At 34.9% G+C, this 57,671-nt stretch carries 53 protein-coding genes, 1 pseudogene and 1 other annotated feature (1 of these 55 running past the window's edge); of the genes and pseudogenes, 10 read left to right on the forward strand and 44 right to left on the reverse strand.

What is annotated here, in order from left to right:
* From HCJ50_RS04440 to HCJ50_RS04465, 6 genes are all read right to left on the reverse strand, one after another.
* A partial coding sequence (locus HCJ50_RS04440) for a helix-turn-helix domain-containing protein (protein ID WP_185344557.1) occupies positions 1 to 395 on the reverse strand: 395 nt, incomplete at its 3' end.
* An 84-nt stretch (positions 396 to 479) separates the two neighbouring features.
* Entirely contained in the window at positions 480 to 1,409 is a 930-nt protein-coding gene (locus HCJ50_RS04445) for a DUF561 domain-containing protein (protein WP_185349437.1), read from the reverse strand.
* A 21-nt stretch (positions 1,410 to 1,430) separates the two neighbouring features.
* Complete coding sequence (locus HCJ50_RS04450; protein ID WP_185349435.1) at positions 1,431 to 2,654, reverse strand: L-lactate MFS transporter; 1,224 nt, start codon at positions 2,652 to 2,654, stop codon at positions 1,431 to 1,433.
* A complete protein-coding gene (locus tag HCJ50_RS04455; protein WP_185349434.1) occupies positions 2,651 to 4,234 on the reverse strand; it encodes an acyl CoA:acetate/3-ketoacid CoA transferase in 1,584 nt (527 codons plus the stop codon). Before HCJ50_RS04455 ends, HCJ50_RS04450 begins: the two co-directional genes overlap by 4 nt.
* Positions 4,235 to 4,458: 224 nt before the next feature.
* Positions 4,459 to 5,829, reverse strand: coding sequence for a sigma-54 interaction domain-containing protein (locus HCJ50_RS04460; RefSeq protein ID WP_185349432.1), 1,371 nt, complete (start codon positions 5,827 to 5,829; stop codon positions 4,459 to 4,461).
* A gap of 310 nt (positions 5,830 to 6,139) precedes the next feature.
* Complete coding sequence (locus tag HCJ50_RS04465; protein WP_185349430.1) at positions 6,140 to 6,901, reverse strand: SDR family oxidoreductase; 762 nt, start codon at positions 6,899 to 6,901, stop codon at positions 6,140 to 6,142.
* Positions 6,902 to 7,084: 183 nt separating this feature from the next.
* Here HCJ50_RS04465 and HCJ50_RS04470 point away from each other — a divergent pair, with 183 nt between their 5' ends.
* Together HCJ50_RS04470 and HCJ50_RS04475 are read left to right on the forward strand one after the other, a co-directional pair.
* Positions 7,085 to 7,648, forward strand: coding sequence for a TetR/AcrR family transcriptional regulator (locus HCJ50_RS04470; protein ID WP_185349428.1), 564 nt, complete (start codon positions 7,085 to 7,087; stop codon positions 7,646 to 7,648).
* Positions 7,649 to 7,753: 105 nt separating this feature from the next.
* Complete coding sequence (locus HCJ50_RS04475) at positions 7,754 to 8,101, forward strand: DUF4870 domain-containing protein (RefSeq protein ID WP_185349426.1); 348 nt, start codon at positions 7,754 to 7,756, stop codon at positions 8,099 to 8,101.
* A gap of 42 nt (positions 8,102 to 8,143) precedes the next feature.
* On the opposite strand, the gene HCJ50_RS04480 is transcribed toward HCJ50_RS04475, so the two are convergent.
* The 18 genes from HCJ50_RS04480 to HCJ50_RS04565 form a co-directional block, all read right to left on the reverse strand.
* Entirely contained in the window at positions 8,144 to 12,427 is a 4,284-nt protein-coding gene (locus tag HCJ50_RS04480; RefSeq protein WP_185349425.1) for a SpaA isopeptide-forming pilin-related protein, read from the reverse strand.
* Positions 12,428 to 12,820: 393 nt separating this feature from the next.
* The gene (locus HCJ50_RS04485) at positions 12,821 to 13,297 is read right to left on the reverse strand and encodes a siphovirus Gp157 family protein (RefSeq protein WP_185349423.1); all 477 of its coding nucleotides are present in this window, start codon (positions 13,295 to 13,297) and stop codon (positions 12,821 to 12,823) included.
* 64 nt (positions 13,298 to 13,361) lie between these two features.
* Positions 13,362 to 14,102, reverse strand: coding sequence for a class B sortase (gene srtB, locus HCJ50_RS04490; RefSeq protein WP_185381063.1), 741 nt, complete (start codon positions 14,100 to 14,102; stop codon positions 13,362 to 13,364).
* A 5-nt stretch (positions 14,103 to 14,107) separates the two neighbouring features.
* Positions 14,108 to 14,887, reverse strand: coding sequence for an ABC transporter ATP-binding protein (locus tag HCJ50_RS04495; RefSeq protein ID WP_185346748.1), 780 nt, complete (start codon positions 14,885 to 14,887; stop codon positions 14,108 to 14,110).
* The gene (locus HCJ50_RS04500; RefSeq protein WP_185346747.1) at positions 14,868 to 15,857 is read right to left on the reverse strand and encodes a FecCD family ABC transporter permease; all 990 of its coding nucleotides are present in this window, start codon (positions 15,855 to 15,857) and stop codon (positions 14,868 to 14,870) included. Before HCJ50_RS04500 ends, HCJ50_RS04495 begins: the two co-directional genes overlap by 20 nt.
* Positions 15,847 to 16,716 (reverse strand): heme ABC transporter substrate-binding protein IsdE, encoded by an 870-nt coding sequence (gene isdE, locus HCJ50_RS04505; protein WP_185346745.1) that lies wholly within the window; start codon positions 16,714 to 16,716, stop codon positions 15,847 to 15,849. Before isdE ends, HCJ50_RS04500 begins: the two co-directional genes overlap by 11 nt.
* A gap of 80 nt (positions 16,717 to 16,796) precedes the next feature.
* Complete coding sequence (locus tag HCJ50_RS04510) at positions 16,797 to 18,506, reverse strand: NEAT domain-containing protein (protein WP_185346738.1); 1,710 nt, start codon at positions 18,504 to 18,506, stop codon at positions 16,797 to 16,799.
* Between the two features lie 13 nt (positions 18,507 to 18,519).
* A complete protein-coding gene (gene isdC, locus HCJ50_RS04515; RefSeq protein WP_185346736.1) occupies positions 18,520 to 19,146 on the reverse strand; it encodes a heme uptake protein IsdC in 627 nt (208 codons plus the stop codon).
* A 201-nt stretch (positions 19,147 to 19,347) separates the two neighbouring features.
* Positions 19,348 to 19,605, reverse strand: coding sequence for a DUF3116 family protein (locus tag HCJ50_RS04520; protein WP_185346734.1), 258 nt, complete (start codon positions 19,603 to 19,605; stop codon positions 19,348 to 19,350).
* 271 nt (positions 19,606 to 19,876) lie between these two features.
* On the reverse strand, positions 19,877 to 21,682 hold the full coding sequence (gene pepF, locus HCJ50_RS04525; RefSeq protein WP_185346732.1) for an oligoendopeptidase F: 1,806 nt from the start codon (positions 21,680 to 21,682) through the stop codon (positions 19,877 to 19,879).
* 72 nt (positions 21,683 to 21,754) lie between these two features.
* Positions 21,755 to 22,861 carry a competence protein CoiA family protein gene (locus HCJ50_RS04530; RefSeq protein ID WP_185346730.1) on the reverse strand — a complete coding sequence of 369 codons (1,107 nt, stop codon included), beginning with the start codon at positions 22,859 to 22,861 and terminating at the stop codon, positions 21,755 to 21,757.
* A 134-nt stretch (positions 22,862 to 22,995) separates the two neighbouring features.
* Positions 22,996 to 23,649, reverse strand: a complete 654-nt coding sequence (gene mecA, locus HCJ50_RS04535) for an adaptor protein MecA (RefSeq protein ID WP_185346729.1) — start codon at positions 23,647 to 23,649, stop codon at positions 22,996 to 22,998.
* 231 nt (positions 23,650 to 23,880) lie between these two features.
* Positions 23,881 to 24,276: a transcriptional regulator SpxA gene (gene spxA, locus HCJ50_RS04540; RefSeq protein WP_003720569.1), complete on the reverse strand. Its 396-nt coding sequence runs from the start codon at positions 24,274 to 24,276 to the stop codon at positions 23,881 to 23,883.
* A gap of 320 nt (positions 24,277 to 24,596) precedes the next feature.
* Entirely contained in the window at positions 24,597 to 25,559 is a 963-nt protein-coding gene (locus tag HCJ50_RS04545) for an ABC transporter ATP-binding protein (RefSeq protein WP_185346727.1), read from the reverse strand.
* Positions 25,556 to 26,632 carry an ABC transporter ATP-binding protein gene (locus tag HCJ50_RS04550; RefSeq protein WP_038407752.1) on the reverse strand — a complete coding sequence of 359 codons (1,077 nt, stop codon included), beginning with the start codon at positions 26,630 to 26,632 and terminating at the stop codon, positions 25,556 to 25,558. The genes HCJ50_RS04545 and HCJ50_RS04550 overlap by 4 nt, the downstream gene beginning before the upstream one ends.
* A 17-nt stretch (positions 26,633 to 26,649) precedes the next feature.
* Positions 26,650 to 27,684, reverse strand: a complete 1,035-nt coding sequence (gene opp3C / locus HCJ50_RS04555; RefSeq protein ID WP_185346725.1) for an oligopeptide ABC transporter permease — start codon at positions 27,682 to 27,684, stop codon at positions 26,650 to 26,652.
* Entirely contained in the window at positions 27,684 to 28,613 is a 930-nt protein-coding gene (opp3b, locus tag HCJ50_RS04560; protein WP_185346723.1) for an oligopeptide ABC transporter permease, read from the reverse strand. The genes opp3C and opp3b overlap by 1 nt, the downstream gene beginning before the upstream one ends.
* Before the next feature lie 283 nt (positions 28,614 to 28,896).
* The gene (locus HCJ50_RS04565) at positions 28,897 to 30,576 is read right to left on the reverse strand and encodes a peptide ABC transporter substrate-binding protein (RefSeq protein ID WP_185346721.1); all 1,680 of its coding nucleotides are present in this window, start codon (positions 30,574 to 30,576) and stop codon (positions 28,897 to 28,899) included.
* A 621-nt stretch (positions 30,577 to 31,197) separates the two neighbouring features.
* Here HCJ50_RS04565 and HCJ50_RS04570 point away from each other — a divergent pair.
* The gene (locus tag HCJ50_RS04570) at positions 31,198 to 31,539 is read left to right on the forward strand and encodes a DUF3899 domain-containing protein (protein WP_185346719.1); all 342 of its coding nucleotides are present in this window, start codon (positions 31,198 to 31,200) and stop codon (positions 31,537 to 31,539) included.
* A 43-nt stretch (positions 31,540 to 31,582) separates the two neighbouring features.
* Positions 31,583 to 31,811 (forward strand) — a binding site (T-box leader).
* Positions 31,812 to 31,876: 65 nt separating this feature from the next.
* Complete coding sequence (trpS, locus tag HCJ50_RS04575) at positions 31,877 to 32,872, forward strand: tryptophan--tRNA ligase (RefSeq protein ID WP_185346717.1); 996 nt, start codon at positions 31,877 to 31,879, stop codon at positions 32,870 to 32,872.
* Between the two features lie 68 nt (positions 32,873 to 32,940).
* On the opposite strand, the gene HCJ50_RS04580 is transcribed toward trpS, so the two are convergent.
* The 5 genes from HCJ50_RS04580 to HCJ50_RS04600 all read right to left on the reverse strand — a co-directional run bounded on the left by HCJ50_RS04580 (position 32,941) and on the right by HCJ50_RS04600 (position 37,536).
* Positions 32,941 to 33,357, reverse strand: a complete 417-nt coding sequence (locus tag HCJ50_RS04580; RefSeq protein WP_185346715.1) for an organic hydroperoxide resistance protein — start codon at positions 33,355 to 33,357, stop codon at positions 32,941 to 32,943.
* The gene (locus tag HCJ50_RS04585) at positions 33,341 to 33,793 is read right to left on the reverse strand and encodes a MarR family winged helix-turn-helix transcriptional regulator (protein ID WP_185346713.1); all 453 of its coding nucleotides are present in this window, start codon (positions 33,791 to 33,793) and stop codon (positions 33,341 to 33,343) included. Before HCJ50_RS04585 ends, HCJ50_RS04580 begins: the two co-directional genes overlap by 17 nt.
* Before the next feature lie 118 nt (positions 33,794 to 33,911).
* Complete coding sequence (gene fabF / locus HCJ50_RS04590) at positions 33,912 to 35,153, reverse strand: beta-ketoacyl-ACP synthase II (protein ID WP_185346711.1); 1,242 nt, start codon at positions 35,151 to 35,153, stop codon at positions 33,912 to 33,914.
* Positions 35,154 to 35,356: 203 nt separating this feature from the next.
* Positions 35,357 to 36,295, reverse strand: coding sequence for a 3-oxoacyl-ACP synthase III FabH (gene fabH / locus HCJ50_RS04595; protein WP_185346709.1), 939 nt, complete (start codon positions 36,293 to 36,295; stop codon positions 35,357 to 35,359).
* A gap of 122 nt (positions 36,296 to 36,417) precedes the next feature.
* Positions 36,418 to 37,536, reverse strand: coding sequence for a GW domain-containing glycosaminoglycan-binding protein (locus tag HCJ50_RS04600; protein ID WP_185346707.1), 1,119 nt, complete (start codon positions 37,534 to 37,536; stop codon positions 36,418 to 36,420).
* 324 nt (positions 37,537 to 37,860) lie between these two features.
* Between HCJ50_RS04600 and HCJ50_RS04605 the strand changes: the two genes are divergently transcribed.
* Complete coding sequence (locus HCJ50_RS04605; protein WP_185346705.1) at positions 37,861 to 38,049, forward strand: YjzD family protein; 189 nt, start codon at positions 37,861 to 37,863, stop codon at positions 38,047 to 38,049.
* A gap of 89 nt (positions 38,050 to 38,138) precedes the next feature.
* Here the strand turns inward: HCJ50_RS04605 and gpmA are convergent, their stop codons facing one another.
* The 8 genes and pseudogenes from gpmA to hemE form a co-directional block, all read right to left on the reverse strand.
* Complete coding sequence (gpmA, locus tag HCJ50_RS04610) at positions 38,139 to 38,828, reverse strand: 2,3-diphosphoglycerate-dependent phosphoglycerate mutase (RefSeq protein ID WP_185346703.1); 690 nt, start codon at positions 38,826 to 38,828, stop codon at positions 38,139 to 38,141.
* Between the two features lie 91 nt (positions 38,829 to 38,919).
* On the reverse strand, positions 38,920 to 41,520 hold the full coding sequence (gene clpB / locus HCJ50_RS04615; RefSeq protein ID WP_185346701.1) for an ATP-dependent chaperone ClpB: 2,601 nt from the start codon (positions 41,518 to 41,520) through the stop codon (positions 38,920 to 38,922).
* A gap of 147 nt (positions 41,521 to 41,667) precedes the next feature.
* Positions 41,668 to 42,345 (reverse strand): Bax inhibitor-1/YccA family protein, encoded by a 678-nt coding sequence (locus HCJ50_RS04620; RefSeq protein ID WP_185346699.1) that lies wholly within the window; start codon positions 42,343 to 42,345, stop codon positions 41,668 to 41,670.
* 110 nt (positions 42,346 to 42,455) lie between these two features.
* Entirely contained in the window at positions 42,456 to 43,226 is a 771-nt protein-coding gene (locus HCJ50_RS04625; protein ID WP_185346697.1) for a Cof-type HAD-IIB family hydrolase, read from the reverse strand.
* 63 nt (positions 43,227 to 43,289) lie between these two features.
* Positions 43,290 to 44,075 (reverse strand): annotated as a pseudogene (locus HCJ50_RS04630) (GNAT family N-acetyltransferase).
* A gap of 120 nt (positions 44,076 to 44,195) precedes the next feature.
* Entirely contained in the window at positions 44,196 to 44,540 is a 345-nt protein-coding gene (locus HCJ50_RS04635) for a hypothetical protein (RefSeq protein ID WP_185346694.1), read from the reverse strand.
* 153 nt (positions 44,541 to 44,693) lie between these two features.
* A complete protein-coding gene (gene hemH, locus HCJ50_RS04640; RefSeq protein ID WP_185346692.1) occupies positions 44,694 to 45,623 on the reverse strand; it encodes a ferrochelatase in 930 nt (309 codons plus the stop codon).
* Positions 45,624 to 45,630: 7 nt separating this feature from the next.
* Positions 45,631 to 46,683 (reverse strand): uroporphyrinogen decarboxylase, encoded by a 1,053-nt coding sequence (hemE, locus tag HCJ50_RS04645; RefSeq protein ID WP_185346690.1) that lies wholly within the window; start codon positions 46,681 to 46,683, stop codon positions 45,631 to 45,633.
* A gap of 196 nt (positions 46,684 to 46,879) precedes the next feature.
* Between hemE and HCJ50_RS04650 the strand changes: the two genes are divergently transcribed.
* Positions 46,880 to 47,383: an antibiotic biosynthesis monooxygenase family protein gene (locus HCJ50_RS04650; protein ID WP_185346688.1), complete on the forward strand. Its 504-nt coding sequence runs from the start codon at positions 46,880 to 46,882 to the stop codon at positions 47,381 to 47,383.
* Between the two features lie 44 nt (positions 47,384 to 47,427).
* On the opposite strand, the gene HCJ50_RS04655 is transcribed toward HCJ50_RS04650, so the two are convergent.
* Positions 47,428 to 48,651: an ABC transporter permease gene (locus HCJ50_RS04655; RefSeq protein ID WP_185346686.1), complete on the reverse strand. Its 1,224-nt coding sequence runs from the start codon at positions 48,649 to 48,651 to the stop codon at positions 47,428 to 47,430.
* The gene (locus tag HCJ50_RS04660; protein ID WP_185346684.1) at positions 48,635 to 49,387 is read right to left on the reverse strand and encodes an ABC transporter ATP-binding protein; all 753 of its coding nucleotides are present in this window, start codon (positions 49,385 to 49,387) and stop codon (positions 48,635 to 48,637) included. The genes HCJ50_RS04655 and HCJ50_RS04660 overlap by 17 nt, the downstream gene beginning before the upstream one ends.
* 135 nt (positions 49,388 to 49,522) lie before the next feature.
* Here HCJ50_RS04660 and HCJ50_RS04665 point away from each other — a divergent pair, with 135 nt between their 5' ends.
* The 4 genes from HCJ50_RS04665 to HCJ50_RS04680 all read left to right on the forward strand — a co-directional run bounded on the left by HCJ50_RS04665 (position 49,523) and on the right by HCJ50_RS04680 (position 52,077).
* On the forward strand, positions 49,523 to 49,972 hold the full coding sequence (locus HCJ50_RS04665) for an HIT family protein (protein ID WP_311769216.1): 450 nt from the start codon (positions 49,523 to 49,525) through the stop codon (positions 49,970 to 49,972).
* A 29-nt stretch (positions 49,973 to 50,001) separates the two neighbouring features.
* Positions 50,002 to 50,364: a YtxH domain-containing protein gene (locus HCJ50_RS04670; protein WP_003720598.1), complete on the forward strand. Its 363-nt coding sequence runs from the start codon at positions 50,002 to 50,004 to the stop codon at positions 50,362 to 50,364.
* Between the two features lie 169 nt (positions 50,365 to 50,533).
* Positions 50,534 to 51,073: a DUF3267 domain-containing protein gene (locus HCJ50_RS04675; RefSeq protein WP_185346681.1), complete on the forward strand. Its 540-nt coding sequence runs from the start codon at positions 50,534 to 50,536 to the stop codon at positions 51,071 to 51,073.
* A 116-nt stretch (positions 51,074 to 51,189) separates the two neighbouring features.
* On the forward strand, positions 51,190 to 52,077 hold the full coding sequence (locus HCJ50_RS04680; protein WP_185346679.1) for a peptidylprolyl isomerase: 888 nt from the start codon (positions 51,190 to 51,192) through the stop codon (positions 52,075 to 52,077).
* A 58-nt stretch (positions 52,078 to 52,135) separates the two neighbouring features.
* On the opposite strand, the gene yhaM is transcribed toward HCJ50_RS04680, so the two are convergent.
* The 5 genes from yhaM to HCJ50_RS04705 all read right to left on the reverse strand — a co-directional run.
* Positions 52,136 to 53,077, reverse strand: a complete 942-nt coding sequence (gene yhaM / locus HCJ50_RS04685) for a 3'-5' exoribonuclease YhaM (RefSeq protein ID WP_185346677.1) — start codon at positions 53,075 to 53,077, stop codon at positions 52,136 to 52,138.
* A gap of 45 nt (positions 53,078 to 53,122) precedes the next feature.
* Positions 53,123 to 55,846: an ATP-binding protein gene (locus HCJ50_RS04690; protein ID WP_185346675.1), complete on the reverse strand. Its 2,724-nt coding sequence runs from the start codon at positions 55,844 to 55,846 to the stop codon at positions 53,123 to 53,125.
* Complete coding sequence (locus HCJ50_RS04695; protein WP_185346673.1) at positions 55,846 to 57,078, reverse strand: metallophosphoesterase family protein; 1,233 nt, start codon at positions 57,076 to 57,078, stop codon at positions 55,846 to 55,848. Before HCJ50_RS04695 ends, HCJ50_RS04690 begins: the two co-directional genes overlap by 1 nt.
* 142 nt (positions 57,079 to 57,220) lie before the next feature.
* Positions 57,221 to 57,574, reverse strand: coding sequence for a YlbF/YmcA family competence regulator (locus tag HCJ50_RS04700; protein WP_185346671.1), 354 nt, complete (start codon positions 57,572 to 57,574; stop codon positions 57,221 to 57,223).
* An 81-nt stretch (positions 57,575 to 57,655) separates the two neighbouring features.
* Positions 57,656 to 57,671, reverse strand: partial view of a DUF445 domain-containing protein gene (locus HCJ50_RS04705; protein ID WP_185346756.1) — the 3' portion only. It continues 1,118 nt past the right edge of the window; only the last 16 of its 1,134 coding nucleotides appear in the window; its start codon lies beyond the right edge, outside the window; its stop codon occupies positions 57,656 to 57,658.

A 57,671-nucleotide genomic window follows, 5' to 3' on the forward strand; every position in this document is an offset into this window, starting at 1 on the left:
TTCTTGGGCTGAATTTGTTTCTTTTTCTTGGACATCGAAGGTCGTCCTTTCTGTTTTGGTGAAAGACCTTCGATGCCTTCTCGCAGAAATTTTTGGTGCCAACTTTGAAGTAAATCCCCTGAAGGCAAACCATACTGCAAGGCAACATCCAGGTAAGAGTCACCGCTATTTAAGTAATAGTGTATGACATTTTGCTTGAATTGGGAAGTGTAATGTTGTTTCGTTCTTCGCCTTTGTAATGCTTCAAACCCCCGTTTCTCTACAATCTTCACCCATTTTCTAACCATAGAAAAATCTGGCATTCCAAAGCGCTGAGCGAGTGTGCCATAACCACCTTCGCCATTTTGGTAAGCTTCCACTACTTTTCTCTTGAATCCATCATCATATTTAGCCAATTAAAATACGCCTCCAAAGTTAGATTTTTTGGTCTAACTTTGGGGGCGCACTACACATGTTTAACTGATTTTCTGGCTTTTATTTTATTGAATAACTAAATTACTTGCTACTTTTTTAGATTCTTCCATCAAGCTTTCAATAATATCTTTTGTTGAGCGAATCTCTGTTAACATTCCACAAATTTGACCGGCCATCACAGAACCATTTTCTACATCGCCTTCGTGAACTGCTTTTCTAAGGGAACCAAGTGTGAGTTCCTCTAATTTATCTCTAGAAGCATTTTCATTTTCTAGCTCCACATATTTTTTAATCATTGGGTTTTTAATACTTCTAACTGGAGCACCATTGCGTCGACCTGTCACGGTTGTATCCGTATCACTCGCGTCAAGAACTGCTTGTTTAAAGCTTGCTGGTACCGGGCATTCTTCTGCAACAAGGAAAAGTGTACCAATTTGCACACCACTTGCACCTAGCGCATAAACGGCTGCCATTCCGTGCCCATCAGCAATTCCGCCTGCTGCAATAACAGGAATATTCACTGCTTCCACCACTTGACGAACCAGTGCCATTGTTGTCGTTTCACCAACATGTCCGCCTGCTTCCGTGCCTTCTGCTACGACTGCATCTACACCAATTTCTTCCATTTTTTTTGCGATTTTTACTGATGGAATTACAGCAATTACTTTAATACCCGCTGCTTTTAGTTTCGGCATAAAAGGTTTTGGCGTGCCGGCACCCGTTGTAACAACACGAACACCTTCCTCAATAATTACATCAACAAGTTCTGGGCAATTAGGCATCATTAGCATAATATTTACTGCAAATGGCTTTGATGTTTTTTCTTTACATAATCGAATTTGTTCCCGTAACGCATCAGCAGACATACCACCAGATGCGATAATTCCTAGACCTCCCGCATTTGATACAGCTGAAGCTAATTCATAAGTAGCAATTTGAGCCATTGCCCCTTGTAAAATTGGATATTTAATTTCTAGCATTGTTGTTAAATTCATTTTCTTTTCTCCTCTCTATTTTTACGCTAATTCTTTAGCAGGTTGTTTTTTCTCACGTAATTTATAAACAATATTAATGAATAGTCCTACTGCTGCGAGTGCAATTGCAATATAAAATGCTTGCGTAAAGTCGCCACCATTTTGACCAGCAATTTGCGCAGCCATTTTTGGTGCAAAGAAAGCAGCCGTAGAATAACCAATAAAGACAATTCCGTAATTGACACCTTGATTTTTTGGACCATAGTTTTCCATAACGATGGATGGGAAGACACCCATTGTTCCACCAAAGCATAAGCCAAGACCAATAATTCCAATTACGAAACCTGCAACTGATTGAAGTGTAGCAAGTGCTAATAACGATAATGCAATTACTGTATAAATAATCATTAACGTATTAGATCTTCCTAAGCGGTCCGAAACAGCACCCCAAACAACACGTCCTAAACAATTGCTTAATGAATAAATACTTACGTACGCTGCTGCTGATGCCGCTGTTAATCCAAACATATTTTGACCAATTAAAGAAGCATTAGAAGCTATCATTAATCCTGAGAAGGCGCCGATACCGAGCATTAACAAAATTAAGTAAAAAGTAACTGTACGAATCATTCCAGTCCAAGGAACATTTACCATTCCAGCTGAGTTTCCTGCTGGTGGAGTCCAACCTTTTGGCGCATAGCCAGCTGGAGCAACTCGAATTAGAAAACTACAAACAATAACTACAGCGATATAAACTGCCCCCATAATTTTGAATGCTGTCATTACATTATATGTTTCAATTAAATGGTTAGCAATTGGCGCTGCGATAATAGTTGCCCCGCCCATGCCGGCAGTAATAAGTCCAGAAGCAAGACCACGTTTATCCGGGAAAAGACGAATGGTATTACTAAGACATCCAGAATATGCAAATCCTTGTCCCAATCCTGCTAGTACACCATAAGATAAATAAAGCATCGTGGTAGAAGTTGCAAAACCAGTTAAAGCAAAACCTAATCCAAATAATATTCCACCTATCAAAATAGCCCATTTTGCTTTTCCTTTATCTGTTAAAATACCACCTAATATAGTAGGTATCGGACCAATTGCTGCATTAATCGTAAATGCCATCATCACTTGTGGTATCGTCCATCCATGAGCTGCACTAAGCGGACCTGCAAATACACTAAAAGCATATACAGCGCCTGTACATAAAAGCACCCCAACAGAACCAATTAAAACTCCCCAACGATTTATTTCTTTTGTCATACTTTTACTCCCTTTCCTGTTTGTTTTTCAATGATTGTTTTTAAACCGCCCCATTTTTCGTTAAAAATACCACTATCCATTATTTTTAAGTCCGTTGCAATAATCGGTTCAAACTCCATTTGTCCAAGAACATCTTTTTCTAAGTCAATACCTGGCGCAATTTCAATTAGAACCATTTTGCCATTTTCTAAGCGGAATACAGCTCTTTCTGTTACATACAAAATTGTTTGACCTGTCGTTGAAGCATATTCTCCACTAAATGTGATTTGCTGAACTTGTTTAATAAACTTTTTAGCCTTACCTTCTTGTAAAATCTCTAATTTCCCGTCACTCACACGAGTTTTTAGTCCTCCAGCTGTAAATGTCCCAGCAAAAATTAGTTTCTTCGCTGATTGGGAAATATTAATAAAACCACCACAGCCAGCTACTCTCGTTCCAAATTTACTTACATTAACATTACCAGATTCATCCGTTTGAGCTAAACCAAGCACTGATAAATCAAGCCCTCCACCATCATAGAAATCAAATTGGGAGTGATGATCGACTATTGCTTCACTATTGTATGCATGTCCAAAATCTGCTAGTCCAGCTGGAACTCCTCCAACAGATCCTGCTTCAGTAGTTAATATCAATTGATCACTAACACCTTCTTCAGCTGCTACTGTAGATACATTTACTGGAATCCCTACGCCTAAATTAAGAATAGTTTGCGGTTCAAGTTCTGCCGCAGAACGTCTAGCAATTACTTTACGATCATCCAGTTCCAGTGGTGCAATATCTCCAAGTGGCACTTGAATATGACCAGAAAAAGCTGGATTATATTGTGTATTTTCAGTTTGGAAATGATTTTCTGGTTTGGAAATAATCACATGATCTACTAAAATACCTGGTACACGAACATCTTTTGGATTTAAGGAACCTTTTTTAGCAACTGATTCCACTTGTGCGATTACAATTCCGCCAGAGTTTCGAACTGCCTGAGCAATTGGTAACACTTCCATATGTAACCCTTCTTTTTCCAATGTTAAATTACCAAATTCGTCTGCAACTGTTCCACGAATAAGCGCAACTTGAATAGGGAAACTTGGATAGTATAACCATTCTTCTCCGTGAATAGTAAGTACCTCAACTAAATCATCTTTGGAACTTGCTGACATTTTCGCTCCTTCAATGCGCGGATCCACAAATGTCCCCATTCCGATTTTTGTAATAACACCTGGTCGTTTTGCTGCGATTTCACGATAAAGCTGCGTGATAACCCCTTGAGGTAAATTGTAAGCTTCACATTTGTCTTCCTCAATTAATTTTGCCATTTTTGGAGAAGCAAGCGCAATACCACCAATCCAGCGTTTAATCAATCCTTCATGACCCCAGTGGCTCATGCCTTTTTCCCGGCGATCTCCTAAGGCACTTGCATGCATTACGGTTAAATTGCGCGGTGCCCCTTCTTCTAAAAAGCGTTTTTCGACTGCAATAGCCATTTCTTCATTGACACAAGATAAACCGAAACCGCTTAATGCTACTGTATCCCCATCTTTTATTAATTTTGCTGCTTCACTTGCTTTTATTACTTTTGACAAATTCTTCACTCCTTCTTGTTCAATTGTTCACATAAATTTGTAATGAATCACATTTTCTTATAAAGCAACTTTCATGCCAAAATGATAAATGGCTAGTTAACAGCATTTTAATTTATCCCTTTATCCCGTCGTCGCAAAAAAACGACAATATTTCAGTTGATATAAAATGAAACGTCGTTAAATAACAACAAAAAAAGTCCCATCCTTTTACAGATGAAACTTTCCTATTGATCAAGAAATTTTAGTTTCCGATATAATACAGAACGGTGAATGCCTAATACATTAGCTGCTTTTGTGACATTTCCATCACTTTCTTCCAATACTCGCATAATAAAGTGCTTTTCAACATCTTGCAAATAATCTTTTAAGGATAGCGATTCGTTCTTCGTTTGCTCTTTAAAATATAAATCCAGAGCAAAATCGTCCATTGACTCTATTTCAACTTCTTTTGCACCAGACATAACGACTAATCGTTCAATTTGATTCCTAAGTTCTCGGACATTTCCCGGCCATTCGTAAGATAATAGCTCTTTTGTTTTATCACCACTTAATTGAAAGTCTTTTTGATATTTTTGATTGAATTTTAGAATAAACTGTCGTGCTAATCCAATAATATCTTGTGGTCGTTCTCTAAGAGCTGGAATATGGACAGGTACGACATTAATCCGATAATATAAGTCCCGCCGAAAAGTTCCATTCTCTACCATTTCACCTAAATTACGGTTTGTAGCTGAGATAAGACGGAAATGGCGCTTAGTTTCTTTGGTAGAACCGAGCCTTCTCACTTCTCCGGTTTCAAGAACTCGTAACATTTTCGCTTGGAGTTCTAATGGCATCTCTGAAATTTCATCTAAAAATAGCGTACCTCCATCTGCAAGTTCAAGCATTCCGGGTTTTTCAATATCCGCTCCTGTAAATGAGCCTTTTTCGTGACCAAATAATTCAGACTCAAATAATGCTTCCGGAATCGCTGCACAGTTAATAGAAATAAACGGACCAGCTGATTGTTCGCTTTTCTCATGAATATAGCGTGACAAGACTTCCTTACCAGTACCAGATTCACCATATAATAGTATCTTACTATCAAATGGGGCTATTTGATTGCAAACACGAACAATTTGTTTCATCGCAACACTTTCTGCTACCACAATTGTTCCTTCTTGCTCTTTATATTCTTCCAAAAGAAGGGATTCTTTATTATCCGAGAGCGCTTCACCGCGCCATGTTTTAAAACTATCTGGTTGTGTTTCATCCGACATTGTTACAACTAAATGCACCGTCCCATCTGGGTAGAGAATCGGTGTCGAGGTAGAACGGATGCTAAAGCCTTTGTTAGTATTAATTACTTTGGTTTTCTTTTGCTTCGTGCGAATTGCTTCAAGTGTGACGGAATCATTATATACACCGTCTTGTACTAGGTCTTTCACATTGCAACGAAGTAATTCTTCCAATGACATTCCAACAGTAAGCGCAGTGAACTTATTAGAAATTAAAATATTTCCATCTGCGTCTGTTACAAAAAGCGTTGTTGGCATATCTCTATTTAATTCTCCAAATGACTGTACTCCCAGCAAGTTATCCATTAAGTCAAACATTAATAGCTCATCCTTTTGGACTAGTTTCCTAGTTATTTGCTCATCATTACACAATCTATTATAACATAGCTAGCTTATTTGATGTACTCGTTTTTTTGCGACAAAGTTAGTTAGTAGCACTGTTTTATGACAGCTATCGACACAATTAGACCTCTTTTAATTTAAAAACAGCCAAATTTTGTTATAGTTTGTTTATTTATAACGCACTTCATAAAAAAGCAACCTCTAAAATAGACGTTGCAAAAATAGGTTATATCATTTATCAAAAAATCCACACTAGAAAATAATTTCTAGTGTGGATTTCTACTTTTTAGTAAGCAGTCCAACCAGCGTCCGCAGTAATAACTGTCCCATTCACAAAACTTGAATCATCGGAAGCTAAAAATAAAGCCACTTTGGCAATTTCAGATGCATCACCAGCACGCGGATTTGTCCCCATTCCAATCATTGCTCGCTCTTGTCCGAATTGGTCTGGTGCATAGATAGTAGTTCCGATATTAGTATTGACTGCTCCTGGTGCAATAGCATTACAACGAATATTTTTATTTGCATATTGGAACCCTACATTTTTTGTAAAACCAACTACAGCATGTTTAGAAGCAGTATATGCAGCACCAGCTCGTGAGCCAAATAGACCTCCTGCTGATGCAATGTTTACGATAATCCCTTGCCCTTTCTCTTCAAAGATGTGTAATGCTTTACGAGTTGCACGCATTACACCAGTAGTATTAATAGCAAAAACTTTATCCCAAAGTTCATCTGTTAATTCTCCAGCTGGAACAAAATTATCCATAATCCCAGCATTATTAACCAAAATATCTAATGTTCCATATTTCTCAACAGCTTGATCAATCATATTTTGTACATCTTTTTCGCTTGTTACATTGGCTACAACCGCCAACGCAGAACTCTTCTCATTTTCAATTAAATCCACTGTTTTTTGAGCTGCTTCTAAGTTTAAATCTGCAACAACCACATTCGCACCTTCTTTTGCAAAAAGGAGTGCAATCTGTTGCCCCATTCCTGAAGCTGCCCCTGTTACTACTGCGACTTTCCCATTCAATTTCCCCATTGTTATTTCCTCCTTCATTTTTATTGCGCTAAAAAGGAAAACTAGCATCCTTCTCGCTTTCATTATAATCCCGAAGTTAAACGCTTTCAATATGTAAAAGAAGCCACTTTTGTTGATTAAACAACACTTTTACGTTATATGTATAGTAATAGAAAAAAATCTTACGTTGGGGGTTCAAAATGTATGGATAGACGCGTAAAAAAAACGAAACAAGCACTCAACCAAGCTCTCCTCACCCTTCTCAATCATAAGACTTTTAAACAAATTACTATTACAGATATTGTTCAAGAAGCAGATGTTAATAGAGGTACTTTTTACAAACATTACCATGAAAAAGAGGATTTACTGGATAATATTATTCAAGATGTCTTAGCTGATTTAAAAAATGCTTATCGTGATCCCTATTTGCAAACCAACCATTTCTCTATTCAAACGCTTACCCCATCAATGATAAAAATCTTTGATCATGTTTATAATCATCAAGCTTTTTATAAGCAAGTTATTAATTCTTCTATCAGCTATCATTTTCAAAATCAAATTTGCGAAGTGATTCGCGAATTAGTTTTAGATGAGTCTAACAGTTTTATAACTACTACTAACGCCGAGCCTTTACTCCTGGCAACGTACCAAGCACATGCAATTTTTGGAATGATTGTTTTTTGGGTAGAAGAAGGTTTTAAGCATTCACCTAAATACATGTCTGAACAACTACTCCTCATCATCCATGCTAAAGAGCAAATTATTTGATTCTTACATAATTGTTATATTCTCTTTTAGCTTTGTCACTTGAATCGAGGGCTATAAACCTTACCACTTGTTACAATAAAAACATCAAAGAAAGGTGTGTTAATTATGAATGATCATCGAATTTTAAATGCATTAAGTTATTTTAGTATCTTTTTTGCTCCCATTATTGTCCCTGCATTAATTTGGATTTTTACTAAAACGGATGAAGTAGCTCACCATGCCAAAGTTGCTTTATTAACACATATTATCCCAACTATTGCAGCGGTAATATGTTTCTCTAGTATTTTTATTACTTCATTTACTAACATAGGCATTTTAAGCAATCTATCCTTGATGGTTACTGCTGGCTTATTCTTTATAACAATAATCGCAACACTTGGTTTATTTATTTTTAATATTGTTCGCGGCATCCAGATATTGGTAACAAAAACAGAAGAAGATGTTTGGATCTAATAAAAAAGCTATCCTAAAAAAATTTAGGATAGCTTTTCCATTTTATCTATACGTTTTGTTTGTTCTTCTTAGTAAGAATAATGCGAGTACACTTACAACCAATCCAGTGAAAATGATTTCATAAGGAAATTCATCTCCTGTGGAAGGAAGATTCTCAGTTTTTTCCACTTTCGCAGTAGGTTTATTCATTGGTTTTTCTGGGTTTACTGGATCAACTGGGTCTACTTTGATTGGTTGTTTCTCAATATCATAAACAAACGTGATTTTTTGCGGTGTTTCTTTGTATGCACCTATTTTATTGGCAGCATCTTTTACAAGTTTGTAATTCTTAATTACTTTTGCCTCTATTTGATATTTCTTTCCAATAACACCTGTATGAATTTCTTGTTCTGCCAATTTATTTCCTTTGGTATCAATAAATTCCACAGTGATTGTTCCACTAACCATTTTTTTCGTATTTGTTTTCGTTACTTGCAATGGAACTTGTTGATTAAAGGCGATAGAAACATTGACTGGAACAGTATCGAGTTCATAGCCTTTTGGTGCTTTTGTCTCGATTAATTGGTAATCTCCAGGAGCTAAATCTGCTACTTCGATTTTACCATCTTTATCAGTTGTTAGATTTTCTAGAACTGTATTGTCTCCAGCTACTAATTTAAATGTTGCATCAGCAAGTGGGGCTTTTGTTTGACTATCTGTTTTAGTTAAAATAACCGTACCAGTAGTCATTGTATTTGTTTTCGTTACTTGTACTGTTTCCTGTTGATTAAACTCAATTGTGAAGGTAACTGGTGTAGCGTCTAGTTTGTAGCCAGTTGGCGCTTTTGTTTCTACAAATTGATAGTCGCCAGGGGCAAGATCAGCTACTTCGATTTTACCATCTTCGTCAGAAATTAGGCCGTCTTTCACTTTCGTTCCATCCGCCTGTTGTAGTTCAAATTCCGCTCCTGCTAATTTAGCTTCTGAAACGCTATCTTCTTTCGTTAAAACGACACTTCCTGTTGTTTGAGTATTTTCGACTACATAACTTGCGACTGAACCATCTGCTCCAACCGTTACTTCTTTTCCGTTTTTATATTCATCACTAATAATGTAGCCAACTGGCGCTTCCGTTTCAACTAATTTATACTTTCCAGATTGAAGTCCATCAAACAAAATTTTTCCTTCTGAATTAGTTGTTCCTTCTTGTCCCGCTGTTTCACCATCAAGTGTATACAATTGGAATTTGGCACCTGCTAATTTTTTCGTGTTATCCGCTTGGTCTACTTTTGTAACTTCTAGTGAACCAACTGTTGCTATTCCACTACCGCTACCAATCGTAAATGCAGGAGCAACAGATTTAGTTGCTGATTTATACATGGCTGGTAGCGAACCATAATCATTTGCTGCAGCAGTTGCCTGATTGGTAATGATTCCTGACATTAAACTAACTGTGCTATACGTTACTTTAATTGGCGCTGTTGCTTTATAATCCTTAAATTGGATCGTAAAATTAGCATCTGTGTAGGTAATATCATAATATTTAGGATCAATAGTGTCACCTGTTGTACTATTTACTACTTTAAAACTACTTTTCAAAATTTGTGCGCCTGTAGCTCCAGTTGTTAGCGTGTCGATAATAGTTGGGTTTTCTACCGGACGACTTGGATCAATATTTGTAAGCTCTACAGTCCAGTTAACTTTATTTTCAAAAGCAGGATCAATACTCCCAGACTTTAAAATAGCGCTATACACATGACTTGCATAGGTTTGGTAAGAGTAAGTTTTCTCATCTGTACCGTTATCGGAAACTTTTGCTGTATTTGTTACATATTTATAGAAATACCAATTATCATCTGGTTTAGTACTATATTTAACAAACACACGTGATGTATCCAAATTACCGAACTCTAAATGCAGTTTTTTACTTGTTGTTTCTACTTTAGTTGGATAGTTTTTGTCTCCAGATACAGCTAGCGTTCCTGTTGACTTTAAAGGAATAGCTAAATTTAATAGTTCCGAAGTTGAAGCGACATTACGATATTGCAATGATCCTTCCACATAAGATAATCCTGTTGGTATATCATCATCGAAAATCAAATTATCATATGCTTTTGACATTGTGTTTAGAGAAACAATCCAATCAATATTTCCGGTTGTTGAATTATAAGACCCATATTTTCCACCATTTTTCATGATACTTGAGTCCGGAACTATGGATGCACTAACTTCATCTACATACTTGATAATACCTCCATCATAGTAAGAAACAGATGCCTTATTATCGATAGTTTTAGTTACATCATTTAAATCTATATTTGTTACGATGTCCACAACAATTTTCTTATTAGTTACTTTATAATCTCCAATAAGTTGAATATAAAAACCTTTTGGTGTGGTGTCTTTATTAATTGTATAATCTACACCTTCAGTTAGTAGTACACGGTCAGTATTATCTGTATAGGCAAATACATTATAACTTGCTAAGCTTTTTACACCTGTCGAAAATTCATCTGTAATATTTAGATTAGACATAGTGATTCTATCTGCATTAGCGGTAATTTTCCATGACATCGTATTATTAAAGTAATCAATACTTCCCGCTTCTTTTTTCAGTAAATCAGGTTGAATAGCAATAGTAGCATCCGCAGATACACCATTTTCGTCTGTTATTTCATTTTTAATTTTACGATCACTAAAGTCTTTTATTTTAGTAGAATAGGTAATTTGATACGCATTTGTATTTGTGTTTTTATAGGTTAAATTAAAGTTACCATTTGCCGAAATTGCTGATGTTGTCCAATCTGATGACGCATCAGCCGTCCCTATAATAGGTGCCCCCGTGCTTGTGTTAAATGTCACTTTTTTTATTTTAAGTGAATCAGCCACATATTCCACATCGTTATCTGCTAAAACATCTGTAAGTACTGTGGAAGGAGAGATTTCATCTTGGTCGTAGTTAAAATTGATTGTCCAGTCAATACTTTGAGTAGAACCGTTGTACGTTGCTCTTTTCTCTATGTGCTTATAGTTGGTCATTGTTAAGTATACATAGGCAGAACGAGTAGAGAGAACACCAGAATCTCCAATAGTTTGCGCTTGTGTGGAAACATAAGATAGTGACGTATTTGGTTGGTTAATTGTGCGATCATAAGTTACTTGATACCCTTTACCGGCAAGCCCACCATTTAGAGTGATAGTTAATCCGGTTGATGCATAAGTTAATGTATAATCGGTACCTTCTGTTAGTTGCTTTTTCGTTCCAATAAACGTTCCACCAGCACTAACATCACTAGAATACACTTTTATGCTAGTTTGATTGATTGTCGTTGTTCCGCCAGATGAGAAATCTGTTAGTTTTAACTCACCTTTTGCGTCTACTTCTTTAGTTAAATTAAATTTTGCATCAACGCTTATTTTAGTTGGGTTAACTACTCCCGGACTTGCATTCAGACTAACCGTTGTTGGATACGTAACTACAGGAACTACCTCAATTTGGTAAACAGTATCTTTTCCTGCTGTTTTAAAGACAACATCTTGTACAGTTTCTTCTGATGCCGTAAATACTTTAAAAGCAGTACTAATGCTAATATCATATTTCCCTTCTTGAATACCATCTTTTAAAAAGGTAATCGTTAATTCACGTGTAGTTACATCCAATGTCCACTCCGCTTCTGTCGATGGTAAAAAGTCTCCACTTAGATTTTTACTCCCAAAGTTAAAGGAATCTGGTAATACAGTAGTATATGTATCCCCCGCTTTATAATTTTTCCCGGTAAATCCAAAATGCATGTCTAAAACAACACCACTACCATTTTGTATTCGATCAGAAGTTTTAATTTCAGCTCCATTTCCATCTTTTAGAGTTACTTCTTCAAAAATATTATCTGTTATCGCTGCTTTTAAATTATTGTTTGCAACTGCTTTCTTCTCTGGTGCAATCGTTTGTTCTTCTTTTGTTGCTGTTGTTTCTTTGGCAGAAATAGATGTTACTACTTCTTCTTTATCAGTTAGGGTTACGTTATACTCCTTTTCATCTAACGTATAACCTGGCGCTGCTGTTTTTTCTTTCACAACATAATCCCCAGCTGAAAGTGATTCTTCTGTACCGACCCCGTTTGTCTGTATAGAAAGTGTTTTGGTTTCTCCCGTAGCTTTATTTTTAATTTCGAAAGTTGAACCATTCACTTTTTCATTCGTATCTTTATCTTCTTTAGTTATTTCCACACTTGCTTGGGCTGCGTCATCTTCTGTCATCGTTGCTAGAACAGGTGAAACATTTTGAAACACAAGTAATCCAATAACTGTTGCGATAAGTATTTTTTTCCATTGAGTAATTTTTTTCACAGTGCTTTCCTCCTTAAATACAAACTTTTCCTCATATAACATACTGAATTATATCAAGCGACAATCGCCAAAAATGTTCTTTAAGAACCAAAAAACCGGTCGTTTGTGACATTTCAGTGAACAAAAAGCGTTTTTAATATGGGGAAATAAGCTATTTAAACAGGTGATTTACTTGATCCATTCATTTTAAAATATATAAAAATGGCTGTATACCAGTCATCAAACTAATAAACACTTCATTATTATTATTGTTAAAAGCATGAAATATTAGTTTGAATAAATATGTTTAAAATAAACATTTTTTGTCTCCAAGGAGGTAAATTACTCAAAATAAGGCTGTTTTTGACAATTTAGTGGACGAAATTGACTTTTAGAATGAAATATCATCCATTTTTAACGTATTCGAAGGGATTCACTTTCGATTAATACAGCACCATCAACTTCATTTCCAGCTTTTAATAATTCGGCTATCCGTTTTTTATCAATTTTTGGCTCTTGAAGTAAAAAGTATGGTTCTAATAAAGTTTTATTAGTGACCTCTACACTTGCTGGATTTTTTTGAATTTGGATTGTAAAGAGCGAACTTTTCAATTTTCTTATTTCTAATCGTTCCATTTCTGTTTGCAAATAATTTTTTAGCTTTACAGCATTATTTTCCAAGGCTTGTTTTCGTTTTAGTAATCGTTTGCTTTCTATGCCGACTATTTCAGCATCTGCCATCAATTCCTTAATTATTTTAGCAATATTTTCTGCTTTATCATGAAAACCATCAGTAATCGCATCAAGTGTATCCTCAAGCGCCTTGGTTTTATTTTCTTCTAAAAGTTCTTGCACACGTATATAATTCTCTGCTAGCTCATATAATTTCATAATATCCTTCCTTTCTAAAAGAAGAAAAAGCACCAAAAAAAGCGTGTTAGGCTGTGGCACTTTCTCATTTTGCTATTAATTTCCCTTGAATAACCATTCGCCCTTTTTCATAATCTTTCGCAGTATCACAAGTAGAAAGCGTAATAATTCGGTCGTTTTCCGTTACTTCCACATTCAATTGATAGAGCGATTGTTGTTTTATTTTTTGCAAATATTGATCAAAATCAAGTTTGTTTGGAAATTCTGTTTCGATATAATAAAAATCCGTTGTCGTTTCATATACTGCAAAAATTTCTACTTGATAATTTTGCAGTGCAGATTCATAAGAAAAAGTTGGATGTTTCGCTAAAAATTCTTTATCCAAGTATTTTCTTAAATCAGCAAACATCGAGCCATCTTTCATATTATGACCATAAATGATCGTATTTTTATCTAAAAATTCATTGGTATTTCGATAGTCTTTAAAAATACTTCCTGCTCTTGCTTGTTCATTTTTATAATTATGCTGTAAATAATATTCATTATTGGTACTTTGTAAAATCGGATAATCTATTTCTGTTCCTGCTAAAGTAAGCCAGCCAGTCATATCTTTATTAAGTTTTTGCAATGACTTAAGCTCTTCTCTTACTTCACCGTTTACAGTTGTAGTTGTAAACGGTGAAGTATAAACCGCCTTTGCATCATCTAAAATAGTACGATTATGTTTATTTTCATATATTTCTAAACCAATTTTCCATCCTGAAAATAGAAAAATCGCTAAAACAAATAGTGTTATGCCTTTCCTTAAAAACGATTTCGCTTTCATATAAACTAAAACTCCCTTCGCCTTTTCGGAACAATATACTTACCAGTTTCTACATCGTTTAAAATAGTAGCATAAACACCATAAGTTTCCGCAATTAATTCTGTTGTTAAAAGTGCTGTTGGTTGTCCCTTTGCAGTAACCTCACCATCTTTCATAACAATTAATTGGTCGCTATAAGTTAACGCTTGATTTAAATCATGTAACACCATCACAATGGTCAAACCCGCCTCTTTATTTAAACGTTGAATTAACTCCAAAATTTCAAGTTGGTAGTACATATCAAGAAATGTCGTTGGTTCATCTAATAACAAAATGGGCGTTTCCTGAACTAATGCAGTAGCAATAAAAACTCGTTGCCGTTCACCTCCTGAAAGACTATCTACAAGTTTATCCGCCTTATTAATTAACTCTGTCTGAATTAATGCAGATTGAACAGCTAAATCATCTTGCTCATTTCTAGTCATTCGCCAATTTTTATAGGGAAGCCTTCCAAAATAAAGCAGTTCACTTACTGTTATTTCACTTGGCAAAATATTATTTTGATGTACAATGGCAACATTTTGCGCAAAGTCTTTAGCTTTCCATTGAAAAATTGATTTTCCTTCTAATAAAACTTCTCCCACATCTGGTGAAAGTAGACGTGCGAGAATTTCTAACAAGGTCGATTTCCCGCTACCATTTGGACCAACAATTGTGTTAATTTTATTTTTCTGGATAGTAAATGAGACATCTTTTAAAATAGGTTCTGCAGAGTTATAGCCAAAACTAACGCCCTTTACTTCCATAAAAATCACCCTTTCTCATTAAAAAGATTAAGAATGGTCCACCAATGATAAGCATAATTACTGAAGCAGGAATTTCCATTTGTTCAAATAATGTTCTACCCATTGTATCAGCTACCAAAAGTAATAGCGCTCCGAATAAAATCGAAAACGGAACTAATATTTGATAATTCCCACCAACTAGCTTTCTAGCAATATGTGGCACGAGTAAACCAACAAATGCAATAACACCCACGACTGCAGTTGTAATCGAAGCAAGTAAAACAGCAATAAGCGCAAGGAAGATTCTCGTCCGATTTACTGATACGCCAAATCCTCGAGCCATCTTATTTTCAAGTCCTAAAACATTGCACCATTTAGCAAGCACCCATGCGCAAATAAGGCCAACTCCCACATAAATAAATAATGTTTCTACATCTGACCATTTTTTCATTGCCAAACTTGCTGCACTACTAGTGGAATTACTAGAAATAAGTGCCACCTGCGAAGAAAGTGCATCACTCAAGCCTGTAAATACTGCATTAATCGCAATCCCAATAATAATAAACCGAAGCGGATTAAAATCAGAACGATAACTAAATAGAAATACTAAAAAACAAGCAAACGCTCCACCAATAAAAGAAAAAAGTGGTAGCCAAAAATATAATTCCGGTAAAAATAAAATAACTACAAAGCTAAAAAATTTTGCTCCTGCAGAAATTCCAATTACTCCCGCATCAGCAAGCGGATTACGCATCACAGCTTGAAGCAACAACCCTGAAACTGATAAAGCAGCTCCTGCAAGTAAGGCGATAATAATTCGCGGAAATCGCAAATCAATAATTACATCTATCGCCTCATTCCCACCAGTAAATATTCCTTTTACAAACACTGGAAGAGTCATAGATAAACTTCCAGCTTGAATGGCCCAAAGTAACGTCACAATTAATAGTACAGTCACTATTCCAAAATAACTTTTTTGTTTAATTGTCATATAGCATCTTTTCCATTTCTTGAAGTGCAGCTGGTGCATTCAAACTAGCAGTCATCCCAAATAAATTTTCATCTAAATCATAAACACGGTCATTTTTTACTGCATCAAAATGTTTCCAAATATCATTAGTTTTAAATTCCTCATCAAACATTTTTACAACCTCTGTTGGCATTCCATGAGCTGCACGTAATATAATATCCGGACTAGCATTTTGTAAATATTCCGTATTAGATGCTAAATACTCCACTTTTTGATTAGTTATAATATTTTTCCCACCAGCAATTTTGACTAAATCGCCAATATACGCATGTTCCGTCACAACTAAATAACTTCCTGGTACACCCATTAAAATTAAAACAGATGGTTGTTCCTTTTTAGAAACACTTGTTTTCACCTGATTTATTTTAGCGCTTAAATCTTCATTTAACTTTAAGGCTTCCTTTTCTCGGTCAAATTGTTTACCAAGTTTATTAATCTCCATTTTCATCGAATCAATGCTCGTAAAGTCTAAAAAATCAGCTTGCAAATTCGCTCCAGCAAAACCTGCTTTTAAATCAGCTTCTAATGTTTTTGTAGAAAGAACAATATCCGGCTTCAACATTCGAATAACCTCTAAATCAGGCCCCATTGGTGACCCAATTTCCTCCACTTGCGCATATCGCTCAGGTAACTTTTTCGCACTGGTGGGAACCCCGACGAGCGGTAAGTCTAGTTTATTCATAATTTCAGTAATCGCTACTGTAGTCGCAATAATTTTTGGTGATTTTTCTGTTTTTGAAAGTTGTTTTTTAGCAGTCTCCTCTTTACCACACCCTACTAATAAAAGCAGCAGCACACATATAACCATCATCTTTTTCACGTTTATTTCCCCCAGTTATAAAATAAAGCGAGCTAAGCAAAGAATCTCCTCCTCCACCTAACTCGCTATTACCAGTCTTATTAACTTATTCTTTTACGTTTTAAGCGATAAGCTAAATAAAGGAAGGAAACTACAAATAAAGTAATATACCATGTCATACTAGAGCTATCACTTGTTTTAGCGTTTTTCTCTGTTTTATCTTTAGTAACAGATTTTTGAATGTTTTTCGTATCATTAAAATCTGGTTTAGCTAGTTTAGGGCTAGCATTATTAGTCACATTTTCTGTATTTAATAGCTCATTTTTCACAGGTTCTTTCAAAGTCACATTTGTTCCTGTCGTATCTTTAATGGTCGCTTCATTAAGTTTTACTTGAACAATATACTCATGGTCATAAGCAAACCCTGGCATATCTTCAATTAAAACATGGGTTTTCACATCCGTACTTGCTGCTCCATCTTTAACAGGATATTTTACAGTTCTAGTATTCTTATTTATATTCCCAGAAACTACTTCCATATCTTGCCAAACACCATTTTGCTTATACTGGAACGTTTTAATCCAACTACTATTAGTTAAAGTTAGGTAAACATATGGCTGGTTATTTTCCACTTTTATCACAGCCGGTTTCATTATATAACTTTCCATCATAGAAGTTTCCGTCGTTCCATCTTTAAATACATCAAAATCGATTGAATACATATGATTATTTACTAATTTTTTCGGATCCACTTTTACAGGCTTATTTGGTAATGTTGGAGATGTCACTGGTGGATTTGTTGGCTTTGGATCTGGTTTTGTTACAGGTGGCTTTGGTTTTTCTTCTTCTACTATAGGAGGTGTCACATCTACTCCAGGATAAGAACTAGCAGCGACAGCCTTTGTTGTATCAAAAACATAACGGAAATCAGCTTGTCCTTTATAAACAGAACCATTAAAAGGGGCCTCGTAATTAACATGTGCTGCAAGTGGTTGATTTAAATACTCTACTTCGAATTCAATGATTCTTGTATTTGCTGCTCTATCCTCTGAAATTACTTTTACATCTTGTAAAGAGCCAGCTAATTGTGTTTTTAGAGCAGTCACTGTCTTATTGTCATTAATAGTCATCGCTATTGTTTTCTTACCATTTTTCACTTTCAACCAAGCAGGATTCTCAAAATAATTTTGCATACTTGAATTAGCATCATCCTTTGCTTTTTTAGCTACAAAAGGAATCGTATAATTCCCATCTGAAAGTGTCCCTGGTGTTGCTGTAGTTGGCTCTGAAATAACTTTCAAACTACTTGGATTAATGGTCAAATCCACTTGGTACCAGTGATCATAATTAATTGCATCTACTTTAATATGCATATAGGCAAAAATAATCTCATCAAGAGAACTTAGCTTAAATTTCTCCACACGTGTATTATCGGTTGTATTCGAACTAACTGTTTGTACATCTTGATAACTATCCTGATATACTTCCGCTTGGGCAGGTTTTGCTGGACGAGTCCCATCTTTTGAAACCGCCATTGTTTGCCAAAAAGTACTATTAGTAATCGTTAAGTACATATAAGGTTGACCATTTTCCACTTTAATTGTTGCTGTATGATTAATATATTTATCCGCTTCAGAAGATTCTTTTGTTGTCCTTCCAGTATTATCTTTATAAAAATTCACTTGAACCTGGTATTCTCCGCCATCTTTCAGTCTTGAGTCAGCTGCATCAACTGAAAAGCCAGGTATCATTTGAAAAATAAGCATCAACGTTAGTAGTGATCCTAAACCTTTTTTCCATAGTTTCTTCATAGTAATCCCCCTTTTATTTAAAACTAGCTTTCCTTTTAAGTAGAACTAAACCAATTCCTGCTGCAACAAAAATAATTCCATATAAGTACATTTGACTAGAATCACTAGATTTTGGGTTTGCTACTTCTGTTTTTGTTTCACTACTTGATGGTACTTCAGTTGTTTTATCGTTATCTGATGACTTTACTGCAGTTGCAAGTGATTTTGCTGAACTTTCGTCAAAGCGTAATTGAATTTGATACTCATGATGATAATTAAGACCATCATCATCAATGTCTACTTTAATTTTTGCATTCACAGGACTACTTAAACTCGATACTGGAAATTGCACTTTTCTAGTATCATCGGCAGTACTTTTTGAAATTTCGCTAACCGAACTACCTTCTACCCATAATCCTGTAATCCATTTGCTATGATTTATTTGCAAGTTAACGGTAGACTTCCCTCCATTTACCGTTATAGTTGCTGGTTTATCAAAATAGTCATTTGCCATTGATACAGAATCACTATCACCTTGAAGCACCGTATAATTAATCGAATAGTCCCCATCCTTTAGTGCTGCCTGAGCCGTATTCCCACTAGAAAGAAAAGAAAAACTAAACAAAAAAACAAACGCAACCAAAATTACTATCTTCTTCATACTTTTATCTCCCTTCTTTAATAAAAAATATTCGTTATAAAAATCCTCCACAAAATTTGTGAAGTATAAGTGTGTAACTTCATTTGCTAATTACCAGTTTAATTGATAATGATTATCATTGTCAACTGTATTTTCATTTCCTTTTTAAGAAAGCACAAAAAAACCATGGATTTAACTTACATATCCATGGTTTCATTTTATTTATTCTTCATTAGAAAATTGTTCAAACAATAGTTCCCCTTTTAGCGTTAAAGAATAGCGTTTCTCTGTAATCCTATTATTTCGCGCCAAATAACCATTTTCCTCTAACCAATAAAGTGTAAGTAACACCTCATTTTTTGTATATTTCCGAAGTTCTCCAAAATCAATAACCTCTAGCGACATATCATTAATCTTTGTATCTACATTTTTCGCAAAAAGAAGCACTTCTTTTAATAACTTTTTATCCTCTATTATCATTTTAACCCTGCCTTTTTTGTGAATTCACGTTGATAACGTAAAAAGCCGTAGCACAATGCCACGGCTTCTTACAGCGCAATCAAAAGGAGAAATTCACACAATCAAATAAAGGGGGTATTTGTTTGTGATTTATTTCACGGTTATAATATACCATATAAATCACTTTAATTCAATAGTTCACATAGTTATTTTTATATTTCGAAGCTCCTAATCAAATTAAAAGGGTATAAAAGTTTAAGTTAAACTTTTATACCTTTTTAAGAAGCTATACTTACTTAACAAGTTTTTCTAACTCATCAAGTCGTTGAGCAAACACTTTTAATGCATCATCTACTGGATCAGGAGTAGCCATATCGACGCCAGCTTTTTTAAGTACATCGATAGGGAAATCTGAACTTCCCGCTTTCAAAAAGTCAATATATGCCGTTACAGCAGTTTGGCCTTCTGTTAAAATTTTTGCACTAAGCGCTGAAGCTGCCGAAAATCCTGTTGCATATTGGAAAACATAATAATTCATATAGAAATGCGGAATTCGCGACCATTCATAACCAATTTCATTATCATAAACCATGGCCTCACCATAATATTTTTTATTAATATCAAAGTAAGTTTCTGTTAAATAGTCTGCAGTTAATGCCACACCATTTTGATCCGCTTGATGAATTGCATGCTCAAATTCAGCAAACTGTGTCTGACGGAAAACAGTTCCTTTAAATCCATCTAAATAATGATTCAATAAATAAGCACGCACTTTTGGATCCTCATATTTTTTCAACAAGTAATCTGTTAAAAGATTTTCATTAGTTGTTGAAGCCACTTCTGCTAAGAAAATCGAATAATCACCATAAACAAACGGTTGATTTTTTCTAGTATAGTAACTATGCACACTATGACCAAGCTCATGCGCCAGAGTATATACATTATTAATATTATCCTGCCAATTCAATAAAATATAAGGATTTGTACTATATGAACCCGAAGAATAGGCACCACTACGTTTACCTTTGTTTTCCACAACATCAATCCACCGACTATCAAAAGCTTCTTTCAAAATAGTTTGATACTCTTCACCTAGTGGTTTCAACGCCTCTAATACAAGTTCCTTTGCTTCTTCATAAGTGAATTCCAAATTAACATCATCGGAAAGTGGTGTATAAAGATCATACATGTGCAATTCTTCTAATCCTAATAACTCTTTACGAAGTTTCACATAACGATGAAGCAAATTAGCATTTTCATTTACAGATTTAAGCAAGGAATCATATACTGTTTCTGGAATATGATTACCGGAAAGTGCTGCTTCTCGTGCTGAATGATAACCACGAGTAGAAGCATAAAAATTAGATTTCTTCACTTGACCATTTAGTGTGGAAGCAAGTGTATTTTTCAAACCTTCATAAACAGAATATACCCCTAAAAAAGCCTCTCTGCGAACACGTGGATCATTACTTTCAAGTAACTTGCCAAACCGCCCGTGCGTAATTTCTATTTCTTCTCCATCTTCATCTCGAATAATCGGGAATTTCAAATCAGCATTATTTAGTGTATTAAATGTATTTGATGAACTTCCAAGCACTTCACCCGCATTGGCAAGTAGCGCTTCTTCTTTCTCACTTAAAATATAAGGTCGACTTAAATTCAGCTCTTCTAAAAGATGTGCATATAATTGTAAATCTTTATTTTCTTCCATGAACTGTTTTAAAATATTTTCATCCATAGCTAAAATTTCTGGATCATAATACGATAAAGCAGACATCAGTTTTGTAACTAAACTCCCTGCTCGACTATATAATCCTTGGTACTTTGCATTAGCTGTATCTTGATCCATTTTTAAATGCGCGTATACATATAAATTACTAATTAAATCATATGCCTTATCACGAAATTGTAGCGCTTCAAAAAGTGTTTGGCTACTTTTTGCTAGCCTCCCTTTATATTTAGTACTCTCTTCTGCTACTTGTTGACATTCCACAAAAGCTTCTTCCCAAGCTTCATCACTTGCATAAATTGTGGTTAAATCCCATGTCAATTTTTTCGGTACTTCTTCTCTTAATGGTAATGCATTTGTTTTACTCATTATTAAAACTCCCAACCATAGTCATTTTGATTTTATTATGAGCTAAAATAACTAAAAAAGCAAAACAGATGATTAAAGTTCTGAAATTGATTTATGGATGCATGCCATTACACGTTTTACTCGGTAGCGATTATCTGGAATTGTGGAAAGAACTCCCACCTGAATTAAATAAGATAGATAAGCTTTTCCTAACTTTAAGTATTCATCAGATGGGAGCCAAATTGTATGCACTTTTTTAACTACTAACTGAAATTTTTCTAAAAAATAAACTTCACTAAATGTATCATCTTTTTCAAGCCTATTAAAAAAAATATCCCATAAATCAAATTGCCATTCTATAGCAGGTGTAATTACTAAGAATTGAGATTCTAAATCCACGCCAATTTCTTTTGGCAAATAATGCAAATAATAACCTGCATTATACACTCTTTTCATAAACTGACCATGTTTTTTAAATTTAGCATAATAAAAACAAATTTTCTCACGTTCAAGCAATCGATCTCTTTTTACATAAGCATGTCTTGAAGTAATTCGACTGATTTTTTGTTTACATTCATTTAAATTTTCTTTTAGTGAAAATTGCATCTCACTAGCAAAGAAAGCATTTCTTTTTTCAAATGTTAGGTGGTAATATAATGTAAAAATTTCTTTTTCAGGAGAATATTGCCAAAAATGATAGCCTAATTGTGAGTCTACTTGTAAAAACGCTAGTTGGAATGCCGTAAGATAAATTCGTCCTTTCACTGTTTTTACATTTTGTCCTAGTATCCAGTGTACATCTAAACCAATTGATACGTAATCCATTGTACGTCTAATCATCTCACTTATTGGGATGGAGGAGCACTGAAATTCAATTACTGACTTATTGTTAACAAACACATCTGCTTGTCTAGCAATCTTTGGAAAGTAACATTCTACTGTAATCGGAATACCTTGATAACAAAACCAGGACATAAGTTGGCTTTTAGCAAGCAAATGTTGCTCACTTTCACCTTCTGAAGCAAAAGCACATTTAGTTGATTTTTCATGTGCAAAATGTGGTATTTTAATTTCACCAGCTTTAATCATCACCGGACTTGAGCAAGCCTTACAAAACAATTGATTTTCTTGTCGAATACGGGCTACATTCATTTTAGTAATAGTAAATGTTTCTCCTTGGTCGTTTCTTGCTGTAAACATAATCTACACACTCCTATTAGCTCTTTACTAATATTATTCGACAATAACTAACCATTTTCCTGCTAATTTTTTAAAATCATAAAAAAGACCCGTCTAGCTGTTTTTTCAGCCAAAACGGGTCTTAAAATATTGATTTAAAAGTATTGTCTTACTTGCTGTAATGCAGGAACATCAAAAATGATTTTGCCATATTCTGCTAGCATATAACCAGTTAAATTCGACTCTAAACCGTACTCAAGCAAAATACTAACGGCATTGTCAATGTTGGATTCATCATACTTATTTTCAGGAAATTCTACATTCAAATAATACTTCTCTTGATAAGAATAAAGTTTCGTTACCAGATTTTCTAATCCTGTCGCACGTGATAAAGAAATAACATCCTCAAAATCACGGAACTCTAAAATAAACTCTAACGTATCATCTTCTCCAAGCATTTCTTTCTTCACTGGATTGAAGTTTTCTTCAAGTAGTTTTTCGATTTTTTCTTCTGCAAGCTCATCTGGGGAATTAAGTGTGACATCGAAGCCACCTTCACCTTTTCCGCCAATTGTAGCTTTTGTTACAAATACTTCTAAACCATGTTTTAAAGCTTGGACTTGTATCCAGAGCGGACCTTCTGGAGAGAACTCTTCTTCATATTTTAGCTCATCCATCATATCCCAGAAAAGTTCTTCACTTTTCTCGCGATCATACCAAACATCTTCTTGGTTAAAACCTCGCTTTTCTAAGTCCAGATAAGAGATATAAAACTTGATAGTATCTTCATTAATTCGTTCAATTTCCATCGTCACACTCTCCCTTCCTAGTTAGTCTTTGACAATGAAGGGTAAAACTTAATTGGTTAAATTCATTGTAGCTCATAATAGAAAATAGTACCACCATTTTTTCTTGAATTTTCATGGTGGATTACTATATTAGCTGAAAAACTAAAAAAACACAAGAACAATAACTCGAATTACAAAAAAAGCGCCAAGAATCCAATTGAATGGAATCCTCGGCAACCACTTTTATCAATCTTAGTTAACCATTTTTTGCGCTTCACGTAATTGATACGTACGTACTCGGCGCGGTAAGAAACGGCGAATTTCATCTTCATTGTACCCAACTTGCAAACGTTTCTCATCAATAATGATAGGACGTCGTAATAAGCCAGGATTTTTCTGGATTAATTCAAATAGTTGTTGCAAAGGAAGGCTATCTAAATCCACGTTCAACTTTTGGAAAGTTTTTGAACGAGTGGAAATAATTTCATCTGTTCCATCCTCAGTCATACGAAGAATTTCTTTAATTTCATCCAAACTAAGTGGCTCAGAAAAAATGTTTCTTTCCTTATAAGGGATATCATGTTCTTCCAACCATGCACGAGCTTTTCGGCAAGATGTGCAACTAGGTGAAGTGTATAACGTTACCATTAGACATTCACACTCCTTATCGGGTATTGTTTCATTCATATAACGAAATTCTAGCAATATCTCTATTTGGAAAATTCATTAAAGAACTTACACTTCATTATACACTAATTTTGTGAAATTCTATATACTATTTTTAAATTTTTTCTTTCCAAATATGTAAAACCATTGTTAGCAAGCCGTTATGTATATGATACCCCTACTATAACTTGTTTAAACTAAAATCACATGAAAAAAATAGCTTTTTTATGAGAATTCGATGAGAAATTTCAATTTCCTATAAAAAACCTTCATCGAAATAATATTCAATGAAGGCTTATTCATTATTTAGTAGCTGCTGATAATTTAGCATGTTTTTCTTTATACATTACTTCTTCTTCTTCTGAACAATAAACAAAATGTCCAGGAGCAATTTCACGCATTTTAATTTCATCGCCATCTTTATAATTATGAGAAGTTGGATCATATGCTTTACGCACACGAGTCCGTTCATAATTTGGATCTGGTAGAGGAATTGCGGATAAAAGCGATTCTGTATAAGGATGTAATGGCGCATGATATAAATCATTTGCCGGTGCTAACTCTACCAATTTACCAAAATACATTACGCCGATTCGGTCACTAATATATTTAACCATGGATAAATCATGGGCAATAAATAGGTATGTTAGATTTTTTTCTTTTTGCAATTGGCGTAATAAGTTAACTACTTGTGCTTGGATAGATACATCAAGAGCCGAAATAGGTTCATCAGCAATGATAAATTCAGGTTGAACAGCAAGCGCGCGGGCAATCCCAATACGTTGACGTTGACCACCAGAAAACTCATGAGGATAACGACCAGCGTGTTCTTTACTTAAACCAACCGTTTCAAGCAAATCATATACTTGTTGATTTGTATCTTCCGGCGTCTTAGCAAGTCCATGAATACGGATACCTTCTGCAATAATATCTTTTACTTTCATACGCGGATTTAATGACGCATATGGATCTTGGAAAATCATTTGCATTTTACGGCGGAATTCAAGCATTTCTTTACGGTTTTTACGTGCATGCACATCTTTACCATTATAAATAACTTCTCCACCAGTAGCATCATATAAACGGATTATAGTACGACCAGTAGTTGACTTACCACAACCAGATTCACCTACTAAACCAAGTGTTTCACCTTTATAAATATCAAAAGAAATATCATCAACAGCACGTACTTCACTTGCAGTCCCCTGATTAAAATATTGCTTTAGATTATGAATTTCTAATAATTTTTCCTTTTGTTCTGTCATTCTACTTCTACCCCTTTCGCATGGACAGCTTGCATGCCAGGATGAAGTTCCGCAAACTGTTCTTGGCGACGTAGTACAGCATCAGGAGGCGTTACTTCAGGTGCATCTGGGTGAAGTAACCATGTAGCCGCATAATGTGTATCAGACACCTTAAATAGTGGTGGCTCTTCTTCAAGGTCAATTTGCATCGCATATTTATTACGTGCAGCAAATGCATCTCCTTTTGGAGGGTGTAGCAAATCAGGAGGCGTACCTGGAATAACAAATAGTTCTTCATCATCTGTATCCAGTGTAGGCATAGAACTAATCAGTCCCCAAGTATAAGGATGTTGTGGATTATAGAAAATCTCATCAACCGTACCAATTTCCACAATTTTACCACCGTACATAACAGCAACCCGGTCTGCAACATTTGCTACAACACCAAGATCATGGGTAATGAAAATAATTGATGTATCGATTTTTTTCTGTAAATCTTTCATTAAATCTAAAATTTGAGCTTGAATTGTTACATCTAGTGCCGTTGTTGGTTCATCAGCAATCAAAATTTGCGGATTACAAGCAAGCGAAATTGCAATAACAACACGTTGACGCATCCCACCAGAAAATTGGTGAGGATATTGTTTAATTCGTTCTTCTGCATTTGGAATTCCAACTAATTGAAGCAGGCGTAATGCTGTTTTACGAGCTTCTGATTTGCTAATCTTTTGGTGCTTAATAAGTGGTTCAGAAATTTGTTTTCCTATTGTCATCGTAGGATTTAGTGATGTCATTGGATCTTGGAAAATCATTGCTATATCTTTTCCACGAATTTTTTGCATTTCTTTTTCGTGTGCTTTAGCAATATCCATTCCATTAAACAAGATTTGACCACTTTTAATTTCTGAATTACCTTCCGGAAGTAAACGCATAATTGATTTTGTTGTAACTGATTTACCAGAACCAGATTCTCCAACAATCGCTAATGTTTCACCTTTATACAAATCAAAATTAACTCCACGAATTGCCTTTACTTCTCCAGCATATGTGTGGAATGAAATATTTAAATCTTTCACTTCTAATAGCTTTTCCATAATTCCTCACCTCTCTTTTAATCGCGCATTTTAGGATCAAAGGCATCGCGTAAGCCGTCTGCAATCAGGTTAAATGCAATCATGATAATACATAACACGATACATGGATAAAGTATCATATACGGCAATACTTGTAATGTTTTATATCCATCATTGACCAAGACCCCTAGAGATGCGGCTGGCGCTGGAAGACCTAATCCAATAAAGCTTAAAAAGGCTTCAAAGAAAATCGCACTAGGAATACTAAACATAATATTAATGATAATAATCCCAGAAATATTTGGTATTAAGTGTTTTATAAGAATTTTTGGTGTCGATTCACCTAATGTCATAGAAGCCATAACAAATTCCTGGTTTTTCAGCTTTAAGACTTGTCCTCTGACTACCCTGGCCATAGTTATCCAACTCGTTATCGCAATTGCGATGATGATTGAAAGCATTCCTGGATCCAATATCAACATCATTAAAATAACAACAACTAAGTTTGGAATTGCACCAATAACTTCTAGCACACGTTGCATAAAGTTATCAACACGACCTCCAATGTACCCAGAAATTAAACCATAAGCAACCCCAATTACAAGGTCGCAGAGTGCTGCAACAACTGCAATAATAAGAGATACTCGTGTACCAGCCCAAATACGAGCAAATTGGTCACGACCTAGCGTATCACTACCTAACCAGTAGTAAGTGCCTTCTTTAATATTATTTTGTTTATAAATATCGACATCTTCCCCACCAATTGATTGATGACCATTCCAAAATGGCATATTATCAAACCCTTGAACTTTTGGAGGAAGACTCGCATTTTCAGTAATTTGTCTATTTACATTATGATCTGGACCTAAGTTTTGTGATAAATAAGGACCAATAATCGCCATAATAACTACAAGCGCTAAAACAATAAGTGAAACTAAGGCCGCTCTATTTTTACGAATTCGAAGCCAAGAATCTTGCATAAAAGTTAAACTTGGTCGATTAATTTTCTCTGCTTCTGCTTCAAGAATGTGCGCTGGTTGAAATCTTTCTTTTGCAATTTTGTGTTCTGCCATTATTTTCTACCTCCAGACACACGGATTCGCGGATCAATCAATCCGTAAAGAATATCCACTACTAAGATAATAAATACTAACATAACAGCAAATAGTAATGTAGTCCCCATAATAACTGGATAATCATTCGTTTGAATGGAAGATACAAATTGACTACCAATACCTGGAATACTGTAAATATTTTCAATAACTAGAGACCCAGTCATTAATGCAACTGACAATGGTCCTAAAACGGTAATTAAAGGAATAAGTGCATTACGAATCGCATGTTTTATTGCTACTTCAGTGCGGCTATTCCCTTTTGCCTTAGCTAATAAAACATAGTCAGATGCAAAAACATCAATTAGTTCTGTTCTCATAAATCGAGCAGCTGTTGCAAGTGGGAACATCGCTAACGCAAATGCCGGCAGAATCGTATCTGCAAAAGTCCCCCATCCGGCTACTGGGAACCATTGTAATTTTGCTCCAAACCAGTATTGTAATACAGTCGCAAAAACAAACGATGGTACTGACTTTCCTAATATTGCTATAAATGTACTCGTATAATCCGGCCACCTATTCTGATACATGGCCGCGACCACCCCAAGCAATATCCCAAATATAACACCAAAAACCATTGCCTCTAGTGCTAATTGGACAGAAGGGCCAATTAGTGCACCTAAAATTTCGGACACTGGTCTATTATCAAGTTGGAAAGAAACACCTAGGTCTCCTTTAACCAAATTTGTCATATAATTAAAATATTGGACTGGAATTGAATCATTTAGTCCGTATTTTTCATTCATCATATGAATTTGTTCGTCGGATAGCTTCTCCTGATTACGGTAAGGTGTACCAGGTAAAAATTTCATTAGAACAAACGTAACTGAAGCTATGATGAATAACGTTATAAGCATATATAATACTCTTTTTAACGTATATTTAACCATCTATCTCTGCACCTCCCAGTATAAATAAATATATAAAAAAGTTATTCCTAACCAAATTCGCAAGTTTAGTGAGCCTTTTTCTTTGTTTCTAAACTTTTATTGCAACATGGCAAATTAGTTAGGAAAAAAACTTCATTTTTCGAATGTTAGGTTCTAGAAAATCTAGAAAAGGATACTTTAATTTTTAATTATAACACATGAAAATCATCAGCAAAAGGAGAGAGCATATCGAAATATACTCTCTCTTTCCGCTAAGCATTTTCTTAAAGACTAATTAATTATTTTATTTAGTCAAGTATGTTTCTTTATAAGTGTAATCAGGACCAAATGGATTTTTTTGCAAGTTTTTAATGTAGTCTTTTTGCAAGTATGCATTAGAACGTTGATAAAGTGGTTGAACAGCTACATCTTCCGTAAGTAGGATTTGTTCTGCTTTAACCATTTCATCCCAACGTTTTTGATCGTCAGCTGCATATGTTACTGAAGCATCATTTAAAATCTTGTCGTAGTCTTTGTTAGAGTAACTCATTCTGTTTTGTGCACCATCAGTTACGAATAAATCAAGGAAAGTGGATGGATCTTGATAGTCAGGACCCCAACCGCTCATTGAGAAATCATAATCTTGGTTTTGGTCATCTTGCAAACGTACTTTAAATGGTACGTTTTTCAGTTTAACTGTAAGACCATCTAAATTCTTTTCTAATTGAGCTTGAATGAATTCAGAAGATTTTCTTGCATTCTCAGTATCATCACTAGTAAATTCAACTGTGATTTCTGAAACTCCAAGTTCTTTCAAACCAGCTTTCCATGCTTTTTGTGCTTCTTTTACATTATATTCCAAATGTGGACCAGATTCTTTTGTGTAATCTTCTTTGTTACCTGGATCAAAAGTAAATCCTTCTGGTACTAAGTTATTAGCAGGTTTAGAGCCGTTTTTTAGAACTGTGTCTGTATAAGATTGTTTGTCAATTGCAAGAGATATCGCTTTACGGATATTTTTGTTTGCAAATACTGTATCTTTACCAGCACGTTTTTGGTTGTATTTAATATAGAAAGTAGAAGAATCATTTACTGTTACATAATCTTTGTTGTTTTTGTTTTGCGCTGCGTATTCAGCACTTAGTAGAGTACGATCTACTTTGTCAGTATTGTATAGGTTAAGTCCAGTACCGGAATCTTGAACAACTTGTACGTTGATTTGTTTCAACTTAACTTTGTCTTTATCCCAGTAGCTATCATTTTTTACGTAAGTCCATTTTTTATTTGTTCCAGTCCAGTCTTTCAACTTGAAAGGTCCATTGAATAACATGTTATCACTATTTTGTGCATATTTTTCGCCTTTTTCTTCAACGAATTTTTCGTTAAGTGGGAAGAAAGTTGGGAATGCAAATAGTGAATTAATGTATGCAGTTGGTTTTGCTAGAGTAACTTCTAGAGTATAATCATCTACTGCTTTAATTCCTAATTCTTCAGGTTTTTTCGTGCCAGCTACAATTTCTTCACCGTTTTTGATTGCAGCAAATAGGTAAGAATATGTTGCAGCAGTATTAGGGTCAACTGCACGACGCCATGAGTAAACATAGTCATTTGCAGTTACAGGATCTCCGTTTGACCATTTTGCATCTTCACGAAGTTTAATAGTATAAACTGTTTTGTCATCACTTATTTTCGGCTCTTCAGCAGCACCTGCAATGGCAGGAATACCATCTTTATTAAGCGCATATAGACCTTCATTTGTTTGGTTAACTACATTTAAACCAACTTGGTCATCCGCTTTTGTGCTGTCTGCAGAAGGAATTAATGCACTTTCTGTTAAGTTAAGTACTTGTTCTCCTGAAGCTTTACCTGAGTCTGAGCCTTTTTTATCGTCAGATTTGGAATCAGATCCGCCTCCGCATGCTACCAAGACTAAGCTTAGTAATAGTGTTAATCCAAGTGTAAGAAATAATTTAGATTTTTTCACTAAGTAGACCTCCCTTTTTTATTTTTCTGAAAAATTGTTTCGATACCTATTATACTCTAAGAATTCTGGCTTTGTAAATTATTTTTACAAGATAAATGAAAACAAGGATGAAAGATACAAGTTATTAAAATATTATGGCAAAATTGAAATTGCGTGAAAAATCTGAACAGAGACTGTTACGCTATCCACTATTTTGCAATAACTTGAATTAATTATGTATACTTTACGAAACCTTTTTATTAAGTTTTCAGAAAAATAACCATTTACATAGATAAATTTCCAATTAACTTAGCCAATTCTAGAAATACAGGAAGAAGTTTCTTTTTCGTATAAGAAAAAATATCGAACCCCTTTAAATTTTAAAGGATTATTATATTTATATACTTTTTTTGGGCTGTTGTCTAGATAAAAATACCAAAAATTTAATTAAATTTTGTAATAAATTCCAAAAACGTTGATATAATGGGATTCTTCTGTTAATAATATGTAAAGACAGTTGCTAGCTTATTTTCCATACAACGATTGAATTTCTCACATTGCGTGATAGCTTTCTTCTATCATATAGTGTTTAACGGCAAATTGTGATAGAGTGAATTATGAAATTTAATTAGAGGTGAGAAAATGTTTTTAAGAATTTCGATTTACACTCTTATTCAAGAGGGAATTATTTTTGGAATCCTACTTTTCGGCAAAAATGGGGTTAGTTTACGCGGTTATATAGATATTTCTTTTCTTGTATCACTAATTACATTGCTTATTGGATTATTTGTTTATATAATGAGAAGTGGTTTTCTGGACCGGGTTCATAATGGATTTAGGAATATATCTCGAAAAATCAAACGTGAAGAAGAAAGTGAGTTTTCTGATATGATGCTGTCAGAACTTGTAGGTCTTCAATATGCAGGTATTTTAATCAGCGCGCTTCTAGTAATGCTATCCAGTATTTTATGTTTATTTTTTTAATTGACAAGCTGTTTTGTAAACTGATAAAATATTAAGTAATATAACTGATGCGTTAATAAGAAGAGTAGTACATTTTGTTGCTTTTAAAATAGAGAGTCTGTGGTTGGTGAAAACAGATAAAGCGCAAAATCGAATGGGCTTCTGAGGACTGTTTGCGAAATTTAGTAGCAAATAGCGGCTAAAGACCGTTATCTTCTTTAATAGAGTTTTTCTATTGCTAAGAGCCTTTTTGGTACTTAGGGTGGCACCGCGGATAACCGTTCGTCCCTAACATTCATTTGTTGGGATGGACGGTTTTTTTATTTTCGCAATCAGTGAATAAATTGGAGGAATACACATGAAAAAAGTAATATTTTCCGGAATTCAACCTAGTGGGCAGTTAACTTTAGGGAATTATATTGGTGCTTTAAAACAATTTGGTCAATTTCAAGATGAATATGAATGTTTTTATTGTATTGTCGATGAGCATGCCATTACAGTTCCTCAAGATCGATTAAAATTACGACAACAAACAAGAAATTTAGCTGCACTTTATTTAGCTGTTGGACTTGACCCTGAAAAAGCTACATTATTTATTCAATCAGAAGTTGCCGCACACGCACAAGCTGCTTGGATTTTACAATGTAATGTTTATATTGGTGAATTAGAGCGCATGACTCAATTTAAAGATAAGTCAGATGGGAAAGCTGGTGTCAGTGCTGGGCTATTAACCTACCCACCTTTAATGGCAGCTGATATTTTACTTTATCAAACAAATTTAGTTCCTGTTGGTGAAGATCAAAAACAACACATTGAATTAACTCGTGATTTAGCAGAACGGTTTAATAAAAAACATGCTGATATTTTTACAATGCCAGAAGTATTTATACCTAAACAAGGTGCACGTGTAATGTCTCTTCAAGATCCAACAAAGAAAATGAGTAAATCAGATGCTAATTTAAAAAATGCTATCTTTTTACTTGATCCACCAGCAACAATCACTAAAAAAATTAAAAGTGCTGTTACTGATTCTAGTGGAATTATTGAATATAACAAAGAAGAAAGACCTGGTATTTCAAATCTATTAACCATCTATTCTGTTATTACAGGCGAAACAATTTCTAGTATAGAAAAAAAATATGCAGGTAAGGGATACGGCGACTTTAAAACTGATTTAGCAGAAATTGTTGTTGCTGAACTTACTCCGATTCAAGAACGATACCATGCGTATTTGGAATCAGAAGAGCTCGATGACATTCTGGATGCAGGTGCAGAGAAAGCAGCACGTGTAGCTAATAAAACCTTGAAAAAAATGGAAAATGGCGTTGGTCTTGGCCGAAAACGCAGAAAATAAATAATAGCAAAAACCCGTATGAATAAACACTTTCATACGGGTTTTTGCTATATATATCTATTAGTAAATTAGCCTACTTTAATTTCCACATCGATGTTACCTCGTGTTGCCTTCGAATATGGACAAACTTCATGTGCTTTTTTTAGTAAAGCTTCTGTTTTTTCTTCATCCAAGCCTTCAATTGTACCTTCTAGTAAAACACCTAGTTTAAAACCATTATCTTCAGGATCACTATACAAGCTCACAGTTGCTGTTACTGTACTTTTTGCGTCAATACCTGCTTTTCCAAGTACCAATTCTAAAGCACTATTAAAACAAGCGCCATATCCAGCTGCAAATAATTGCTCTGGATTCGTTCCTCCACCGCCATCGCCACCTAATTCTTTTGGCGCTGCAATATCAAAGTAAAATACATTATCAGGTGAGTGTACTTCACCGCTTCTTCCACCGGTGTTAATTACGGATGTTTCATACAGTTTTTTCATGTTCTATTCCTCCTAATTGATTAGTTAATGATTGTATTTTTGTAAGTAATTGAGTGTACTCTTTTTCGTTGTTATCTAGTAGTTGAAAGCATCTATCCACGCTTTCAAGCACAGCTGGTTGTATTTTTATCGCTTTTTCTGTTGGTTTGATGTACACTCGGCGCTCGTCTTTTGGATGACGATTCCGCGTGACATAACCTAAATGCTCCATCCGCTTTAACATTGGTGTGAGAGTTCCACTATCTAAGCCTAATCTAACACCAAGTTCAGATACCATTAATTCTTTCCCTTCCCATAAAACTAGTAAACTAATGTACTGCGGATAGGTTAATTGAAACGGTTCTAAAGCTTCACGATATAGTCTTGTAAATTGTTTGGATGCATTATAAACAGAAAAACAAAGCTGCTCTTCTAATATGCGATTGGATGCAACCATGATGTTCTCCTCCTTTTAAGTTGTGCGCAATTTAATTTTATACTACCTATTAATAAAAAGCTATTTTATTGCTCAAAAAAAGCCTTACTCCCAATTTGGAAGTAAAGCTTTTTTCCTTTTAATCTTCAACTCTTTTAAATACTAATGTTGCATTATGACCACCGAAACCAAAAGAATTGGACATGGCTACATTTACTTCTTTTTCACGCGCTTCATTCGGAACATAGTCCAAATCACAAACTTCATCTTGATTTTTCAAATGAATTGTCGGCGCAATAATATTATCACGAATACTTAATACTGCAAAGATAGCTTCAATTCCACCAGATGCACCTAGCGTATGCCCAGTCATGGATTTAGTAGAACTAATAGCTAACTTTTTAGCTGATTCACCAAATACAGTTTTGATTGCTTGTGTTTCATATTCGTCATTATAAGGGGTACTCGTTCCATGAGCATTGATATAGTCTACTTTGTCTGGAGTAAGCCCAGCATCGTCAATTGCCATCTTCATAGCACGAGCTGCACCTTCACCACCTGGAGCCGGAGCAGTAATATGGTATGCATCACCAGTTGCGCCGTAGCCAACAACTTCTGCGTAGATTTTAGCACCACGAGCTTTAGCATGTTCATATTCTTCCAAAATAACAATTCCTGCACCTTCACCGATAATAAAGCCGTCTCGGTCTTTATCAAATGGACGGCAAGCAGTTTCTGGGTCTGGGTTTAAAGATAATGCTTTGTTAGCAGTAAATCCTGCTAAAGACATTTTTGTAATTGGTGCTTCTGCTCCACCAGTAATCATTGCGTCTGCATCTCCACGTTCAATTACTTTAAAAGCATCCCCAATTGAGTTTGTAGCAGTAGCACAAGCCGTTACAGTTGTTGAGTTAATGCCTTTTGCTCCAAAACGAATGGAAACTTGACCTGATCCCATATCCGGAATCATCATAGGAACGAAAAATGGACTAACACGACGATGACCGCGATTTAAGAAAACTTCAAATTGTGTTTCGAAAGTTTCCATGCCACCAATACCTGAACCAATCCAAACACCAACACGAGTAGCATTGGAATCATCAATAACTAAGCCAGAATCTTGTACAGCCATTTCCGCACTTGCAATAGCATAATGGGTAAAACGGTCCATTTTACGCGCTTCTTTTTTCTCTAAGTATTTTTCAACATCAAAATCTTTCAATTCTGCTGCAATTTTAACCGGAAAATCATCCGGATTAAGTCTTGTCATTTCCGAAACACCATTCACACCTTTTTTGGCGTTTTCCCAGGAAGTTTCTGCATCATTTCCAATTGGTGTAACGGCTCCAATGCCAGTAACAACAACTCTTCTTCTATCCATTTACTCATCTCCTCATCTTTGCATTTCATAAAAAACAACTTCTGTCTAATAGACAGCAACTAGTATAGAATTAAGGCTTTACTTAAAATAAAAATAGTGCAAAACAAATAAACCAAAAGCCTGTTTTATTATAACATAAATAAAGAAGAGTTGCCCTAACTAAAATAATTGTCAGGACAACTTTACTTTTTTTAGTTTGTGAGTTATTTACCCCAACGAATAATTAAAGCACCCCATGTTAACCCGCCGCCAAATCCAACGAGCAACACATTATCGTCCTCTTTAATACGTCCTTCTTCTACTGCATCAACTAAAGCTAGGGCTATCGAGGATGAAGATGTATTACCATATTTATGGACAGTTTTCATTAATTTTTCTTCTGGTAAATTCAAACGTTCACGAGAAGCTTCCATTATCCGAATATTTGCTTGGTGTGGAATTAATAAGTCTAATTCTTCTTTTTCAAGTCCAGCACTCTCAAGCACACGTAATGATGCTTCTCCCATTTGACGAACTGCAAATCGGAAAACTTCTCGTCCATTCATATAGATTTTTTTGTTTTCATCTAGGTTCAAGTATTTACCACCTGAACCATCAGAACCCAAATCAAAGGAAAGCAAGCCACGATTATCAGAAACTGGTCCCATTACAACCGCACCAGCTCCGTCTCCAAACAGAACTGCAGTTGCACGATCATCCCAATTAGTGATTTTCGATAACTTATCTGCACCTACAACTACGATATTTTTATAAGCACCTGTTTTAATAAATTGAGCAGCTGTTACAACTCCAAAAGTAAATCCGGCACATGCTGCTTCAACATCCATCCCAGCTGCATTTTTTGCTCCTAAGCGATCCTGGATGATGTTAGCCACAGATGGGAAAGTTGCTTCTTGAGTTACTGTTGCTACAATAAATAAATCAATATCATCTGGTGTTAATCCAGCATTTTTTATTGCTACTTTTGCTGCTTCATATGCTAAATCATGCGTATATTCATCATCACGAGCAATTCTTCTTTCTTCAATTCCAGTACGTGTACGAATCCACTCATCAGATGTTTCCATTATTTTTTCTAAATCAAAGTTTGTTAGTATTCTTTCAGGTACGTATTTACCTACTCCTAAAATTCCTGCGTTCATGTGTTCTCCTCCATATCAACCTACATCAGGATAAATATTCATTTCTCCTGGATATTTTTTATGACCTGGTCCTAATTTTAACAGAGAACTCTTCATTACGCAATTGGATTGCAATTTTTATTTTATTTCGCAACTTTTTCTGGATTGTTTTCTGCAAATCCGCTAGCTTTAGACCAACCAATAATCTTGCCATCCTCTGATTTCACACGATACCAATATTCATTTTTCACATCTGCACGACGATCAATATCTAACTCCTGACCCTTATAATCGTTTAATGCAGAAATAACTTTAGAATTATCTTCTACGGGATAGGCATAAATTTTTTGGTTCGAATCTGTTACATATTTATCTAGTTTTACATTTGTTTCATTTTTAGGGGTATAGAAAACTTTTACTGCCTTGCTATTAATCCAACCAATTTGTTTACCTTGGTCTTGCAGATTATACCAAGTTCCTTGTTTGGTTGTTGCTTTATCAGTAATTCTAAGTGATTTATTTTGATATTGTTTAGCATCAGTTGCTTTTTCAGCGCCTTCAGTGTTGTATGGTTTTGTCCAAATTGTTTCTTGTGGATTCGCTATTTCTGCATAAGCTAATTGTTTTTCGGTAGAGGTTACTGTATCGTATACATTATCATAATTATTTAAATCATACTTTTCAATGGTTGAAATGAGCTTTTCTGCGTATGCTGGATCTGTCGCATAGCCAGCATCTTGAATAGCATACGCTGCTTTCTTATAGTCCTTCTCTCCTATAACTGCTGCATATAAATTCGCATTGCCGGACACCCCATTAACAAATAATTGTGCATGGTCTACTAAAGATGCTTTCTTATCTGGATATTTTCTGAAATCTGCTTGAGTATGGTATGCTTTGCCTCCGCTAAATTCTTGTGTCCCCATCGAAACAGATTCACTATTATAGCTTCCTTTAATTCCAAATAAGTTATTCCCTGTTGTTGATAATCCACTCTTACCCCAATTAGATTCTAAAATAGCTTGTGCTAATGTAACGCTGGTCAATATTTTTTCTTCTTTTTGTAAATCTTGTGCGTCGCTTGCTATTGATTGAATAAATTGTTGTTGTGATAAAGTCATTCCTGACTGGCTTGTAGCAGTTTGACTTGCTTTAGCTTCCTCTGCATGAGCAAAAGGTAAAAATGTTGAACTTACGATTGTGCTAGCTAGTATAATTTGTGTGAATTTCTTTTTCATTATCAGTCGGCACTTCCTATCCAAATTAGTTAATTCCCCCAATTTAAATGGCTCTGTCTCTGTTAACCTTCTACATTCTAGCATTTTAAATCTGAGAGCTTACTAACTTTTTGATGAAAGTTTTATCATAAAGCAAGCTAATTGGCTGTATGAAAGGAATTGTGGATAGCTATTTACATTTGACAATATTATGACATTCGTTTTGTTAGCTCTTAATATTTATATTCTCCATCGCTTCACTTAATCCTCTCTATTTGCTGATAATCCTATTTTCTAAAGAGATTTGATTGGATAATCAAGTTTTATATGCTAAAATATATTATGAAATAGATGAAATGAGGTGTAAGGATGCGTTACGTGGTGACTGTATTTTGGATATTCGTCCTTTCTTTAATGGCAGAATTCGTTCTTTCTTCCATGTTATATGTATCATTTGATATGACACGAGCTCTTATATTAGGGGCGGGCTTATCCTTCTTCATTATTTTAATCACTTTCTTAATGCCTAAAGATAGCGAAGTTTATGACTTTAAGTAAACATCCAACTTTCTGTTAGCTAGAGTGCGTAATGTACTCAAAAAAAGAACCTCTTTCTAAGTTATTAAGCTTAGAAAGAGGCTCTTTTTCTATTTATCCAAGTAATATTTATTTACTGGCTTTAATTCATTATTTAACTCACATACAAGTGGTACACCTGTTGGAATTTCTAACTCCATTATTTCATCGTCGCTGATTCCCTCTAAAAACTTCACTAAGGCCCGCAAACTGTTACCGTGTGCAGCAATAACAACGCGCTTTCCTTCTTTAATTTCTGGGGCAATTGTATCCATCCAATAAGGAATAACTCGTTCTAATGTTACTTTTAAGTTTTCGCCTGATGGAATCGCATGTGTGTCAAGCAGCTGATAGCGACGATCATTTTTTGCTTGTCTTTCGTCGTTTTCTTCTAATAATGGTGGTAGTGTATCATAGCTTCTCCGCCATTTTTGGACTTGATCTGCTCCATATTTTTCTGCTGTTTCCTGTTTGTTTAGGCCTTGAAGTGCTCCGTAATGTCGCTCATTTAAGCGCCAAGATTTATTTACTGGAATCCACATTTGGTCGGATTCTTCTAAAACAAAATTTAATGTTTTAATAGCTCTTGTTAATACTGAAGTAAAAGCTACATCGAATTCTAAACCAGCTTCTTTAATTCGTTTTCCAGCATTTTTTGCTTCAATCACGCCTTCTTCCGATAAATCAACATCGTGCCAACCTGTAAATAAATTCAATTTGTTCCATTCACTTTGGCCATGACGTATTAATACTAGTTTCATCTTCCTCATCCTTCCGTTTTTCATCTATTATAAAACGACTAATCCAACAAAAGTTTTCCCTTTCAAACTAAACATCAAACCTTTTGTTTTGTTATTCACTCACTTTAAATGTAAATTCATTGTCCAGGAGGTCGATTTCTACAGATGAATGCGGAAGAACCTGACCAGAAACAATTTCTCTTGCTAGTGGTGTTTCTACATGGCGCACGATATAACGTTTCAACGGTCTTGCACCATAAACTGGATCATATGCTTCTTCTGCAATAAATGCTTTTGCAGCGTCTGAAATGCTTATACTAATTTCTTGATCTTTCAAACGGATTTGAAGTTCTTCTACTAGTTTTTCTACAATACCTTTAATGTCAGCTAGCGTTAATGGTTTAAATAAAATAATATCATCAACACGATTTAAAAATTCAGGTTTAAATTCACTTTGTAAAATTTGCATCACATCTTCTTCGAGTTCAGGTGATATTTCTCCTTTTTCAGTTCTATCTAGAAGTAAATTAGAACCAATATTTGATGTCATTATAATTACGGTATTTTTAAAATCAATTAAGCGACCTTGTGAATCCGTAATACGACCATCATCTAATACTTGGAGTAAAATATTAAACACATCTGGGTGTGCTTTTTCAATTTCATCCAGAAGTACAATGGAATATGGATTTCTTCTAACCGCTTCTGTTAATTGCCCCCCTTCCTCATAGCCAATATAGCCAGGAGGTGCTCCGACAAGTCTAGATACTGAATGTTTCTCCATATATTCAGACATATCAATCCGAATCATATGATCTTCTGAATCAAACATATTAAAGGCAAGCGCTTTAGCAAGTTCTGTTTTACCTACACCAGTTGGTCCGAGGAAAATAAAGGATCCGATTGGACGTTTAGGGTCCTTAATTCCTGCACGTGCACGAAGAACTGCATCGCTAACGAGTCTCACTGCATCATCTTGGCCGATTACTTTTTGATGAAGAACGTCTGCTAATTTTAGTAGTTTTTCGCGCTCACCTTCTACTAACTTAGTAACTGGAATGCCTGTCCAACGTCCGACGATTTCTGCAATTTCATTTTCTGTTACTTCTTCTTGTAAAATCCGGTCCTCTTGAGCTGTTTTTTCTCGGTTTTCTTTTTCTAGTGCTAAAAGTTCTTTTTCTACAGCTGGAATTTTACCATGGCGTAATTCAGCAGCTTTATTTAAGTCATAGTTATTTTCAGCCTCTTCTAATTCATGACGTAAATGATCAATTTGTTCCCGGACTTCACGAATTTTACTTATTTCGCTTTTTTCAGCTTCCCATTTGGACTTCATTTTATTTGCTTCTTCTTTATAATCAGCTAGTTCTCGTTGAAGTATTTCCAGACGGCGTTCGCTTGCTGGATCTTTTTCTTCTTTGAGAGCAGCTTCCTCGATTTCTAGTTGCATTACTTTTCTAGTCACTTCATCCAATTCACTCGGCATAGAATCAATCTCCACGCGAATCGTAGCGCATGCTTCATCTACCAAATCAATTGCTTTGTCAGGTAAAAAACGATCTGTGATATAACGATTGGATAAACTTGCTGCAGCGACTAAAGCATTATCATGGATATTAACGCCGTGATGAATTTCAAAACGTTCTTTCAATCCGCGCAATATGGATACAGTATCTTCCACAGTTGGTTCTGGAACAAGTACTTTTTGAAAACGTCTTTCTAGTGCTGCATCTTTTTCGATGTATTGTCGGTATTCATCTAAAGTTGTTGCGCCAATACAGTGCAGCTCTCCCCTTGCTAACATTGGTTTTAACATATTGCCGGCATCCATTGCGCCGTCAGTTTTACCAGCTCCAACAATCGTGTGGATTTCATCAATGAATAATAAAATTTGCCCATCACTTTGCTTCACTTCTTGTAATACAGCTTTTAAACGCTCTTCAAATTCCCCACGATACTTGGCTCCAGCAATAAGTGAACCAATATCAAGCGAAATTATTGTTTTATCTTTAAGTCCTTCTGGTACATCTTTTCTAACAATACGTTGTGCTAAACCTTCGACAATTGCTGTTTTACCAACACCTGGTTCACCAATTAACACAGGATTATTTTTTGTTTTTCGAGATAAAATCCGGATAACATTACGAATTTCTGTGTCACGACCAATAACGGGATCAAGTTTTCCGCTTCGTACTTCTGCCACTAAATCTCGGCCATATTTGAGTAATGCTTCATAGTTTTCTTCTGCATTTTGGGAAGTCACTTTTTTTCCTCCTCTGATTTGTAAAATTGCTTCTTTTATTTGTTTTTTAGTTTTATTTTGTTTTTTTAGTTCTAAAGTGATTGGATTGGATTTTTGATCCATCACAGCTAAGATAAGGTGTTCGGTTGATACAAAATCGTCTTCCAACTGTTTTTGCTCTTTTTCAGCATCTCTTATTAATTGAAATAATGGTTGGCTCATGGCCTGACCGTAATTAACACCACTTCCAGAAACAACTGGAATTTTTTTCAAAGAATCTTCTACTATACGGTGAAGTGCACCCGTATCTACTTCTGCTACATCATAAACTCGTTTCGTAAAATCACTTTCTGTTAAAAGGACTTGGAAAATATGAGCTACATCTATTTCTTGGTTTTCTGATGCTATAGCTAGATTTTTCGCATCCGCAATTGTTTGCTGGACTTGTTGTGTAAATTTTTGTAAATCCATTAGTTTGTCCTCCTTATAAAAGATAAGTTTGACCATTTTTGACCTTAAGATTATTATAGAATTTTAAATGCTTTTTGTCTAATAAAAACCATCTTTTTTATAGAAAAAAATCCACCAATTTTTAGGCTGGCAGATCTTTTGTTTTACTTAGTTACGTCCTGTAAAAAGTCGTAATAAAAACAGGAACAAGTTAAGGAAATCAAGATAAAGTGTAAGAGCAAGCATTGGTACATCATCAAGGTGAGTATCGCGCTTCATAATTTGATTAAAATCATACAAAATATAGAGTGAAAAAATTAGTGTCCCGCCTGCTGATATAATCGTTGAAAGCATCGAACCTAGTGGTAAAAAGACACCTAAAAAACTAAATAGCACTAAAATAATAATTGCCGCAAATAGAGCACTACTTAAAAACGATAAATCTTTTTTCATTTTTGAACCGATTAAAGCCAGTGTTGTGAATGTAACAGATGCTGTAACAAATGCCATTAATACAGCCGCACCTTGTCCCGCACCAAAGTAATATGTCAAAGTAGGTCCGAGTGTTAAACCTGTGACAAAAGCAAAAGCTAACAAAACAGGATAGCCAATAATTTTATTAATGGTTTTACTTCTCCGTATTAAAATAGCCACAATTAAAAGAGCTATTTCAATAACAACAAGCGGTAAATAAAGTTCTGGACTTAGCTCACTTCCAACCGCAGCACCAACTGATGCAACTAACAAAGAAAATACAAACCAATTAAGAATTTTTTGCATAATAATTTGTTTATCCGTTCTTTTATCTGTATTTATGTGATCTGATGTTTGGCCAATTTCATTCATGAACATTTCTCCTTCTTCCAATTAATTTACTATAAGTATAGCAGACAACACCCTCTATTAATATCGGTCTTACGCTTGAAATTAAAAAAAGAAGCGCACAAGGCACTTCTTTATATTAAACCCAATTTTTCTAACCCGAGTTTAATCCCATCATTATTATTATCCTTGGTAACAAAACTTGCTTGTTCTTTTAGATGTGGAACCGCATTTTCCATTGCTACCGAGTAATTGACGGCACCAAACATTTCTAGATCGTTCATACCGTCACCAAAAGCATAAGTGGGAACATCTTGATAACCCATAACTTCAAGTAGTTTTGCAATGCCCACTGCTTTTGAGCCACCTTTTCGAAGTACATCGTTGCTAAATGGCGTGTTACGTATAAATTGTAATTCTTTAAAACGCTCTGGAAAATATTCATCACCTGATTCTAACAATAAAAGTGCCATATTAATTGTTTCTTTTTTATACATATCCGCTATTACCATTGGTGTCGGTTCGCCTAAAAAATCATAATGCGCTTTTACAACCGGAGTAATAGCTGATGCACCAATTCGTTTATCATTATAATAGCAAACTTCTACATTTTGCGATTTAGCTTCTTGAGTTAGACGTTCTAATAATTCTTCCTCTAAGATATCTTCATAGACTTTTTCCCTTTCGAAAATAACCATTTGTCCGTTCATTATCACTGCTGATTCGATACCAGTAACTTCCATTTGATGGCTTATTTCTGTAAGTGTCCGTCCAGTAGCAATAACAGGAATAATCTTATTTTCACGCAACTTTTCTAGTGCATAAAGCGAGCTATCTAGCACTGTTGATTCATTATTTAAAAGTGTTCCATCCATATCAAAAAAACAAATCCCATGTGGTTTCAAATTATTCATCCTCTACTAACATAATATATTCATCTTACCAATGTTATGCATGGAAAGTAAAGGCTATTTATACATCACAAAATCACCAGTGTGTTCAAAGCCAAGACGATGATAAATCTCTCCAGCAACTGGGTTATCATAAAACAAACAAGGTTTTTTCCCTTCTGCAAGAACATCACAACATAATTTTTTTAGTAGTGTGCTTGCAAACCCCTTTTGTCTGTATTTTGATCTAGTTGCAACACCCGTAATCATTGCTGAAAAAGAATTTTCCGCAGAAGTTTCTGCTACTGCAACAATTTCTTGATTTTGTTCAATATAATAAATTCGTTTCACACCTTGTTTAATTTGGCGAATAATTAATTCTTCATTTTCTTCTCAAGTACCAAATTCGTTAATATTTGTTCGCATTTTGATGATAGCTGCAACATCTTCTGGAGCAGCCGTCCGTACGATAACATCTTGATTGACGGATATACGGTTAACATGTTCACATTCACAAAAATATGTATCTTGTCTTCTTTTGGCAAGTTTTGGTAAAAATGGTTCTAGCACTTGTGTGACACGAGAAATTCCACTAATTTCGTATTTCTTATCTTTTGCAATTATTTCTGAAAAAGCTTTTGCATCAAAATTAGCATCTTTTGAATAAGGTAAGTAAAATTTATCAAATCTAAGTAACACAGCATGTAAGTTACCAGTTGGATCAAATTCACCCCAAAGATTTTGAACATCACTATCATAACCAAAATTTTCAATATCCCCAATAATAAACAAATTTAGGGTTGCTTCTACTTTCAAAAGTGCCATTACTTCTTCATTATCAGATACAGTCAGTTTTCTAATCATGTGTCACACTCCTATTTTGAAAATTGTCTTCATTTTACGTGAGTTAGTTAGGTTCGTCAAGCCCCTAAACTTCCTAGCTCATTGCATAAAAAAAGTTTGGGAGGTTCGCTCCCAAACTTTTTATGATTCATAATGAATTTCGCCAATTTTCAACATAAGACTAATTGCGTTAAATTTTTCATCCCCAAGATGCATTTTATTTGTATCTTGAAATGTAATAGGCGCGGATGTAATAGCTTCTTTAGGTTGCTCAAAAAACTTTTCCTCTAATGCTAAACTTTCTGTAATTTGCATTATGTATTTTTGAAACTTATTTTCATTTCTCATTTTTCCAATCATCAATGCTTTTAACGTATTCTGTGAGATTCCAACCGCCGTAGCAAATGTTCTATTGGTATATCCGTTTATTTTCATATAAAGTGATAAATTAGTGGCAATTCTTTGTTTTTCTGCCTTGTTTTTCATTTAGGTCAACCTCCTAACCTTCTATATTTATCATTATGCCCGGTAAAGATGAGAAACAGATTAAAACTTCATAGTATTTAGGTAATAACTTTGCAAACGTTTTCTTTCATTACCTAGAAAATGCCGAAATAATATCTATTCCGGCATTTTTTCTTAATTTGTGTATTTATTCCATACAACCGTCCTTAATACTTCCAAAAATTCTGGATCGGCATTCGGCATAGGTGGGCGATGATACGCGGAACCAATTTCGTCTGTTACCACTTTACATTCATAATCATTGTCATAAAGCACTTCTAAATGTTCGGCAACAAATCCAACCGGCGTATAAATAAAGTGTTTATATTTTTCTTTACCATAAAGCTCTCTTGTTAAATCCTGTACATCTGGTCCAAGCCAAGGTTCACCAGTTTTCCCTTCACTTTGCCAACCTAGCGCATAATGAGGGACAACTACTTTTTCAAAAATCATATCAGCAGTTTCTTGTAGTTGATCTGGATAAGGATCTTGATGTAGTTTGATTTTCTCAGGTAAACTGTGCGCTGAGACAATCAAGATAGTATCCATTAATTCATCGACTGGAATTTGTTTTGCAGTTGCATTAATTCTGTCGGCCCACATTTGGATAAATTTCGGCTCTTTATACCAATCATTAATTGATTTGATTTCCATGCCGCCTAATTTATTTGCTGCTTCTTTTGCTCGTTTATTATAAGCTTCTACGCTAAAACTAGAATAATGTGGAGCTAAAACGATGGAAATCACTTCTTCTATTCCATCTTCATGCATCGTTTTAACTGCATCTTCTATAAATGGTTCAATATGCTTTAAACCAATGTATGCTTTAAATTTTACTTCCGATTGCGCTTGGTTTAATGCTCGCTCAAGTCCATAAGCTTGTTCTTCTGTAATTTTCGCAAGTGGTGACAACCCACCAATCGCATGGTAGCGTCCACGTAGATCAGCAATCATTTCTTCGCTTGGTTTATGCCCATGACGAATATCTGTATAATAGCGTTCAATATCTTCATCTTTGTACGGGGTTCCATATGCCATAACTAGTAACCCAACTTTTTTAGTCATTTGTTCATCATCCTTTATTTAATAGTATTTCGCTTCTTTCATGAATATAGGTAGTAAGTTTTTTCAACATTTCTGGTGATACTTCTGGGAAAACGCCATGTCCTAAATTGAAAATATAGCCAGGTTTTAATACACCTTCTTGCAAAATTCGTTCGGTTTCTTCCAAGCATTTTTCTGGTGCTAAAAGTGTTGATGGATCCAGATTTCCTTGGATAGCCTTGCTTGGTACTTTTTTTCTAGCATCAGTAAGAGATTCGCGCCAGTCTACTCCAACTACATCAAGTGGCATTTTTTCCCATTCAGCTAAAAGATGTCCTGCACCAACCGCTTGCATGATTATCGGCGTTGTTGGGTGTACTGCTTTAATCTCGATAATTATTTTTTCGATAGTGGGGCGAATATATCGGGTGTAATCTGCACGGCTGAGTGCCCCCACCCATGAATCAAATAGTTGAACAGCCGAAGCACCTGCATTAATTTGCGCAATTAAATAATCTGCTGTCATTTGTCCAAGTTTTGTCATTAACATCGCCCAAACTTCTGGTTCACGGTACATAAAACTTTTCGTTTGATGGTAATTTTTGGAAGGACCGCCCTCTATCATATAACTAGCCAAAGTAAACGGAGCTCCTGCAAAGCCAATCAAAGGAACTTCTAACATATCATCAGCTAATAATTTTATTGTATCCAGTACATAAGGAACTTCTATTTCAGGTTTAAAAATAGTTAGTTTTTCCACATCTTGGTAAGTTTTAATCGGATTATGTATCACCGGACCAATTCCAGATTTTATTTCGACATCCACTCCCATCCCCGGAAGAGGTGTCATAATATCTTTATATAAAATCGCTGCATCTACGCCATATTGATCAACAGGTAATTTTGTCACATAAGCGCATAATTCAGGTTGATGGGTGATTTCGAATAAAGAGTATTTCTCTTTCAATTTACGATATTCTGGTTGCGATCTGCCCGCTTGTCTCATGTACCAAACTGGAATTCGGTCCACACTTTCTTTTCGAGCTGCTTTTAAAAATAAATCATTGGTTATTTTTGTCATCAGGTCGCTTCCCTTCTTTGTTCATTTGCACACAATAGGTAACAGAACAATAAATAACTTCTCCAGATAAAAGAATACTAGAAATCTTGTATAAAACCAAACAAATTGCCTATCTTCTGTTTCAAATATATAAATAGTGGAAAATAAAGGTGAAATCATTTATCTTATTAGATTAAATTAGAAAGAAGGACTTACTATGAAAAAAATATTTGTCACAACTGGTACCGAGCATTATCTTCGTCAACTAATGGCAAATTATGTAGGTGCAAATGTAACATTGCTCCAAAATTATTCTCAATCACTGCTGTATCAGGAATCGACTGGAGACAAACTTTTTCAAGAAGGCATGGAATATCGAGTTCTTCAAAGCAGTGGTTCTTTAAAAGGATTTGGAATAGTTGTTTTCGAATATATTCAACTTCGAGATGAAGAAATCCCTATTTTCTTACAAATGTATCAACATGCAAGTCTTCACTTTGCGGACACTCAAGGCTTGCAGAGTACTAAGCTTGCAAAATCTATTAGTACAAATAAATTTTTAATGATCTCTTTTTGGGATTCAGAAATTTTCTTTCAAGATTGGAAAAAAACACCACTACATCAAGAAATCATGAATATCATGAAGAAAAATAATACCCAAGCGGGATTTTCTCATGAAGATATCTATCATTATCCAGAATTTTTCCATGATGCAAAATAAAAAAATGCGATTTGGACTATTACAATAATCCAAATCGCATTTTTTTATTCATACATTTTCCGCATTCGGACTGGTGCATAAATAAAAGTAAAAATAACTACGAAAGCCAAGTTTATACTCAAAATAATCAACCCGTTAATTGTTCCATTTTGTGCGATTCCAATGGTACTAAACAATAATGCTTGCGCAAGTAATAAAATTCGTAAAAAATGGATAAAACTGCGGTGACGATAGCCATCATCAATCGGATAAAGTCGAAGCATAATTTGTGAATCGTAGTGTTTTAGCATGGGAATAAATTGAAAACCAGTTAAATAAAGGAATAATAAAGAAAAAACAATATTTAAATAAAAACCTTGTACAAATACCAGTAAAATCACTGCTATAATCGTTAATCTAATATATAAACCACTATATTCATTTGTTCTTATAAAAGTTCGACTAAATAAATACGCAAATGTTTTCCTTTTTGCATAAGGGATTGGTTGATAAAGAAAATCTAAATAGCTTCGTCTGCGAACGGTTCCTCGTAAATGTGGCACATCCGTAAATAGATTCACTAAACGATAAAAACGATTCATTCTAGCTTCTTCTTTATCTACTAAATACTCCCATCTAAGCGTGACTTTGGCTACTTTCTTTGTCATCCAAAAATAGCTTGCAAATAGTAGAATAATCGTCACGGGGATAGAAATATACGGTGCGGAAATTAATGCAATATAAATTAGCAAAGCATTTACAATCACCCTTACAAACATCCAAGTCGTATCAGCCTCTTCTAATTTCATGCTTTCAAAGCCAAAGTAAATATTCCAAGCTTTTAGTAAAGCAAGCACGATAAATAATGAGAAAAATCGACTATAAGAAACACCTGTTACTTCAACGTACATTGGCATACAAGCTCCAAGAACAATCAAAAATACATAAAATTGCATAAAAAAACTAGCTATTTTGGCTTGCGCGAAATAATGATTCATCGCTTTTTCTTGTACAATTAAATATACAACATCTGGCTTTTGGAGGAGTGTAGCAACCGGACTTATGGCAATCGAAGCAGTAAGTAAAATAACCATTAATGGGATAACAGGGAAAGTTGGCTCTAACGTTTTTACCCAACCAGCATAATAGAATATCCCTGCACCAAGCCCAATTACCAATACGAAAAGCAAATGGTCATTAAACATGTAACGAAGATATCGCATCACTTCTGTCGTGTAAGCACTAAATCGCTCCTTCCAAAGCGCTTTACTATCAAATATCATCTTCATCAGCTTCCTCTTCCTTTGTCAACTGAATGTAAATTTCATCAAGTGAGGCTCCAGGCATATCAAAATTGGTTTGTAAATCTTTCAAGGTTCCTTCCGCACGAATTTCCCCTTGATGAATAATAATAAATGTGTCGCAATATTTTTCAGCTGTAGCTAAAATATGAGTGGACATTAAAATACTAGCACCTTCCGCGCGCATTTCATCCATCCAATTTAATAAAGATTGAATGCCAAGTGGGTCAAGGCCAACAAATGGCTCATCTATAATATAAAGCTTAGGCTCGATTAGAAATGCTGACATAATCATTACTTTTTGCTTCATACCTTTAGAAAAATGTGCCGGAAACCAATTAAGTTTTTTCTCCAATCGAAATTCTTTTAATAGTGGAACCATTCTTTCTTGTAACTCTTCTTCTGAAAGTCCATATGCCATACCAGTTAATTCAAGATGTTCTTTTAATGTTAATTCTTCATATAAGACAGGTGTTTCTGGTATATAAGAAAATTGTTTCCGGTATGTTTCTGTATCTTCCACTAACTGATGCCCATTAATTTTGATGGTTCCTTGTTTGGGATGCATTAAACCAGTTATATGTTTAATAGTCGTACTTTTACCCGCCCCATTTAGACCTATTAGTCCAACAATTTGTTTTTCTTCTATTGCAAATGAAATATCTTTTAGGACTGGGCGCTTCGTATACCCGCCTGTTAAGTTTTCTACTTCTAGTAAAGCCATTAGTATACCTCCTTGCGTACTCTTTAGTTTATAATAGCATATCCATCCCTCTACCTGTCAAAATTATCCATTATTCACTATCTTACGCATGCTTTTAACTCCTTTTTATGTTAAATTTATAGTAGTACATATTTTATAAATTGCGAAAGGTGGTCACATTTAATGGATGATTGCATTTTTTGTAAGATAATCTCCGGGGAAATCCCTTCTGCCAAAGTATATGAAGATGATGAAGTTTATGCTTTCCTTGATTTAGGACAAGTTACGGAAGGGCATACACTTGTAATTCCGAAGAAACATGCTAGAAACACTTTCGATTTACCTGATGAAACGGCCGCTGAATTATTTCGCCGAGTTCCAAAAATCGCTCGAGCATTAAAAGAAGCTTTACCTATACAAGGATTAAATATTTTAAATAATAATGAAGAAGTAGCTTCTCAATCTGTTTTTCATTGTCACATTCATTTAATTCCAAGGTATGGCAAATCTGATGACTTTGGGTTAAAATGGAAAGATAATGCAGATTGGTACACCAAAGAGCGTTATCAAGAAATCGCTGAACTAATTGCAGCAAAAGTAGACTAAAATGACTTGAAGGATGGAGTGGAGTATAAATGAATAAAAAATCACTTATTTTTGGTATTCTAGCTGGTGGGGCAATTGGAGCCGCAGCCTCGGTATTATTTGCTCCAAAATCCGGCAATGAGCTTAGAAAAGATATTGTAGCTAAGTCAGGTGAAGCAAGTGTCATTTTAAAAGAATTAGCTTACAATGCGAACGAACTAATTCAATCTGTTCAAGTTCTTGGCACGGAGGGTTCCACTTTACTTAAAGATGTATCTTCTGACATTATGGAATCTGTTTCAAAATGGAATGAAGAAATGGAACCAGAGAAAAAACGCTTAAAAGATGAAATTAAAGACATGCAAAAAACAATTTCCGACTTAGAAAAAACATTAAAAAAAGATAATAAATAATCTAAAAACTGGGCAGATGCTCAGTTTTTTTCTTTGGACAAATGATTGATTTTTAAAACAGTTAAAAATGACTAAAAAAGGGTTGAATTTTGATGCATTAGAGCATACAATACTATGGTGCCTTATGACAAAGGACACTATTTTGGTTATAACTGGAGGAAAGCTTTCAATGCGCTGCTTAAAATCAATCAACACAGAGCGACGAGATGAATTTAACAGACTTTTTCTAAAAGGAATTCTGGTCTGGCTAGTTGCCGTATGTATATGTTTTTTGACACAACATTTACTCTACCCCGGGCAATTGACAAATGACTATCAGCTGATTAGTTTAGTGGGTATTCTTTTAATCTACCCAATTCATAAATTACTTCATGTGATTGGATGTTTTAAATATCGTGAAGGGACAGTTATCCAGTGGCGGATTCATTTCTTTTTTCTGCCATGTATGAAACTTAATATCAAACGAATAATCCCCAAGTGGAGTTATATTTTCTCTTTAGTACTTCCATTTGTAGTCATAACAATTATTTTAGTTACTTTAATGATTTTAACACCTATTGGTCACTCGGGTATGTTTTTAATTCTATTATCTGTTCATTTTGGAATGAGTTTTTCAGATTTTATTCATATTAAAAAACTTTGGAAAATGCCTAACAACTGTTTTGTGGAAAGTGCTGAGCGCGGATTTTCCATTTTGATTTCTGACTAAAACATAAGAATATCATTAAATTTCTTTCATCTTTTCATTTTAGCTTTAATTTGTGGTATGATAGTTATTGTGTTAAGCGGGAATTATTCCAACAACTAAGGAGTGTGTTTTATTTAATGAAGAAGAAAATGATTCTTGGACTTGTTATGTTAATGGCAATGTTCAGTCTAGCAGCATGTGGTAGCGGTGGCGATGTCGTTAAGACGGATGCTGGCGACGTAACGCAAGATGAGCTCTACGAAGCAATGAAAGATAAATACGGCAATGAGTTCGTACAACAACTTACATTTGAAAAAATCCTTGGTGATAAATACAAGGTTACAGATGAACAAGTAGATTCTGAATTCAAGAAGTACAAATCTCAATATGGCGATCAATTTGACTCTGTTTTAGCTCAAAGTGGCTTAACTGAAGAAACTTTCAAAAGCCAACTTAAGTACAACTTATTAGTTCAAAAAGCAACTGAAGCTAACACAGATACTAGTGATAAAGTACTTAAAGAGTATTACAAAACTTGGCAACCAAATATTACTGTTAGCCACATTCTTGTAGCTGATGAAGCAAAAGCCAAAGAAGTAGAACAAAAACTTAAAGATGGCGAAAAATTTGCTGACTTAGCAAAAGAATATTCTACAGATACTGCTACTAAAGATAATGGTGGTCAGTTAGCTCCATTCGGACCAGGAAAAATGGATCCAGCATTTGAAAAAGCTGCATATGCCCTTAAAAATAAAGGCGATATCAGTGCACCCGTTAAAACGCAATACGGATACCACATCATCCAAATGGACAAACCTGCTACAAAAACAACGTATGACAAAGATAAAAAAGCTGTAAAAGAAGCTTACCTACAGTCTCAACTTACTACTGAAAACATGCAAAAAACACTGAAAAAAGAATACAAAGATGCTAATGTAAAAGTTGAAGATAAAGACTTGAAAGATGCTTTCAAAGACTTTGACGGTTCTGCTAAATCAGAAGAATCATCTGAAACAGCTAAATAAGCAATCAAAAACACGTTTGGAAAATTCCAAACGTGTTTTTTTATTATAATAACGATTTTTATTCAAAAATAGGATTATAAAATGAGCGGTTATCAAGTCCAAATACACGTTCACTAAATTCACCTGGTTTTGTATGTTTTAATACTTTATCCATCATATTAAGTGAAGCATCCATTAAATCAATTTGATGTAAAATCTCAGCTTCACGAACAAGTGGTGGTTTTGGACTGCCCCACTCTCCTTTTCCATGGTGAGAAAGTAAAACATGTTTTAAAACAACTACTTCTTCTCCATCAATTGAAAGCTCCTCAGCAATTTTACTCACTTCTTCAACAACAATAGAAATATGTCCTATTAAATTCCCTTCAAGTGTATAGGTCGTTGAAACTGGACCTGATAGCTCAATCACCTTGCCTAGATCATGTAAAATAACTCCTGCATAAAGCAAGTCTCTATTTACAGATGGATACAAATCAGCGACAGATTTAGCTAATCGCAGCATCGAAACTACATGGAAACTAAGACCCGAAACAAATTCATGATGATGGCGCATTGCAGCCGGATAATCATAAAAGTCATCTTGATATTTTTTTAGGAGCGCACGAGTAATCCTTTGCAAATTAGCATTTTTCATTTCAAAGATATATTGTGTAATTTCATCTGCTATTTCTTCTTTATTAATTGGTGCGGTTTCCATAAATTCATTAGCGCTAACCCCATCTAATGCGGTAGCTTGTCGTATTTGACGGATTTTCAGCTGTTTTCTACCTCGATAATTTTGAATATCACCTGTAAGTTGAACAATTTGTTGTACCCCGTAACTTACTTCATCACTCTCTTTAACATCCCATAATTTCGCCTCTAATTCACCGGATTTATCTTGTAAAACGAGGCTTAAAAATGGTTTCCCATTGCTTGCGGTTCCTTTTACACTTGATTTTATTAATAAGAATAAATCAACTGTTTCTCCAACTTCATAGTCTAATAATCGTTTTTCCATGGTATCGCCTTCTTTCTTTCTGTAGTAAGAAGTTTCTTTTCTCTATTATAGCATGCGTATGTCTTCACTGGAAAAATATTTGCGAGTTTCCCGGTGACATGTGAAAAAAATGACTTGATTTTGGCTCTTTCTTTTTTTTAGCAATTGCATCATTTGGCTCATTCTAGCCGCATCAAAATGGACAAAACCATCATCAATAATAATTGGTAGTGGAAACTCTTTATGCATAACATCAATTAGCGCAAAGCGTATCGCTAAATATAATTGTTCTTTGGTCGCCTGACTAAGCTCTTCCGGGTAAAATAAAACCACTTGCTTACTTTCCACTTGTAGCCGATTCTCATGTAAATACACTTTAGAATAGTTTCCACCAGTTAAATCATGAAAATATTCACTTGCAAGCGCTAATGTTTTTGGTAATTTCCCTTCTTGTAATCGCTGCATCGCCTCTTGTAATATTTCAAGGGCAAGTTTTGTTTCTGTCCATTCCTCTACAAATTGTTGTAACTTACTTTTTTCTGAATAGTATTTTTGCATTAGTACAGAAAAAGTCCCACCTTCTTCTAAAGTTGCTATTTCATGGTTCTTAGAGGCTAAACTCGCATGAAGACGTTCTTGTTCTAGTTCCATTTTGTGTAGTTTTTCCGCTAATTGAATTTCTTTTTCTTTAATTGTAGTTTGGCTGGTGAATTTGTTTAGCTCGTGCCTTTTTTCTTTTTCTAATTGTGCCTCAAGCAAAACTAATCGTTCACGCCATTTCTGTTCTTCTTTTGCTTGTACTGCTTTACTCCGAAATGCCTCTTCTGTGTATACTTTTGCTTGCAGTAGTAAATCACTTTTTTCTTTTTCCACAAGTAATAAATCTTGTTTCAGTAAATCAAGCTGCATCGTTACTTGTTCTACTTTTTCTGTGTGTTTAGCGTTTTCTGCTAAATGATTTCGGTACTGTAATAAACCTTGTCTTAAAAAGGCGATTTTTTCTTCTATTTGAGAGTATTCAGCCGGGATAGTTAAGTTCTCTAATTTAGCTTGATATGCCGCTTGTTTTTGTTCTAATGGGTGTAATTTTTGATGTAGTTCGACAATCAATTGGTTTTTTTGGGTATTTTCTTTGTATGTAAGAACAACCAATTCCCAGTTTTCTTGCGGTTCATCATCCAATCCTAATTCTTGATACAACTGCCGCAGTTCTATATCGTGTTGATAAATAGTTTTGCTTAATTTTTGCTCATCTTCTTCTAATTCAGCAACTTCACCAGCGACAACATCCATTTCACTCAGCAATTGCTGCCATTCTTGTCTTATTTTTTTCTGTTCTAAAAAAGCTACTATTTGCTCATTTTTGGGTTGTCCGTTTTGTTGGTTAATATATAGGAAATACCCCAAAATAACTACATCAACAAGAACGAAGGCAATGCTCCAAATGGACAAAGAAAAGATCATTACTAGTAAAGCTATAACTAATATACCTAGAGAAATAAATAAACCTGTTGTGGGCGATTTCTGTTTTCGCTCCATTTGATCTTTTTGTAGTTGGAAAGTCTTATTGTCCCACATCTCTGCTTCGATATGATCGATTTTGGTTTGTAGCTTTTGTTCAGATTCAGATGTTAATGTTAGCTTTAGATTAAGATCATGTTGTCTTTGTTTATTTATTTTTTCTTGCTCTTTTAACTTATGAATTCTTTCGTCTAGTTCCGCTCTCCATTTTATTTTGGTTGGCTCTGTATTGGTTTGATGATACGCAATTTCTTGTTTTAGACTGTTTTGTTGTAACTCTCTTTCACTGTATGCTCCGAACGATTCAACTAGATAAGCTACTTCCGCTTCATTGGATGCGAAAAAAACCAATTGCTCAAAATCATTTTTATTTATTAAGTTTTTTTGTCGTTCTTCTAATTGAATGAATTGATTTTGCCATTCTTTTTCTCGAAGCTGCAAATGTTCTAATCTGATAATCCCATCTGGTGGAAAGGTTGTTTGTACTGAGCTGGATGCTTTTTCATCAAGTGTCTTCCACTCTGTATATAATGGCCATAAATCCAGCAAAATATTTAGTGTGTCTAGTTCCACTCGGATTTTTGTTTTTTCTTCTTGTAGTTTAGATTGACGTTCTATTTCTTGTTCTTTTTCAGCAAGAAGCGCTTCATATTTGGTATTTTGTTTTTTGGCTTCTTGAAAAGCTTGCTGACTTTCTTTTACTTTTTTTAGTTGTTGATTAATTGCTGGATTTCTACCATTGGGTTTAAATAAAGCATCCAATTTTTTTTGTAAAGTTTCTGCTGTTTTTAAAAGTGTGTCAGAACCTGTTGTACCTGTCGCTAAAAGATATCGCTCAAATTCTTTCTTTTTCCATTGATGGATATTTTGCAAGCCATGAATGTCAAAAGAGAATATAGCCTCAAAAGTTGTTCGGTCGATTTCGCCTATAATGTCAGTTAATTTATCTTCTCCAACCATTTGTCCATCTTCCAAATGAATACGAACATCCCCAGTTGCTTTGCCTTTTAAGCGTTCAATTATAACTTTTCCAAGTGGTGTATCTTCAAGTGTAAGTCTCCCACCATAAGGACCACCATTTTTGGGCTCCATTCGAGGAATTGTTTGCTGTTTAGTTGGAAAACCAAATAAAACACTATGTATAAATGCCATAATAGTCGATTTCCCTGCTTCATTCTCACCAAAAAACACTTGAAAATCTGCCCTGCAATCAAAATGAGCATTCGACCATTTTCCATAACCAATAATATCAATAGATGTTATTTTCATTATTCATCACCCTCTACTTCTGCAAGCGTTGTTCCTAGTTCGATTAATGCTCTTTCTAGGAGGATAAGGCGATCTTGTTCCGATAAATCTTCCAAATAGCGACTCACTCCGCTTTCAAAATGAAGTGATTCTACAGCTTGATAAAATGCTGATTCCGCTTGTAAATGTTGGTAGGCACTTGCTATTTCTTTTTCAGCTAAATGAAATTCTGACCAATGTGTTGTGCTTGTTTGCTTCTTTTTTTGTAAGGATATTTTATGCGCCCATACAAATGTAGAGTCATCTATATTTGTTTGCTCTTGAAGCATTTGTAGCCAATCATCTGTCTTTATTTTTTGATTGTTTGTTGTCTCAATTATTAAATGTAAAAAATAAGAAGCATTTTTTTCTTGGTATGTTTCTAATTGTTTTGTGATTTCTCGGAAGCAAGTGTTTATTTCTGCATTTTCTGGCAAGGTGATGATTACTTCTTCCCAAATAATTGGACTGGTTTCTACAAAGTCAATCACTGTTTTTGCTTCTGAAAGGGTTACGATACTTGCCCCTTTGCCACCTGCCTCTTTACGATTTCTACCTTGGATATTTCCTGGGTAATAAATACTTGGGGATTCCGCGAGTAATTGTCGTTTATGAATATGCCCAAGCGCCCAGTAATCAAATCCTTTTTTGCTAATATCTTGCACACGAAATGGAGCATAAACGTCATGCTCTTCACTACTTGTTAATTCTGAACCGTGCAAAAGCGCAATATGAAAATCAGCAGGCTGTTGTACAATATATTCCTCCACACGACTAGTGCGAATGTGCCGTTCGTCATAGCTAAATCCATAAAGATTAACGTCGACACCTCGGTTAGTTTTCATTGTAACCATTTCTACTTTTTCTGGAAAAACATGCACATTTTCTGGCAAAGCGAGTTTTTCCTTGTGTTTATCTAAAAAATCATGATTTCCATGAATAACAAAAGCTTTGATTCCAGCATCTTCTAAGCGTTTCATTTCTTTTAAAAAGCGGGCTTGTGCGCGAACGCTTTGGTCTTCACTATCATAAATATCCCCAGCTATTAAAACAAAATCTACTGTTTCTTTGATTGCGAGTGAAATTATTCTTTCTAAGGATTGAAAGGTGCTTGCTTGAATTGCGGAAAAGAGTGGCTGTGGTAATGCTGAAAGTCCAATGAAAGGACTATCCAAATGCAAATCTGCAATATGTAAAAATTTGATTTCTTTCATGACTTTCGCCTCCTTCTCAAAAACCGAATATACGTTCTTATTATATCCTATTCTATCAGCGGGTACAAGCCTTTCAAACAAAAAAAGTGGTTCTGGTATTGTTAAGCTAATAACAAATACCAGAACCACTTTTTTGTCAAAATTAATCGTTTGCTACGTTATATAAATCTTGTAATGGCGTCATAATAATGCGGTTTAAGTCATTAATAATCGTGCTCATTGCTTGTTCTTTTTCCATTAATTTCACGATTGTTGCATTTTCTTGAACTTCTTGTGCTACTTCTTGTGCTACTTGAACCGTTTCGTCGTCAATTTCTTGACCAGTCATTTGTTTTTCTTGGATTGTTACTTGTACATCACGGAAACGCTCGAATTTTGCTTTTGCTTCTGCATCTTTGTTCACATCACGGTATGCTTCTTGTAAACTTAAAAATTCAGGTGTTTCACGAATTCCTTTGTCTAAATCATGTGCTAAATCATAAATATTAACTGCCATTGATAAATCCTCCAAATATCTGTATTTGTCACTTCTGTTTCACTATAACAAAAAGTCGCTCGTTATTCCAGTATAAAAGAACTAAATCCAGATTGCG

Source organism: Listeria immobilis (assembly GCF_014322765.1).
GTDB classification, from domain to species: domain Bacteria; phylum Bacillota; class Bacilli; order Lactobacillales; family Listeriaceae; genus Listeria; species Listeria immobilis.

Excerpts from the sequence above, each read along its gene's own strand:
- HCJ50_RS04445 (WP_185349437.1), bottom strand. The coding sequence starts at position 1,409 with ATGAATTTAACAACAATGCTAGAAATTAAATATCCAATTTTACAAGGG.
- HCJ50_RS04450 (WP_185349435.1), bottom strand. The coding sequence starts at position 2,654 with ATGACAAAAGAAATAAATCGTTGGGGAGTTTTAATTGGTTCTGTTGGG.
- HCJ50_RS04460 (WP_185349432.1), bottom strand. The coding sequence starts at position 5,829 with ATGTTTGACTTAATGGATAACTTGCTGGGAGTACAGTCATTTGGAGAA.
- HCJ50_RS04465 (WP_185349430.1), bottom strand. The coding sequence starts at position 6,901 with ATGGGGAAATTGAATGGGAAAGTCGCAGTAGTAACAGGGGCAGCTTCA.
- HCJ50_RS04470 (WP_185349428.1), top strand. The coding sequence starts at position 7,085 with ATGGATAGACGCGTAAAAAAAACGAAACAAGCACTCAACCAAGCTCTC.
- HCJ50_RS04475 (WP_185349426.1), top strand. The coding sequence starts at position 7,754 with ATGAATGATCATCGAATTTTAAATGCATTAAGTTATTTTAGTATCTTT.
- HCJ50_RS04485 (WP_185349423.1), bottom strand. The coding sequence starts at position 13,297 with ATGAAATTATATGAGCTAGCAGAGAATTATATACGTGTGCAAGAACTT.
- srtB (WP_185381063.1), bottom strand. The coding sequence starts at position 14,102 with ATGAAAGCGAAATCGTTTTTAAGGAAAGGCATAACACTATTTGTTTTA.
- HCJ50_RS04495 (WP_185346748.1), bottom strand. The coding sequence starts at position 14,887 with ATGGAAGTAAAGGGCGTTAGTTTTGGCTATAACTCTGCAGAACCTATT.
- HCJ50_RS04500 (WP_185346747.1), bottom strand. The coding sequence starts at position 15,857 with ATGACAATTAAACAAAAAAGTTATTTTGGAATAGTGACTGTACTATTA.
- HCJ50_RS04510 (WP_185346738.1), bottom strand. The coding sequence starts at position 18,506 with ATGAAGAAACTATGGAAAAAAGGTTTAGGATCACTACTAACGTTGATG.
- isdC (WP_185346736.1), bottom strand. The coding sequence starts at position 19,146 with ATGAAGAAGATAGTAATTTTGGTTGCGTTTGTTTTTTTGTTTAGTTTT.
- HCJ50_RS04520 (WP_185346734.1), bottom strand. The coding sequence starts at position 19,605 with ATGATAATAGAGGATAAAAAGTTATTAAAAGAAGTGCTTCTTTTTGCG.
- pepF (WP_185346732.1), bottom strand. The coding sequence starts at position 21,682 with ATGAGTAAAACAAATGCATTACCATTAAGAGAAGAAGTACCGAAAAAA.
- HCJ50_RS04530 (WP_185346730.1), bottom strand. The coding sequence starts at position 22,861 with ATGTTTACAGCAAGAAACGACCAAGGAGAAACATTTACTATTACTAAA.
- mecA (WP_185346729.1), bottom strand. The coding sequence starts at position 23,649 with ATGGAAATTGAACGAATTAATGAAGATACTATCAAGTTTTATATCTCT.
- spxA (WP_003720569.1), bottom strand. The coding sequence starts at position 24,276 with ATGGTAACGTTATACACTTCACCTAGTTGCACATCTTGCCGAAAAGCT.
- HCJ50_RS04545 (WP_185346727.1), bottom strand. The coding sequence starts at position 25,559 with ATGACAGAACAAAAGGAAAAATTATTAGAAATTCATAATCTAAAGCAA.
- HCJ50_RS04550 (WP_038407752.1), bottom strand. The coding sequence starts at position 26,632 with ATGGAAAAGCTATTAGAAGTGAAAGATTTAAATATTTCATTCCACACA.
- opp3C (WP_185346725.1), bottom strand. The coding sequence starts at position 27,684 with ATGGCAGAACACAAAATTGCAAAAGAAAGATTTCAACCAGCGCACATT.
- opp3b (WP_185346723.1), bottom strand. The coding sequence starts at position 28,613 with ATGGTTAAATATACGTTAAAAAGAGTATTATATATGCTTATAACGTTA.
- HCJ50_RS04570 (WP_185346719.1), top strand. The coding sequence starts at position 31,198 with ATGTTTTTAAGAATTTCGATTTACACTCTTATTCAAGAGGGAATTATT.
- trpS (WP_185346717.1), top strand. The coding sequence starts at position 31,877 with ATGAAAAAAGTAATATTTTCCGGAATTCAACCTAGTGGGCAGTTAACT.
- HCJ50_RS04580 (WP_185346715.1), bottom strand. The coding sequence starts at position 33,357 with ATGAAAAAACTGTATGAAACATCCGTAATTAACACCGGTGGAAGAAGC.
- HCJ50_RS04585 (WP_185346713.1), bottom strand. The coding sequence starts at position 33,793 with ATGGTTGCATCCAATCGCATATTAGAAGAGCAGCTTTGTTTTTCTGTT.
- fabF (WP_185346711.1), bottom strand. The coding sequence starts at position 35,153 with ATGGATAGAAGAAGAGTTGTTGTTACTGGCATTGGAGCCGTTACACCA.
- fabH (WP_185346709.1), bottom strand. The coding sequence starts at position 36,295 with ATGAACGCAGGAATTTTAGGAGTAGGTAAATACGTACCTGAAAGAATA.
- HCJ50_RS04605 (WP_185346705.1), top strand. The coding sequence starts at position 37,861 with ATGCGTTACGTGGTGACTGTATTTTGGATATTCGTCCTTTCTTTAATG.
- gpmA (WP_185346703.1), bottom strand. The coding sequence starts at position 38,828 with ATGAAACTAGTATTAATACGTCATGGCCAAAGTGAATGGAACAAATTG.
- clpB (WP_185346701.1), bottom strand. The coding sequence starts at position 41,520 with ATGGATTTACAAAAATTTACACAACAAGTCCAGCAAACAATTGCGGAT.
- HCJ50_RS04620 (WP_185346699.1), bottom strand. The coding sequence starts at position 42,345 with ATGAATGAAATTGGCCAAACATCAGATCACATAAATACAGATAAAAGA.
- HCJ50_RS04635 (WP_185346694.1), bottom strand. The coding sequence starts at position 44,540 with ATGAAAAACAAGGCAGAAAAACAAAGAATTGCCACTAATTTATCACTT.
- hemH (WP_185346692.1), bottom strand. The coding sequence starts at position 45,623 with ATGACTAAAAAAGTTGGGTTACTAGTTATGGCATATGGAACCCCGTAC.
- hemE (WP_185346690.1), bottom strand. The coding sequence starts at position 46,683 with ATGACAAAAATAACCAATGATTTATTTTTAAAAGCAGCTCGAAAAGAA.
- HCJ50_RS04650 (WP_185346688.1), top strand. The coding sequence starts at position 46,880 with ATGAAAAAAATATTTGTCACAACTGGTACCGAGCATTATCTTCGTCAA.
- HCJ50_RS04655 (WP_185346686.1), bottom strand. The coding sequence starts at position 48,651 with ATGAAGATGATATTTGATAGTAAAGCGCTTTGGAAGGAGCGATTTAGT.
- HCJ50_RS04660 (WP_185346684.1), bottom strand. The coding sequence starts at position 49,387 with ATGGCTTTACTAGAAGTAGAAAACTTAACAGGCGGGTATACGAAGCGC.
- HCJ50_RS04670 (WP_003720598.1), top strand. The coding sequence starts at position 50,002 with ATGAATAAAAAATCACTTATTTTTGGTATTCTAGCTGGTGGGGCAATT.
- HCJ50_RS04675 (WP_185346681.1), top strand. The coding sequence starts at position 50,534 with ATGCGCTGCTTAAAATCAATCAACACAGAGCGACGAGATGAATTTAAC.
- HCJ50_RS04680 (WP_185346679.1), top strand. The coding sequence starts at position 51,190 with ATGAAGAAGAAAATGATTCTTGGACTTGTTATGTTAATGGCAATGTTC.
- yhaM (WP_185346677.1), bottom strand. The coding sequence starts at position 53,077 with ATGGAAAAACGATTATTAGACTATGAAGTTGGAGAAACAGTTGATTTA.
- HCJ50_RS04690 (WP_185346675.1), bottom strand. The coding sequence starts at position 55,846 with ATGAAAATAACATCTATTGATATTATTGGTTATGGAAAATGGTCGAAT.
- HCJ50_RS04695 (WP_185346673.1), bottom strand. The coding sequence starts at position 57,078 with ATGAAAGAAATCAAATTTTTACATATTGCAGATTTGCATTTGGATAGT.
- HCJ50_RS04700 (WP_185346671.1), bottom strand. The coding sequence starts at position 57,574 with ATGGCAGTTAATATTTATGATTTAGCACATGATTTAGACAAAGGAATT.